The 57,671-nt window shown below is 29.2% G+C and carries 53 protein-coding genes and 1 pseudogene (1 of these 54 running past the window's edge); 20 read left to right on the top strand and 34 right to left on the bottom strand.

Going from position 1 to position 57,671, the window contains the following annotated elements; translation table 11 throughout:
* The 12 genes from mrdA to L8U98_RS06215 form a co-directional block, all read right to left on the bottom strand.
* Window positions 1-1,301, bottom strand: the 5' portion of a protein-coding gene (mrdA, locus tag L8U98_RS06270; protein WP_263702899.1) for a penicillin-binding protein 2. It extends 526 nt beyond the left edge of the window; only the first 1,301 of its 1,827 coding nucleotides appear in the window; the start codon lies at window positions 1,299-1,301; its stop codon lies beyond the left edge, outside the window.
* A 1-nt stretch (window position 1,302) separates the two neighbouring features.
* Window positions 1,303-1,794, bottom strand: coding sequence for a hypothetical protein (locus L8U98_RS06265; RefSeq protein WP_263664127.1), 492 nt, complete (start codon window positions 1,792-1,794; stop codon window positions 1,303-1,305).
* Window positions 1,784-2,383, bottom strand: a complete 600-nt coding sequence (yihA, locus tag L8U98_RS06260) for a ribosome biogenesis GTP-binding protein YihA/YsxC (protein ID WP_263664125.1) — start codon at window positions 2,381-2,383, stop codon at window positions 1,784-1,786. Before yihA ends, L8U98_RS06265 begins: the two co-directional genes overlap by 11 nt.
* Window positions 2,380-2,838: a lipopolysaccharide transport periplasmic protein LptA gene (gene lptA / locus L8U98_RS06255; protein WP_263725258.1), complete on the bottom strand. Its 459-nt coding sequence runs from the start codon at window positions 2,836-2,838 to the stop codon at window positions 2,380-2,382. Before lptA ends, yihA begins: the two co-directional genes overlap by 4 nt.
* Window positions 2,820-3,326: a hypothetical protein gene (locus tag L8U98_RS06250; RefSeq protein WP_039628246.1), complete on the bottom strand. Its 507-nt coding sequence runs from the start codon at window positions 3,324-3,326 to the stop codon at window positions 2,820-2,822. Before L8U98_RS06250 ends, lptA begins: the two co-directional genes overlap by 19 nt.
* Entirely contained in the window at window positions 3,317-3,805 is a 489-nt protein-coding gene (locus L8U98_RS06245) for a 3-deoxy-D-manno-octulosonate 8-phosphate phosphatase, YrbI family (RefSeq protein ID WP_039618077.1), read from the bottom strand. The genes L8U98_RS06250 and L8U98_RS06245 overlap by 10 nt, the downstream gene beginning before the upstream one ends.
* 4 nt (window positions 3,806-3,809) lie before the next feature.
* Window positions 3,810-4,649, bottom strand: coding sequence for a septal ring lytic transglycosylase RlpA family protein (locus tag L8U98_RS06240; RefSeq protein WP_263725259.1), 840 nt, complete (start codon window positions 4,647-4,649; stop codon window positions 3,810-3,812).
* Window positions 4,585-5,736, bottom strand: coding sequence for a lytic transglycosylase domain-containing protein (locus L8U98_RS06235; RefSeq protein WP_263725260.1), 1,152 nt, complete (start codon window positions 5,734-5,736; stop codon window positions 4,585-4,587). The genes L8U98_RS06240 and L8U98_RS06235 overlap by 65 nt, the downstream gene beginning before the upstream one ends.
* Entirely contained in the window at window positions 5,736-6,533 is a 798-nt protein-coding gene (locus L8U98_RS06230; protein ID WP_263725261.1) for a TatD family hydrolase, read from the bottom strand. The genes L8U98_RS06235 and L8U98_RS06230 overlap by 1 nt, the downstream gene beginning before the upstream one ends.
* Window positions 6,524-7,768 carry a diguanylate cyclase gene (locus tag L8U98_RS06225; protein ID WP_263725262.1) on the bottom strand — a complete coding sequence of 415 codons (1,245 nt, stop codon included), beginning with the start codon at window positions 7,766-7,768 and terminating at the stop codon, window positions 6,524-6,526. The genes L8U98_RS06230 and L8U98_RS06225 overlap by 10 nt, the downstream gene beginning before the upstream one ends.
* A 61-nt stretch (window positions 7,769-7,829) precedes the next feature.
* Window positions 7,830-9,344: an AAA family ATPase gene (locus L8U98_RS06220; protein WP_263725263.1), complete on the bottom strand. Its 1,515-nt coding sequence runs from the start codon at window positions 9,342-9,344 to the stop codon at window positions 7,830-7,832.
* Complete coding sequence (locus L8U98_RS06215; RefSeq protein WP_263725264.1) at window positions 9,344-10,174, bottom strand: NAD(+)/NADH kinase; 831 nt, start codon at window positions 10,172-10,174, stop codon at window positions 9,344-9,346. The genes L8U98_RS06220 and L8U98_RS06215 overlap by 1 nt, the downstream gene beginning before the upstream one ends.
* A gap of 85 nt (window positions 10,175-10,259) precedes the next feature.
* Between L8U98_RS06215 and aspS the strand changes: the two genes are divergently transcribed.
* The 9 genes and pseudogenes from aspS (at window position 10,260) to L8U98_RS06175 (ending at window position 20,544) form a co-directional block, all read left to right on the top strand.
* Window positions 10,260-12,011 carry an aspartate--tRNA ligase gene (gene aspS / locus L8U98_RS06210; RefSeq protein WP_263725265.1) on the top strand — a complete coding sequence of 584 codons (1,752 nt, stop codon included), beginning with the start codon at window positions 10,260-10,262 and terminating at the stop codon, window positions 12,009-12,011.
* Window positions 12,008-12,580, top strand: a complete 573-nt coding sequence (locus tag L8U98_RS06205; RefSeq protein ID WP_263725266.1) for an adenylate kinase — start codon at window positions 12,008-12,010, stop codon at window positions 12,578-12,580. The genes aspS and L8U98_RS06205 overlap by 4 nt, the downstream gene beginning before the upstream one ends.
* A 10-nt stretch (window positions 12,581-12,590) precedes the next feature.
* Window positions 12,591-13,109, top strand: a complete 519-nt coding sequence (gene ppa, locus L8U98_RS06200) for an inorganic diphosphatase (protein WP_120759358.1) — start codon at window positions 12,591-12,593, stop codon at window positions 13,107-13,109.
* Between the two features lie 36 nt (window positions 13,110-13,145).
* Window positions 13,146-14,180 (top strand): hypothetical protein, encoded by a 1,035-nt coding sequence (locus tag L8U98_RS06195; RefSeq protein ID WP_263725267.1) that lies wholly within the window; start codon window positions 13,146-13,148, stop codon window positions 14,178-14,180.
* Between the two features lie 78 nt (window positions 14,181-14,258).
* Window positions 14,259-16,871 (top strand): valine--tRNA ligase, encoded by a 2,613-nt coding sequence (locus tag L8U98_RS06190; RefSeq protein ID WP_263725268.1) that lies wholly within the window; start codon window positions 14,259-14,261, stop codon window positions 16,869-16,871.
* A 3-nt stretch (window positions 16,872-16,874) separates the two neighbouring features.
* Window positions 16,875-17,831, top strand: a complete 957-nt coding sequence (locus tag L8U98_RS06185; protein WP_263725269.1) for a methionine ABC transporter ATP-binding protein — start codon at window positions 16,875-16,877, stop codon at window positions 17,829-17,831.
* Window positions 17,828-18,490 (top strand): annotated as a pseudogene (locus L8U98_RS08265) (methionine ABC transporter permease); the annotation flags it as partial. The gene L8U98_RS06185 and the pseudogene L8U98_RS08265, both read left to right, overlap by 4 nt.
* A 9-nt stretch (window positions 18,491-18,499) precedes the next feature.
* Window positions 18,500-19,705: a glycosyltransferase gene (locus tag L8U98_RS06180; RefSeq protein WP_412175047.1), complete on the top strand. Its 1,206-nt coding sequence runs from the start codon at window positions 18,500-18,502 to the stop codon at window positions 19,703-19,705.
* 68 nt (window positions 19,706-19,773) lie between these two features.
* Window positions 19,774-20,544: a MetQ/NlpA family ABC transporter substrate-binding protein gene (locus tag L8U98_RS06175; RefSeq protein ID WP_263702918.1), complete on the top strand. Its 771-nt coding sequence runs from the start codon at window positions 19,774-19,776 to the stop codon at window positions 20,542-20,544.
* 28 nt (window positions 20,545-20,572) lie between these two features.
* Here the strand turns inward: L8U98_RS06175 and L8U98_RS06170 are convergent, their stop codons facing one another.
* Complete coding sequence (locus L8U98_RS06170) at window positions 20,573-21,757, bottom strand: acetate kinase (protein ID WP_263725270.1); 1,185 nt, start codon at window positions 21,755-21,757, stop codon at window positions 20,573-20,575.
* Between the two features lie 8 nt (window positions 21,758-21,765).
* Window positions 21,766-23,235 (bottom strand): phosphate acetyltransferase, encoded by a 1,470-nt coding sequence (gene pta / locus L8U98_RS06165; RefSeq protein ID WP_263725271.1) that lies wholly within the window; start codon window positions 23,233-23,235, stop codon window positions 21,766-21,768.
* An 85-nt stretch (window positions 23,236-23,320) separates the two neighbouring features.
* Between pta and flgH the strand changes: the two genes are divergently transcribed.
* Window positions 23,321-24,022 (top strand): flagellar basal body L-ring protein FlgH, encoded by a 702-nt coding sequence (gene flgH / locus L8U98_RS06160; protein ID WP_263664106.1) that lies wholly within the window; start codon window positions 23,321-23,323, stop codon window positions 24,020-24,022.
* Between the two features lie 11 nt (window positions 24,023-24,033).
* Here the strand turns inward: flgH and L8U98_RS06155 are convergent, their stop codons facing one another.
* From L8U98_RS06155 to L8U98_RS06130, 6 genes are read right to left on the bottom strand one after another with little or no spacing between them, the layout of a single operon-like run.
* Complete coding sequence (locus tag L8U98_RS06155) at window positions 24,034-25,434, bottom strand: Mur ligase family protein (RefSeq protein WP_263725272.1); 1,401 nt, start codon at window positions 25,432-25,434, stop codon at window positions 24,034-24,036.
* The gene (locus L8U98_RS06150; RefSeq protein WP_263725273.1) at window positions 25,427-26,170 is read right to left on the bottom strand and encodes an alpha/beta fold hydrolase; all 744 of its coding nucleotides are present in this window, start codon (window positions 26,168-26,170) and stop codon (window positions 25,427-25,429) included. The genes L8U98_RS06155 and L8U98_RS06150 overlap by 8 nt, the downstream gene beginning before the upstream one ends.
* 2 nt (window positions 26,171-26,172) lie before the next feature.
* On the bottom strand, window positions 26,173-26,388 hold the full coding sequence (locus tag L8U98_RS06145) for a type II toxin-antitoxin system Phd/YefM family antitoxin (protein ID WP_263725274.1): 216 nt from the start codon (window positions 26,386-26,388) through the stop codon (window positions 26,173-26,175).
* A 2-nt stretch (window positions 26,389-26,390) separates the two neighbouring features.
* Complete coding sequence (locus L8U98_RS06140; RefSeq protein ID WP_263725275.1) at window positions 26,391-27,431, bottom strand: D-alanine--D-alanine ligase; 1,041 nt, start codon at window positions 27,429-27,431, stop codon at window positions 26,391-26,393.
* 16 nt (window positions 27,432-27,447) lie between these two features.
* The gene (gene ruvA / locus L8U98_RS06135; protein WP_263678993.1) at window positions 27,448-27,999 is read right to left on the bottom strand and encodes a Holliday junction branch migration protein RuvA; all 552 of its coding nucleotides are present in this window, start codon (window positions 27,997-27,999) and stop codon (window positions 27,448-27,450) included.
* A gap of 5 nt (window positions 28,000-28,004) precedes the next feature.
* On the bottom strand, window positions 28,005-29,852 hold the full coding sequence (locus L8U98_RS06130; protein WP_263725276.1) for a FapA family protein: 1,848 nt from the start codon (window positions 29,850-29,852) through the stop codon (window positions 28,005-28,007).
* Window positions 29,853-29,978: 126 nt separating this feature from the next.
* Between L8U98_RS06130 and murJ the strand changes: the two genes are divergently transcribed.
* From murJ to rseP, 9 genes are read left to right on the top strand one after another with little or no spacing between them, the layout of a single operon-like run.
* Window positions 29,979-31,433: a murein biosynthesis integral membrane protein MurJ gene (gene murJ, locus L8U98_RS06125; protein WP_263725277.1), complete on the top strand. Its 1,455-nt coding sequence runs from the start codon at window positions 29,979-29,981 to the stop codon at window positions 31,431-31,433.
* Complete coding sequence (cysS, locus tag L8U98_RS06120) at window positions 31,433-32,815, top strand: cysteine--tRNA ligase (RefSeq protein ID WP_263725278.1); 1,383 nt, start codon at window positions 31,433-31,435, stop codon at window positions 32,813-32,815. The genes murJ and cysS overlap by 1 nt, the downstream gene beginning before the upstream one ends.
* A complete protein-coding gene (locus L8U98_RS06115; protein ID WP_263725279.1) occupies window positions 32,808-34,571 on the top strand; it encodes an ABC transporter ATP-binding protein in 1,764 nt (587 codons plus the stop codon). Before cysS ends, L8U98_RS06115 begins: the two co-directional genes overlap by 8 nt.
* A 51-nt stretch (window positions 34,572-34,622) precedes the next feature.
* Window positions 34,623-35,681, top strand: a complete 1,059-nt coding sequence (locus tag L8U98_RS06110) for a quinone-dependent dihydroorotate dehydrogenase (protein ID WP_263725280.1) — start codon at window positions 34,623-34,625, stop codon at window positions 35,679-35,681.
* Entirely contained in the window at window positions 35,678-36,931 is a 1,254-nt protein-coding gene (locus L8U98_RS06105; protein WP_263725281.1) for a M16 family metallopeptidase, read from the top strand. The genes L8U98_RS06110 and L8U98_RS06105 overlap by 4 nt, the downstream gene beginning before the upstream one ends.
* Window positions 36,921-37,817 carry a 4-hydroxy-tetrahydrodipicolinate synthase gene (gene dapA / locus L8U98_RS06100; RefSeq protein ID WP_039666865.1) on the top strand — a complete coding sequence of 299 codons (897 nt, stop codon included), beginning with the start codon at window positions 36,921-36,923 and terminating at the stop codon, window positions 37,815-37,817. Before L8U98_RS06105 ends, dapA begins: the two co-directional genes overlap by 11 nt.
* Window positions 37,817-38,596, top strand: a complete 780-nt coding sequence (locus L8U98_RS06095; RefSeq protein ID WP_087689753.1) for an enoyl-ACP reductase — start codon at window positions 37,817-37,819, stop codon at window positions 38,594-38,596. The genes dapA and L8U98_RS06095 overlap by 1 nt, the downstream gene beginning before the upstream one ends.
* 51 nt (window positions 38,597-38,647) lie before the next feature.
* A complete protein-coding gene (gene pgsA, locus L8U98_RS06090; protein WP_263725282.1) occupies window positions 38,648-39,184 on the top strand; it encodes a CDP-diacylglycerol--glycerol-3-phosphate 3-phosphatidyltransferase in 537 nt (178 codons plus the stop codon).
* On the top strand, window positions 39,181-40,287 hold the full coding sequence (rseP, locus tag L8U98_RS06085) for an RIP metalloprotease RseP (protein ID WP_263725283.1): 1,107 nt from the start codon (window positions 39,181-39,183) through the stop codon (window positions 40,285-40,287). The genes pgsA and rseP overlap by 4 nt, the downstream gene beginning before the upstream one ends.
* On the opposite strand, the gene L8U98_RS06080 is transcribed toward rseP, so the two are convergent.
* From L8U98_RS06080 to L8U98_RS06015, 14 genes are all read right to left on the bottom strand, one after another.
* Entirely contained in the window at window positions 40,284-41,114 is an 831-nt protein-coding gene (locus L8U98_RS06080) for a hypothetical protein (RefSeq protein ID WP_263725284.1), read from the bottom strand. The genes rseP and L8U98_RS06080 overlap by 4 nt on opposite strands.
* A gap of 132 nt (window positions 41,115-41,246) precedes the next feature.
* Window positions 41,247-43,085 (bottom strand): bifunctional tRNA (5-methylaminomethyl-2-thiouridine)(34)-methyltransferase MnmD/FAD-dependent 5-carboxymethylaminomethyl-2-thiouridine(34) oxidoreductase MnmC, encoded by a 1,839-nt coding sequence (gene mnmC, locus L8U98_RS06075; RefSeq protein ID WP_263725285.1) that lies wholly within the window; start codon window positions 43,083-43,085, stop codon window positions 41,247-41,249.
* Window positions 43,082-44,917, bottom strand: coding sequence for an N-acetylmuramoyl-L-alanine amidase (locus L8U98_RS06070; protein WP_412175046.1), 1,836 nt, complete (start codon window positions 44,915-44,917; stop codon window positions 43,082-43,084). Before L8U98_RS06070 ends, mnmC begins: the two co-directional genes overlap by 4 nt.
* The gene (locus tag L8U98_RS06065; RefSeq protein WP_263725287.1) at window positions 44,910-46,007 is read right to left on the bottom strand and encodes a nitronate monooxygenase; all 1,098 of its coding nucleotides are present in this window, start codon (window positions 46,005-46,007) and stop codon (window positions 44,910-44,912) included. Before L8U98_RS06065 ends, L8U98_RS06070 begins: the two co-directional genes overlap by 8 nt.
* Entirely contained in the window at window positions 46,007-47,209 is a 1,203-nt protein-coding gene (tyrS, locus tag L8U98_RS06060; RefSeq protein WP_263682967.1) for a tyrosine--tRNA ligase, read from the bottom strand. The genes L8U98_RS06065 and tyrS overlap by 1 nt, the downstream gene beginning before the upstream one ends.
* 12 nt (window positions 47,210-47,221) lie before the next feature.
* A complete protein-coding gene (locus L8U98_RS06055) occupies window positions 47,222-49,411 on the bottom strand; it encodes a RelA/SpoT family protein (protein WP_263707356.1) in 2,190 nt (729 codons plus the stop codon).
* The gene (locus L8U98_RS06050; protein WP_039618002.1) at window positions 49,395-49,613 is read right to left on the bottom strand and encodes a DNA-directed RNA polymerase subunit omega; all 219 of its coding nucleotides are present in this window, start codon (window positions 49,611-49,613) and stop codon (window positions 49,395-49,397) included. The genes L8U98_RS06055 and L8U98_RS06050 overlap by 17 nt, the downstream gene beginning before the upstream one ends.
* Before the next feature lie 8 nt (window positions 49,614-49,621).
* On the bottom strand, window positions 49,622-50,347 hold the full coding sequence (gene pyrH / locus L8U98_RS06045; protein ID WP_039628219.1) for a UMP kinase: 726 nt from the start codon (window positions 50,345-50,347) through the stop codon (window positions 49,622-49,624).
* A 55-nt stretch (window positions 50,348-50,402) separates the two neighbouring features.
* On the bottom strand, window positions 50,403-51,578 hold the full coding sequence (locus L8U98_RS06040) for a murein hydrolase activator EnvC family protein (protein WP_263682970.1): 1,176 nt from the start codon (window positions 51,576-51,578) through the stop codon (window positions 50,403-50,405).
* Window positions 51,575-52,381 (bottom strand): ABC transporter permease, encoded by an 807-nt coding sequence (locus tag L8U98_RS06035; RefSeq protein WP_257397063.1) that lies wholly within the window; start codon window positions 52,379-52,381, stop codon window positions 51,575-51,577. The genes L8U98_RS06040 and L8U98_RS06035 overlap by 4 nt, the downstream gene beginning before the upstream one ends.
* Entirely contained in the window at window positions 52,368-53,024 is a 657-nt protein-coding gene (locus L8U98_RS06030) for a cell division ATP-binding protein FtsE (RefSeq protein ID WP_263725288.1), read from the bottom strand. The genes L8U98_RS06035 and L8U98_RS06030 overlap by 14 nt, the downstream gene beginning before the upstream one ends.
* A 31-nt stretch (window positions 53,025-53,055) precedes the next feature.
* Complete coding sequence (trmB, locus tag L8U98_RS06025) at window positions 53,056-54,246, bottom strand: tRNA (guanosine(46)-N7)-methyltransferase TrmB (protein ID WP_263725289.1); 1,191 nt, start codon at window positions 54,244-54,246, stop codon at window positions 53,056-53,058.
* On the bottom strand, window positions 54,246-55,460 hold the full coding sequence (locus L8U98_RS06020; protein ID WP_214126385.1) for a fibronectin type III domain-containing protein: 1,215 nt from the start codon (window positions 55,458-55,460) through the stop codon (window positions 54,246-54,248). The genes trmB and L8U98_RS06020 overlap by 1 nt, the downstream gene beginning before the upstream one ends.
* On the bottom strand, window positions 55,414-56,376 hold the full coding sequence (locus L8U98_RS06015; protein ID WP_263707358.1) for an RluA family pseudouridine synthase: 963 nt from the start codon (window positions 56,374-56,376) through the stop codon (window positions 55,414-55,416). Before L8U98_RS06015 ends, L8U98_RS06020 begins: the two co-directional genes overlap by 47 nt.
* Before the next feature lie 72 nt (window positions 56,377-56,448).
* On the opposite strand from L8U98_RS06015, the gene L8U98_RS06010 reads away from it, so the two are divergent.
* Window positions 56,449-57,558 carry an FtsW/RodA/SpoVE family cell cycle protein gene (locus L8U98_RS06010; protein ID WP_214118031.1) on the top strand — a complete coding sequence of 370 codons (1,110 nt, stop codon included), beginning with the start codon at window positions 56,449-56,451 and terminating at the stop codon, window positions 57,556-57,558.
* Window positions 57,559-57,671 lie beyond the last annotated feature (113 nt).

Genomic DNA, 57,671 nt, shown 5'->3' with positions numbered 1-57,671 from the left:
CCTATGCTTGTATTTAAAGTTTCACCTTGATACCATGGTTGGTTGTATTTTTCTTTTTTCCATATTCTATTAGGTACTGTTCCTATAAATTCATTAGGTAAATCCACTCCTGTTTTTACACCAAAACCTATTCTTTCAAAAACAGAACTAATAATGTCAATACCAACCTCTAAAGCACCTTTATAAAAATACACATCACAACTTTCCCTAATAGCATCTGTCATATCTACATAACCATGACCTATAGCCTTCCAACATCTAAATTTTCTACCGCCAAGCTCAAAGTTAGAATCACACAAATATTTATGATTTTCACTTACTTTTCCACTATCTAAAAAGGCCAAAGCTGTACCCATTTTTATAACTGAACCTGGAGGATAAAGACCGTTAATAAGTTTATTAGTAAAAGGATGATTTAAATCATTAGAAAGCTTATCCCATTCTTCTTGGCTAATACCCGTAACAAATGGATTAAGATTATACTCAGGAAAACTACCCGCTGCCAAAATAGCTCCGCTTTTTACATCCATTACTATAGCTGCACCTGCTAAATTTTCAAAAATACTGGCTAAGTATTCTTGCAAGTCAAGATCTATGCTTAAAGTGATATTGCTTGAAGTAGGTTTTTTATAAGAAAGTTCTTCTATTTCTTTATTTAATGCATTTACCTTGCTAACCTTTTCACCCTTTTGACCTTGTAAAATATCATTATAAGAACGCTCTATGCCACTACGCCCTACATAGCTAGTCAATCTTGCAATTTCATTTTCATTCATATCATTTAAATTTGCTTTTCCAACATAACCTATAACATGGCTAGCTAAAGCATCATAAGGATAAAATCTTTGAGTAGTAGATTTAACTTGCATGTTTTCGCGCAAATTAAGCTTAGTAAAATGCTTAATCATCGCATCATATTCTACAAATGGAACCACTTCTATATAATCTTGGTTATAATAAGAATCTGCTTTTATATAAGTTCTTTTGAGCTTAGTAGCATTTAAATCCGGAAAGGCTCCTACTATAGCTTGTAATTCTTGCTCTAAAAGAGCTCTGTTTTTCTTTTTTATATGCAAATATGGCTTTATAGAGATCGAAAAACCTAATTTATTTACCGCTAAGGGTCTACCCTTTATATCTAAAATTTGTCCTCTAACAGGTGCTAAAAATTGCGTTTTAATGGCATTTTGTTTAGCTATTTCTTCATAATAAACATTAGATTTAATACTTATATAATACACCCTAGCAAGCAAAAGCAAGAAAAAACAAGCTATAAATCCCATTACCAAACGCATGCGCATATTAGATTTTCCCTTTAAAAATAACAAAAGAAATCAAAGCCTCAACAGCAAAAAACCATAGATATTCAATACCAAATTTTAAAATTTCATTATTATCTAAATATGCTAAAAACACATCAAAAAGATAGATAAAAATATAAGCACACAAAGTAAATATAACGAGTAAATAATGACCTAGTTTTAACTTGCTTTTAAACCAATCGACAAAAAGATGATAAAAAACAAAAAAAGCTATCCATGAGCTAAAAAGATAAAATCCATGGATAATATCAACTAGCAAAAGATAAAACAAAGAAAAATACCATCTAAAATCAAGCTTATTAAGAGTTCTTTCTTTTTCTTTTAAAAGCACTATCATATAACAAAAAAACACCCCAAATAAAGGAGGCATCCAATAATACACAGAGCTTAGCACTTGATAAAAAATCAAAGATAAATAAAAAAATAAATAAGAAAAATCAAATCTATTTTTTACTAAATTTCTACTCCTCATTCAAACCCAAGCTCTCTAAAATGATTTTTTGTTCTAATTTATCAATACCACTTTTTTTCAAATTTGACACTAAGATAGCATTTTTATTTGTATTTAAAATTTTTGCTTTTTGACTTTGATTGAGCTTGTCTGCTTTTGTAAAAACTGTTATTTTTTTTTGATCAGCTCTAATAAAAGAATCCAAATATAAATCCAAATTTGCATCAATATCTAAATTTTCATGTCTTGAATCTATTAGATGGATAAAAAGCTTGATAGAACTACGCTCTTTTAAAAACTCATCTAAATTTTTATTCCAAATAGCCTTAGTTTTTTTGCTCACTTTAGCATAACCAAAACCAGGTAAATCAATAAATATTAGTTTAAATTTATCCTCATCTTTTTTGCAATCAACTTCAAAAAAATTAATAAGTTGTGTTTTACCTGGAGTTGAAGAGCTTTTCGCTAAATTTTTATTTTTGCATAGTGTATTAATCAAAGAACTTTTACCCACATTAGAACGTCCTAAAAAGGCGATTTCAGTGTATATAGGTTGTGGCGCTTCGTCTATTTTAGAAGCAGAAATTAAAAATTTAGCATTTAATATCATTCTTTTACTTCAAATACAAATTTGGCAGGTTTTTTATCTTTACTCACTACTCTATAAGTCATATTTTTTCTATCTACTATGATTTTATCCCCTATGAGTTCTTTTTTTGTTTGCATTTCTGTAATTTTTGCATTGCCATTAATCTCATATGTATCCTTAGCTACATTATAAATAAACTCATCACCGCTTCCATGATAAGTTTTATCTTTCATCATGATTTTAAATTTAGCATCTTTAGTAGCTATATACTTGGTGGGTTGTTTGTTTTTCATATAAATAACTAATTTTTGCGAATTTAAAACATCGTTGCCTTTTTTAACTTCTACATCACCGGTTAATACACTTGTTTCATTTTTTTCATCTAAGTAAAAATCTTTAGCGTAAACTTCTATTTTTTGTGCACTAAATGCGAACAAATTTAACAAACACAGAAAAATTATTGCTCTAAAAACCATGCTTTTATTCCTTGAATTTTTAATTCTTTTTGATTTACATCATATAAAAAATTATCCCCAAAAACTTCATTTAAACCTATATATGCTTTAAAATTATCATTAGAAAATAAAATTTTATTTTTCATATCATAAGTTGCTTTTTGGGTAAAAATAGAAGTTTGGTTATGATCAAAATAACTTACATTGCCTTCTAAAATGGATTTTTCTTCATTTCTTACTAATAAATCTGAACTTAAATTATAATCAAGCGCTTGAACTTTAAAATCATCAAAAATATCTTTGTCTTGATATTTTACCCAACGACTTGCCTGATATGTAGCCTTAATTACACTAGCATTTAACTCATAATCAAGCACATCAAAAGCTTGCATATTTGCCACATCTACCTTTTGTGGTTTTATGGCAAATAAATAAGGATCTTGGGTGCTTAAAATCACCATAACAAAGGCAAATAAACTCATCAATATAGCAAAAATTTTTATCGCCAAAGTTTATCCCATTGAGCTTGCATATTATTATGTTCAATTAAAATTTCAATCATCTCGCTCACTGCCCCATTGCCACCTTTTCTATTTAAAACTTTATCAGTTTTCAAAGCCTTATGTGCATCTTTTGGCTTGAAGCTATATCCAACTGCTTCAAGCAAACTCATATCATTATAATAATCCCCAATAGCAGCACATTGAGAAAAATCTAAATTTAATTTTTCTAAAATTTCTTTAGCGCAAGCTAGTTTATCACTAATACCTTGATAGACTAAATCAATTTTTAAATCCCTAGCTCTAAAATACACACACTCGCTAGTCCTACCTGTAATGATAGCAACTTTTTTACCAAGCTTTTGCCAAGCTTCAATCGCCGCACCATCTTTTACATTAAATTCTTTAATCTCGCCATAATTTTGTGTGTAGATGATTTTACCATCTGTTAGACAACCATCTACATCTAAAAAAATAAGTTCTATCATAATCTTACTCTCTTACTATAAACGCACCTGGGAAAGATCCACTATCAACAAAATCTCTTGCTTCTTGCTCACTTCTAAAACCTTTTAAAAATACTCTATGCAAGCCATCTTTAGCACTTGTTTGTATAGTTGAAGTATAAGAATTATAATTTTTGTATCTACCTGCTATTAGCTCTGCGCCACTTTTATTTCTAAATGCTCCAATTTGCACCATAAAAGATCCACCTTGGAAAATATGACCACTATCAGCAATCTCTCCACTGCTGCCTAAATTAGAATTAGTATGCACCGAACCCGAACTTGCACTTGTTCCAAAACCAATCACTTCAAGTCTTACAGGAGCTGTTCCAGATTGAATCATATCTATATCTCTTGCAGCCATATTAGATAAATCTATAATCCTACCTGCTACAAAAGGCCCTCTATCATTAATCCTAACAGTAGTTTGACGATGATTTTTTAAATTAGTTACTTTTACTATGGTATTCATAGGTAAAGTTTTATGAGCTGCAGTATAAGCGTGTTGATCATAAGTTTCACCATTGGAGGTTTTTTTACCATGAAAACCTGGTCCATACCAACTAGCTATACCATCAGCAGTCTCACCCACTTCTACTACAGTTGGATAATAAGTTTTACCATTGATAGTATAAGGCTTCATGGTACCTTTTAAACTAGTGTTATTGTGTTTTACACTTTTAAAATCTCTCTCTGGATAATACACAGTAGGTGTGCTAATAGGCACCATACTACAAGCACTAAACAAAACTCCTACGCAACTAACGACTAACGACTTTTGTATGAGAGCTTTTGGATATTTTTTGAGTTGTTTTGATTTTTGCATTATTATTCTCCTTAATTTTTAACACAAGTTTTTGATTGATATTGATTAAATTTCCTTTTATTTTATTGTATTCTTTAATACTTTCAACGCTTATTTTATGTTTTCTTGCAATAGTATAAAGACTATCACCTTCTTTTACTATATAAATTTTTGTATATGGAATGGTTGTATCCACCTTAGCTAATTTTACATTCTCCAATGCCTTTTCTACTGCCACACTTTTGCTTAAAGGAATGTACATGTAATAATCTTTTTTATCAGGTGGAGTAAAATCATAATTAAAATGTGGATTATAACGCTTAAATTCTTTATAAGACATTTTAGCTACTTTGGCAAGCTCTCTTAAAGAAACACTTGGTGGAACTGAGATTTTTTTAACTTCACTTGATAGGGCATAATTAAGCAAAGCGCTATCTTGAGAAATTAAAAAATCATTATTATTAGCCAAAAATGCCATAGTAAGAATTTTTCTAATAAAAATTCTAGTTTCTAATGGCAAGTATTTTTTATCAGGATCAAGTAAGGTTCTTAAATCATCACTTTTTGCTTTTTTTATAGCTTGACGTAATTTACCATCACCGCAATTATAAGCTAAAATAGCCAAATACCATTTTCCAAACTGCTCTTTTAGTTGTTTTAAATAAGTAATAGCTGCATAAGTTGATTTTACCAAATCTTTTCTCTCATCTACATAAGGATCTATCCTTAAACCCAAAGTTTGTGCTGTTGGTTTCATAAATTGCCAAACACCCACAGCTTTAGTTCTTGAGATAGAATGAATTTTCAAACCAGATTCTACAATTGCTAAGTATAAAAATTCTTGAGGGATATTTTCTTTTTCTAAGATTTTACGGATAATTGGAGTGATTTTGTAAAATTCCCTCATCGTATCTACTAAAGTTTTAGAATGCATATCCATGGAAGATTCTTTAAATTCTAAAAAAATCATATCACTAAGATAGCTTGCTTCTATATCTAAATTTCTTAAGATTTGTGCTTGTTGAGTATAGTGCTCTGGAGTAAATTGCAAGGCTTTAGCATTTAAACATAATAATACTAAAATAAAAAATAAAAAGCTTTTTTTCATCATAAACCTTGGAAAAACAAACGATTAGCGTTAGAATTAGTAAGTTTTATTATTTCATTCTTAGATAAATTTAAAAGCTCAGCCATTTTTTGAGCTACAAAATGGGTCAAAATAGGATCATTTACCTTGCCACGATGTGGCTCTGGAGTTAAATAAGGTCCATCTGTTTCTAAAACAAGCTTATCTTTTGGAATTTTAGGTAAAACTTCTACTAGTTTTTTTGCATTTTTAAAAGTTAAAACCCCACCTATACCAAAATAAAAACCATCATCTGCTAGCTGAAGTAAAAGCTCACTAGCATTAAAACAATGCAAAACACCACCTTGTAAATCTTTTGCATATGTTTTTAAAATATTAAAACTATCTTCATTAGCTTCACGCACATGAACAATCAAAGGCTTTTTATATTCGATAGCTAGCTGAATTTGAGCTATAAAAACTTCTTTTTGCTTTGCTTTTATTTCATCCTCATCAACCCTTAAGCGATAATAATCAAGCCCGCATTCACCCACTGCAACGCATTTTTTATCATTTATAAATTCTTTTAAAACATCCAAATCAAAATCATCTATATCATAAGGATGTACCCCACAAGAAAAATACACATTTTCATAATCATGTGCAATTTCTCTTGCTCTTGGCAAATCTTTTATATCCGCTCCAGGTATGATGATTTTGTCTACTCCATTAGCAAAGGCATGATTTAACATCTCATCCAAATATCCAAAATAAGCTTGGCTATCTAGATGACAATGTGTATCTATGATTTTTTCGCTAAAATCACAATCTAAAAACATACCTCTACCCTATTTTTACCATTAGCCTTAGCTAAATCTAGTGCCTTTTGAGCATTATTAAGCAAATCTTGTATTTGGCTTGTTTTACCTCCAAAAGCAACTCCTATAGAAACACTATAATCAACCTCATCTAAAGCTATTAAAACACTTTCTTTGGCAATATTTACTCTTATATTGGAAAAAGTTTTCAATGCCTCTTTATTATCTGTATTTTTTAAAAGTACGTAAAATTTACCATCTTCAATTCTAGTTGCCAAATCCATACCGCGAATTTGATCTTTGATTTTTTTAGCTGTGTGTTTAATCACTCCATCGCCACAATCATAACTTAGTTCATAGTTAATTGTTGCAAGATTGTCTATATCAATTAATGCTAAAGCTAATTCTTCACTTTCTTGCATATCTTCTAAATAATCTAAAAATCTTTTTTCAAAATTTGCATAATCATCAAGTCCTGTTAGCAAATCTTTACCCAAACTATACTCATCAAGTAAAACACATTTTTGCATATAATCTAAGCAATTATTCACTCTACAATTAAGTGATTCTTTTTGGAAAGGTCTAATCACATAGTCATTTACGCCCTTTCTAAAAGCTCTTGCCTCTAGCGCATCATCTTTATCTCCAACCATGATCACACCAAGTTCTATCTTAGAGTATTTTGAGCGAATTTCTACAAGCAAATCTTCCCCATTAATTACAGGCATAGTTGCATCACAAATTACCAATTTTGTATCAGGATTATCACTAAGATAACTTAGCGCTTCTTCTCCATGTGCTGCTGCTAATACATTAAAAAGTTGATTATTAAGATTTTTTTTCATTTCTGCGCGTAAAGTTACATTAGCGATTGCTAAAATTATCTTAGTTTTATTGTTTTTTTGAAGCATTCTAATGGAACTTAGCATTTCATCAATACAGCTTTCGCTTTCTTTTTGAATATAACCTATAATATCTTTTTCCATAAATTTCTTACGCGTTTGCCCATCACTACTTCCTGTAAGTACTATAGCAGGAATATTTTTTTCTAAAACCACATCCACCACTTCTCCATTGGGAGCATCTGGCAAACAAAGATCTACAAAAGCCATAAAATAATCATTTTTCACTAATTCTTTAGCACTATTCATATCAAAAGCAACATCTACTTTTAAACCCAAAGTGTTTTCTACTTTTTTTGCTAAAAGCTTTGTAAGCATTTTGTTATCATCAATAATTAAAATTTTTTCTTCCATAGCCAACTCTCTTTATAATTTAAAAGTATAATTATAACATATAGAAATTTACTTTTTGTTTTTAAAGTAAAGTTCTAGTAAATTCTAAAGCCTCTTGTGTGATATTTTCCCCACTTACCATTCTAGCAAGTTCTCTTACTCTTTCTTCTTTTTCTATTTTTCTTACCCTACTTTCATTTCCTATTTTTTCTACTAAAAAATGATTGCTTGCTTTTGATGAAAGCTGTGGTAAATGTGAAATTGCAAAAATTTGATAAAACTTAGCAAGCTCTTTTAATACTTCAGCTATACTCATTGCTTCTTTACCACTTAAATTTGCATCAATTTCATCTAAAAATATTATCCCACTAGCTTTATTAGTAACATTACATTCTGTTGCAATAAAAGACAGTCTTAGACGGTTTATCTCGCCTGAACTTAAATTTTTTAAACTAGCCTCATTGATATTTAAACTCACTTCATCTTTACCCAAAATACTTAAAGAACAATCTTTAAGTTCTAATTTAACTTCTTTCATATAAAGTTTTTCAAGATAAAAATTCAGTAATTTTTCAAGCTCTTTTAATCTTTTTTTACGCAAAGTACTTAATTTTTGACTTTTCTCATCTAAAAGTATTTTAGTACTTTGTACTTTTTCTTCTAATTCTTTTTTTTCAAAACTTAAATTTTCATAATGAGCTAATTCTGCCTTTTTCTTCTCTAAAGCTTCTAAAGCTTCTTCTATGCTTCCATATTTTGAAATCAAAGAAGAAAGTTTTTCTATCCTATCAAGCACTTCTTCTATATCAAAATCAAAATCATCAAAACTTTGATTTTCCCACACTGCCCTTAGCTCATTTAAACACTCTGAAAAAAATGAACTATCAACATCACTAATTTGCAAAGCTTCAATCACTGCTGATTCTAACTCAAAAATTCTACTTGCCCTATTCCAAGCTGCATCGATTTTGTCTTTTTTTGAAAGCCTTTTTTTAAAACTCATTAATTCATCAAATTCGCCAATTTTTGGATTAATGCTTTGGATTTTTTGTATTTCAAAGCTCGTAAATTCTTTTAATTCTTCTACCTTTTTTTCTTCTTCTTGAATTTTTTCTAATTTAGTTTTATTTTCCATATATTCTTTATAAATATTTTTATATTCATTTAAAAAATCTTGAAATTTCTTATCCTCTTTTGATTGCATAAAATCAAGTAAGTTTAAAAACCTTTCATTTGAGAACTCATTATTTTCCTTAGCTGAAAGATATTTTACAAATTTCTTAGAAAGCAAGGCTAAATTCTTTTTTGAAATAAGTTGATTATTGATAAAATAACGCGAGCTTTTATCTTTTAAAAGTTTAAATACGTTTAATTCTTCATTTTCAATACCAAACTCATCTAATTCAAGCTCATCATTTAACAAAATTTCTACCATTTTAGCTTCACTCTCACTTAGAGCAAATGCTGCCAAAATAGCCTTAAAAAGTACAGACTTTCCAGCACCACTTAAACCAGTAAAGACAGTAAGTCCAGCTTCTAAGTCTAATTTTGCTTGTTTAAAACCTAAATTTTCTTTAATCAAAATACTTTCTATCATCACTTACCCCAATTTAACTTTTCTTTTAAAACTTGGAAATAATCTCTATCTTTTTTATGTATAAAACTAAGTTGTTTTTTACTAAGTCCTATAAGAATTTTATCATATTCTTTAGGATCAATCACTTCTTGCCCATCTAAATACAACAAACAATGCTCAACTTTCAATTCAAGCTCAAACCCATAAGGCAAAACTATAGGTCTTTGGGTTAAAGAATGAGAACAAACTGGCGTTAGAACAAAAATTTCACTCCAAGGATGCACTATAGGTCCGCCTGCACTAATATTATAAGCAGTTGAGCCACTTGAGCTAGCTATAATCAAACCATCTCCATAATAAGCATTAAAAAGTTTATTTTCAAAAAAAACTTCCACATTTGCCATTAAAGCATTATCACGAGAAAAAACCGCATCATTAAAAGCAAATTTTTTAATGATTTTGTTTTTTTTACAAAGCGTTATTTGAAGCATTTTGGCTTTTTCTATTTTAAAATCACTTTTAAAAAAATCTTTAAAAAAACTTTCTACCTCATTAAAAGAAAGAGCTGTTAAAAAACCTAAATTTCCTGCATTTATACCCAAAATAGGCTTTTTAGCTTGATAAACTTGTCTACATAAAGACAAAAGCGTACCATCTCCACCCAGAGAAATCAAAAAATCTAATTCTTGTAAATCTTTTAGATTAATTTTTTCTTGCTCTAGCAACACAAGCTCTATATTTTTTTGCAAAAAAATTGCTCTTAAAAAATCAATTTGCTTGTTTAAATTTGTATTTAACCTACAAAATAAGCCTATTTTTTGAATTTTTTCTATATTTATACATTTTTTCATAAAAAAATTATAACAAAACTTAGCTAAGCAAAAGAATAAAATACTATAATAACAAAATTGAACAAAATTAAGCTAAGGAAAAATTTTGAGAACTCATTATAATACAGAGCTTAACATACAAAATGTTGGCGCGGAAGTAACATTATGTGGTTGGGTAAATTCTTACCGTGATCATGGAGGTGTAATTTTTATCGATCTTAGAGATCGTAGCGGACTTATACAGTTAGTATGTGATCCTGCAGATAATCAAGAAGCACATAATATAGCTTCATCAGTAAGAAATGAATATGTTTTAATAGCGCAAGGTAAAATTCGCCCACGCGGTGAAGGACTTGTAAATCCAAAATTAAAAACTGGAGAAATAGAAGTTGTTATAAGCAAACTTACTATTGAAAATGAAAGCGCTGTAGTGCCTTTTGCTATAGGTGATGAAAGCGTAAATGAAGAATTAAGATTAAAATATAGATTTTTAGATTTAAGAAGTAAAAAGCTTTATGATAATTTTGCTCTAAGATCAACTGCTTGTATAGCAACAAGAAATTCTTTAGCAAAAATGGGATTTTTAGAAGTTGAAACCCCTATTTTAACTAAAGCCACTCCAGAAGGTGCAAGGGATTATTTAGTACCATCACGCGTACATCAAGGCGAATTTTATGCCTTACCTCAAAGTCCTCAACTTTTCAAACAACTTTTAATGTGTTCAGGATTTGATAGATATTTTCAAATTGCAAAATGTTTTAGAGATGAGGATTTAAGAGCAGATCGCCAACCTGAATTTACTCAAATAGATATAGAAATGAGTTTTTGTGAGCAAAAAGATATCATAGCTATGGCAGAAAATTTACTTAAAGATATTTTCAAAGCTTGCGGAAAAGAAATTAGCATACCTTTTAGACAAATGAGTTATAAAGAAGCTATGGAAAATTATGGCTCTGATAAGCCTGATTTAAGATTTGATATGAAATTTATTGATGTGATTGATATTTTTTCAAAATCAAATAACGAAATTTTTACAAATATCGCAAAAGATACGAAGAAAAATCGCATTAAAGCTTTAAGAGTTCCAAAAGGCGATACGATTTTTTCTAAACGCCAAATGCAAAGATTTGAAGATTTTGTACGCAAATTTGGGGCAGCAGGACTTGCGTTCATACAAATGAAAGAAGATGGTCCTAAGGGTCCACTTTGTAAATTCTTTAGCAAAGAGGATTTAAATGCTTTAATCCAAAGATGTGAATTAGAAGTTGGAGATGTAGTATTTTTTGGTGCAGGAGCTAAGAAAACCGTGCTTGATTATATGGGTAGATTTAGATTATTCCTCGCTGATGAAATGAAAATTATTGATGAGGATAAATTAGAATTCTTATGGGTTATTGATTTTCCTATGTTTGAACAAAATGATGATGGAAGCTATTCTGCAATGCACCATCCATTTACTATGCCAAAAAATATTGACGAGCAAGATTTAGAAGAAATTAATTCTATTGCACATGATGTGGTGTTAAATGGTGTAGAATTAGGTGGTGGTAGCATAAGAATTCATAAAAGCCCTATCCAACAAAAAGTCTTTAAGCTTTTAAATATTAATGAAGAAGAGCAAAGAAAGAAATTTGGTTTCTTACTTGATGCATTAAGCTTTGGAGCACCGCCACATGGTGGTATAGCAATAGGCCTTGATAGACTTATCATGCTTTTAACAAAATCTTCAAGCATTAGAGAAGTCATAGCTTTTCCTAAAACACAAAGAGCACAATGTCTTATGACTCAAGCTCCAAGCGAAGTAAGCAATGAACAAATGAGAGAATTAGGTATAAGATTAAGGGAGAATACTAAATGAAACAATTATTTTTAATTATAGGTGCACCAGGTAGTGGTAAAACAACCGATGCAAGCATCATAGCTAAAGATGATGCAAGCGTTACTCACTATTCTACAGGTGATTTACTAAGAGCAGAAGTGGCTAGTGGAAGCGAACTTGGAAAGACTATTGATAGCTTTATTTCTAAGGGAAATTTAGTTCCACTAGATGTAGTTGTAAATACTATCATCACTGCTTTAAAAAATGCACCAACTAATACTATATTAATAGATGGTTATCCAAGAAGTGTTGAACAAATGCTTGAGTTTGATAAGGTATTAAAAAACCAAAGTGAAGTAAATTTAAAAGGTGTTATAGAAGTTAAAGTTAGCGAAGAAGTTGCTAGAGAAAGAGTTTTAGGGCGTGCTAGAGGTGCTGATGATAACGAAGAAGTTTTCAATAATAGAATGAAAGTTTACTTAGAACCTTTAGAAGAAATAACAAATTTTTATACTAAAGAAAATATCCACCATGTAATCGATGGTGAAAGAAGTATTGAAGCTATCGTAGCTGATATGAAAAATTTAATCAATGATTTATTAAAATAAAGGATAAAAAATGGATATTAGCAAAATCAAAGTTGGAGAAGTACCAAACAAACTTAATGCAGTTATTGAAATTCCTTATGGATCAAACATTAAATACGAACTTGATAAAGAAAGCGGAGCTATCATGGTTGATCGCGTGATGTATTCAGCTATGTTTTATCCAGCAAACTATGGTTTTATACCAAATACTCTTGCAGATGATGGCGATCCTATTGATGTTTTAGTTTTAAATGAATACCCTATCCAAGCAGGAGCTGTGATTCCTTGTCGTTTAATAGGGGTATTATTAATGGAAGATGAAAGCGGTATGGATGAAAAATTACTTGCTGTTCCTGTAAGTAAAATTGATCCAAGATATGATAATATTAAAAGTTTAGATGATTTACCAAAAGCAAGCTTAGATAAAATCAAAAATTTCTTTGAAACATATAAAATGCTTGAGCCAAACAAATGGGTAAAAGTAAAAGAATTTGCAGGTATTGAAAAAGCAAGTGAAATTTTAGAAAATTCTATTAAAAATTATAAATAATCAAAGTCCTTTTAAGGACTTCACAAAGGATAAAAAATGAAAAGTATTATTGCTTTTAGTATAGCTTTTGTGGTGCTAATAGGCGCTAGTATTGGTTTTTACATGTGGTATTTTGAAGATGATTCAAATACTTATGTATATGATTATAAAAAAAGTAGTTCTTATCAAAGCTACACCCCACCAAGCACTCAATACAATCAAGAAAGAAATAATATAAGTGATAATACTTACTACCAACCACAGCAAACAAACCAAGAGCCTTTAAAAGAAGAAACTCCGGTACAAAATAATCCTATCATAGATGAAAATACAAGCACTCAAGAAGTTGCTCCAACAACCCAAACAAATATGGCTGAAGTTTCTAAAAATGAAACTACTACACCTAAAGTAGTCCAAAAAGAAGAAAAAACTCCAGTTGAAAACAACAAACAAACAAGTGTAAAAAAAGAAAAAACAACAAAATATAAAAATATCATGCAAGAATACATTGCAAAAGGTAAAACTAGCAGATATGAGCCAAGTTTGAGTGATGATTTTGTTAAAGTTTATGTATTAGATGGAAAAAGCTTAAGTGATTATAGAGTTAATATGCTAAAAGAAATGATTAATCCTATTAAAGTTAATTCCCAAGATTATAATTTAACTATTTTTATTGATATGCTATCAAATGATAATATGAAATTAAGCATATATAACAAAGATATTGTTTTTGCTAAAAATAAGAAAAAATATAATTATGTAGATGTTAAAATTTCTGATTTAAAATTTTTATTTGAAAGAAATGGATATAGCGAATACAGCAATGAAAATTTACTTGAAAAAATCAATCAAAATCTAGCAAGAGAAGATATAATCAAAAGAATCAAAATTCAAGGTTATGCAGACGATAGAGGTAGTACTTTTGCAAACTATATGATAGGGTTAAATAGAGCAATGAACGTAGCCAAACATTTCTTTAGCTTTACTGAGGTTATAGAAATAGAATCTTTAGGAAAAGACACCTATCCTATTAAAGATAAGTCTGATTCTCAAAGACAAAATAATCGTAAAGTAGAAATTAGTTTTTTATAACTAATTTCTAAATTTCAAAACTTCTTTAACAATTTTAAGCTAACATAACAATTTATTTTCATTCTCAAGGTAGTAATTATGTATGATAAATCACTAGAAAAAGAATATTATAAAATTTGTGAAGAACGCGGATATTTTGAAATCAATGGTAATGAAAAAATTCAAGAAAAAGGCAAAAACTTTTGTATTATGATGCCACCACCTAATGTAACAGGCGTTTTACACATAGGCCATGCCCTAACTTGTACTTTACAAGATATCACGACGCGTTATAAAAGAATGGATGGTTATAAGACTCTTTATCAACCAGGGCTTGATCATGCAGGCATTGCAACACAAAATGTTGTGGAAAAACAACTTTTAACTCAAGGCATTAAAAAAGAAGATTTAGGTAGAGAAGAATTTATAAAAAAAGTATGGGAATGGAAAGAACAAAGCGGTGGTACTATAGTTAAACAAATGCGAATTTTAGGTATCACTCCTGCTTGGAGTCGTTTGCGCTTTACTATGGATGAAGGTTTAGTAAATGCGGTAAAAAAAGCCTTTGTAGATCTTTATGATAAAAAGCTTATTGTGCGTGGAAATTACATGGTAAATTGGTGCACTCACGATGGAGCATTAAGTGATATAGAAGTAGAACATAAAGAAAATAAAGGAAAATTATATTATTTAAAATATTTCTTAGAAAATTCTCAAGAGTACATCGTAGTAGCCACTACAAGACCAGAAACTTATTTTGGTGATAGCGCTGTGATGGTTAATCCAAACGATGAAAGATTTAAACACTTAATAGGCAAAAATGTCATTTTACCTTTAATGGATAGAAAAATTCCTATTATTGCTGATGAACATGTAGATATGGAATTTGGTACAGGTTTTGTAAAAGTAACCCCAGCACATGATCATAATGACTACGAAGTAGGCTTAAGACATAAACTTGAATTTATTACTATCTTTGATGAAAAAGGTATTTTAAATGAACATTGCTTGCATTTTAAAGGCTTAGAAAGATTAGAAGCAAGAGATACTATTATAAAAGAATTACAAGAAAAGGGTTTTATTGAAAAAATAGAAGATTATACTAATCAAGTAGGATATTGCTATCGTTGTAAAAATGTAGTAGAACCTTACATTTCTAAACAATGGTTTGTAAAAAATGAAATCGCAAAAGAAAGTATAGAAAAAGTTAATCTTGGTGGAAGTAAATTTTACCCTGCACATTGGATCAATAGCTTTAATGCTTGGATGAGAGATTTAAAAGATTGGTGTATTTCAAGACAACTTTGGTGGGGTCATCAAATTCCTGTGTATTATTGTGAATGTTCTCATGAATGGGCAAGCGAAGAAACTCCAAGTCAATGTCCAAAATGCCAAAGCACTAATTTCAAACAAGACCCTGATGTTTTAGACACTTGGTTTTCTTCTGGTCTTTGGGCTATGAGTACTTTAGGTTGGGGTAATAAAGACTGGGGCAAAAACACACTTTGGCATGAAGATGATTTAAAAGATTTTTATCCAAATTCTTTATTAATCACCGGCTTTGATATTTTATTTTTCTGGGTTGCAAGAATGATGTTTCAAAGTACTAATGCCTTAGGTGAGCTTCCTTTTAAAGATATATATTTGCATGCTTTGGTTAAAGATGAGCAAGGTAGAAAAATGAGTAAGTCTTTAGGTAATGTCATTGATCCTGTGCAAAGCGTGGATGAATACAGTGCTGATATCTTGCGTTTTACCCTTGCTCTTTTAGCTATCCAAGGTAGAGATATAAAATTAAGCAATGACAAACTCATACAAGTTAGAAATTTTACGAATAAGCTTTATAATGCAAGCAAATTTTTACTTTTAAATGAAGAAAAATTTGAAGATTTAGATAAAAGCAAAATTCAAACTAACTTGGCAAAATACATGCTGTCTCGTTTTGAAGTATGCGTAAAAGAAACAAGAGAAAATTTAGATAATTACCGCTTTAATGATGCAGCAAATACTTTGTATAGATTTTTCTGGGATGAATTTTGTGATTGGGGGATCGAGCTTAGTAAGGCTGAAAAATCAAGTATAAAAGAACTTGGAAGCATTTTTAAAGAAGCATTAAAGCTTTTAAATCCTTTTATGCCATTTATTAGTGAGTATTTATACCATGAGTTAAGTAAAACTTCTATCCAAACTCATGAGTCTATAATGATTTCAAGATATCCTAAATTTAATTCTAGAAATGAAAAAATAGAAAAATTATTTAATATCATTATAGAAAGCATAGTGAGTTTACGTCGTGCAAAAACCTTAGTAGAGCTTGCAAATGCAAAAATTCAAAAAGCTTGCATAAAATTAAACGATGAGAGTTTAATAGCTGAGTTAAAAAATTACACTAATTTTATCTCGACACTTGCAAAATGTGAAAACATCGAGTTTATTAGTACAAATTTAGAAAAATCCATTAGAGATGTAAGTGAGAATTTAGAAGTATTTATACCAACTCAAGATCTTGATTTAAGCGGTGTTTTAAATAGACTTAATAGTCAAAAAATAAAATTTGAAAAAGAATTTAACAAGTTAGATGCTATGATGAAAAACGAAAAATTTATCTCTAATGCACCTGCTGCGGTTGTTGAGCAAAATAAAACTCAACTTGAAAGCATTAAAACTCAACTTGAAAAAATCAATGATGAAATTTCTAATTTAGAAGGCTAATAAGTGATAAAAATACAAAATCTTAAAAAATATTATGGCAAAGAATTAGTTATAAATGATGTTTCTTTAGAAGTTAAAGAAGGAGAAATTTATGCTCTTGTTGGACACAGCGGGGCAGGAAAATCAACTTTGCTAAGATGTATTAATGGTTTGGAAAATTATCAAAGTGGTAGCGTGCAAGTTTTTGGTAAAGAAATAGCTACCTTAAAAGAAAAAGAGTTAAGAGTATTTAGAAAAGATATAGGGATGATTTTTCAGCATTTTGCACTTATGAGTAGAAAAAATGTATTTGAAAACGTGGCTATGCCTTTAGAAATTCATAATTTTGACAAAAACACAATTCAAAAAAGAGTTAATGAGCTTTTAGATCTTGTGGGACTTTTAGTCAAAAACAAGGCTTATCCAAATGAACTAAGTGGTGGGCAAAAACAAAGAGTAGCCATAGCTAGAGCCCTTGCTTTAAATCCTAAAATTTTACTAAGCGATGAAGCTACTTCTGCACTTGATCCAAATACTACAAATAATATTTTAGAACTTATTGCTAAAATCAATCAAGAATTTAACATCAGCGTAGTATTAGTAACTCATGAAATGGAAGCAGTAAAACAAATAGCACAAAAGGCCGTATTACTAGAGCATGGACAAATTATAGGTCAAGGGAAAATTGAAGATTTATTCTTAAAACCAAGTGAAAAAATGCGTGAATTCTTAGGTGAAAGTGATTTTTTGCCACAAAATGGAGTCAATGTGCGCTTATATTTTTGCAAAGAAAAAGCAAACCAAAGCATAATCACTCATATGGCTAGAAGTTTAAATATTGATTTTAATATAGTTTGGGGTAAGATAGAAAAACTAAACAACAATGCTTTAGGAAATTTGGTAATCAATATAGAAGCCAAAGATCAAAAAAAAGTTTTAAATTATTTACAAGAAAATGGCGTTATTTGGGAGCTTGTATAATGAACTTAGAAACAATTTTAAGAAATTTTGAAAATATACTATATCCAGCATTATTGGAAACTCTTTATATGAGTTTTACAGCCACTTTTTTAGCCTTTTTAATTGCACTTATCCCTGCAATTGTACTTACTGTTACTGATAAAGGCGGCTTATGGGAAAATAAAAGCATTTATAGTATGCTTGATTTTATTATCAATATTTTAAGATCTTTTCCATTTTTAGTGCTCATTGTAGTTTTAAGTCCTTTTACAAAATATCTTATTGGCATTAGCATAGGTACAACTGCTACGATAGTGCCACTTACCATAGGAATTGCACCTTATTTAGCTAAAATGATTGAAAGTGCTTTTAAAGAAATTGATCCTGCTATCATTGAAGCAGCAAGATCTTATGGAGCTAGCAAAGCACAAATCATCTTTAAAGTTATGTTTAGTGAGGCTTTGCCAAGTATTATTAATGGTATTACTTTAATTTTAATTATTGTTATTGGATTTTCCGCTATGGCAGGAACTGTTGGTGGTGGTGGCTTGGGTGATGTGGCTATTCGCTATGGATATGAACGTTTTAGAACTGATATTATGATTCAAACTGTTGTGATTTTAATTATACTAGTGCAAATTATACAATTTATAGGAAATATTCTTTATAAAATCACCAAAAGATAAACAATGAAACATAAACTTGGTATTTTGCTAGCAGCAACTAAAAATTCAAGCTTTACCATAGGAACCTTGCTCATTAATATCATGGATGTTATGGATGAAAAGGTAGATGTATTTTACATTTTACATGATGGCTTTAGCTTGAATGATCAAAATATCATGCAAAAAATTGTTAAAAACAAAACAATTAAATTTATTCCTTTTACTCAAGAAGATTTTTTAACTACTCTTGGTAAAAATCAAAATGATATTGATAATTTATTTTTCTTAAAAAGATGGACGCATATGGCTTTTGCAAGATTTGAAGCTTTTAAGTTTTTAGATGAATGCGAAAGTATTATTTATCTTGATTTTGATGTTTTACTTTTAAAAAGTATAGATGAACTTAGTAAATTAAGAGCTAGAAAATATCATTTTGGTGCAAGATTAGGTAAAACTTTGCTTCTTGAAAGCCTGCCTGCAAAAAAAGAGCATCATCAAAAACGTACGTATTTAACTGGAATTTTAGTCTTTACCGATCTTATACCTAATCCTTTGCAGTGTTATCAATTTATATATAAACATTTAAACGAAAACATTCAAAATTTAAACGATCAAGGATTGTTTACACTACTGGTGCTAGAACACAAATTTAAAATAAAAGATTTAAAAGATACTTATAATGGAAATATTGATTATAGAACCAATTTATCACAAAAAGCTTCTATAACACATGCTGAAGGTAGTAATAATCGTTTTTGGAATAATGTTTTATACAATCAAACATGGCCTAAATGGCAAGAGTATTATGAAAAATGGTTAAAACTTGGTGGAAGTAGATATTTAGGCGGAATAAAAGCTATTAACACTCAAGCAAAAGCAAGAATAAGATATCATTTATCATACAAACTAGGTTATGCTTTTATAGAATGTACTAAAAATAAGAAAAAAATTCCTTTTTTACCTTTTACTCTACTAAAGATTTACTATAAACACACAAAACTTGCCAAGCAATATCAAAAAGATTTAAAAACAAAACCTTATCTTAAGCTTCCACCTTTATCAAGCTATGATGATTATAAAAGTGAAGGTATTAAAAATCAAAATACTTATTCTTATAAAATCGGACAAGCTCTCATTAAGGCTCAAAAAAATTGGCACAAAGGTGGTTATATAAAATTTATAAAAGAACTTAAACATTTTGCCAAAGAATATAAAAACAAACAAAAATAAAACTTTTCTTATCTTATTAATATTTTTATAATATAATCAAGCATTTTAAACTATAAAAAGGAGTTAAAATGAAATTGTTAAAATTGCTCGCTGCAAGCACAATTTTAGGTGCAAGTTTATTTGCTAATGAAGTTATCACTGTAGGTGCAACACCTGTTCCTCATGCTGAAATTTTAGAACAAACTAAAGATTTGCTAAAAAAAGAAGGTTACACATTGGAAATTAAAGAATTTAATGACTATGTTTTGCCAAATCTTAGTACAGATAGTAAAGAACTTGATGCAAATTTTTTCCAACATCAGCCTTATTTAGATGAGTTTAATGCTAATAAAGGTACAAAATTAATTAGCGTTGCAAAAATTCACATCGAACCAATGGCAGTTTATTCTAAAAAATATAAAAACATCCAAGATCTTCCACAAAATGCTACCATAGCTGTACCAAATGATCCGACAAATGAAAGTAGAGCTTTAGATATTATCGCTAGTACTAAACTAGTTAGTTTTGAAAATAGCACATTAAAAACTCCACTTGATATTAAAGATAATCCAAAAAATATCAAATTTAAAGAGTTAAAAGCAGCACAACTTCCAAGAGCTTTAGATGATGTTGATTTTGCAGTGATTAATTCAAACTATGCCTTATCAGCAAACTTAAATCCTGTGAAAGATTCTATTTTAATAGAAAGCAAAGAAAGTCCTTACGCAAATATATTAGTAACCACTCAAGATAATAAAGACAATCCTAAAATCAAGGCTTTAGTAAAGGCTTTGCAAAGTCAAAAAGTAAAAGACTTTATCAATGAAAAATACCAAGGTGCAGTAGTCCCTGCATTTTAAAACAAACCTTGAGTTTTAAAACTCAAGGTTATTTATTTTTAATAAGCTCTGTGGTAATTTTAGCTATTTCTAATTCTTCTTCTGTTGGAACAATTAAAATTTTAATTCTAGAGTCTTTTTTACTAATCTCACCATTTCTAAGCTGTGCATTTTTATCTAAATCTATATCAAATCCTAAATGCGCTAGTCTTTGACATACTTTTGCTCTAACAATATCATCATTTTCGCCTATACCAGCTGTAAAAATCAATGCATCAACTCTAGGCAAAATCGCAAAATAAGAACCGATATATTTACTCAAACGATAACAAAACATATCAAGAGCAAGTCTTGCTTTTTCGTTATTTTGTTCAATTTGAGCTTCAATATCTCTAAAGTCATTAAACCCACAAATTCCATAAACCCCACTTTTTTTATTCATTATAGTGTCTAAATCAGATGAGTTTAAATTTAATTCTTTTGCCAAAAATGGTAATACAGCAGGATCAATATCTCCACATCTAGTTCCCATGATCAAACCTTCTAGCGGTGTAAAGCCCATAGAAGTATCTACACATTTTCCATTTTCTATAGCACAAACACTCGCACCATTTCCAAGATGAGCGCTAATTGCATTAAATTCATTAATATTTTTACCAAGTATATGTGCAGCTTGCTTGCTTACATAAGAATGTGATGTACCGTGAAAGCCGTATTTTCTAACTTGGTGTTTTTCATAAAACTCATAAGGTAAAGCATACATATAAGCATAATCAGGCATACTTTGATGAAAAGCTGTGTCAAAAACTGTCACATTAGGAACTTTTGGAGCGGCTTTTATCATAGTTTTAATACCTATTAAATGCGCAGGGTTATGTAAAGGTGCTATGTGAGCAACTCTATCAATTTCTTTTAAAATTTCATCATCTACCAAACAATGCTTGGTTAAATTTGGGCCTCCATGAACTATCCTATGTCCACATCCATCAAGCTCATTTAAATCATGTAAAATTCCACTTTGAGCAAATAATTCATTTACTAATTCAATACCTTGTTCATGATCTTTAATTGCTAATTCTTTTTTGTATTTTTGACCACTTTTTAGATCTTTTAACTCTATTTTAGAGCTTTGCTCGCCTATTTTTTCCACCAAACCAGATGCTAAAGCCTCATCTTTTTCAAAAAGCTTAAATTTAATTGAAGATGAACCTGAATTTAAAACTAATATTTTCATTTTTCTCCTTATTCTTGTGCTTGAATAGCACTTAAAATCACAGTATTAACAATATCTTCTACCAAACATCCTCTACTTAAATCATTAATCGGCTTTTTAAGACCTTGTAAAATCGGACCAATCGCTAAAGAATTTGCCGTTCTTTGAACTGCTTTATAGCAAATATTTGCCGCATTTAAATCAGGAAACACATATACATTTGCTCTTCCTGCTACTTTAGAATTTGGCATTTTACTTTTTGCTGTTAGCATATCATATGCTGCATCAAATTGTATAGGACCTTCTAGCTCAAGTTGAGGATATTTTTCTTTAGCTATTTTAGTAGCTTCTTTAATTGCATCCACGCTAGCCCCGCTTCCACTATCTCCACTAGAATACGAAAGCAAAGCCACTTTAGGTTCAAGCCCAAAAGCTTTAGCGCTATTTGCGCTCACATAAGCAATTTCAGCAAGTTGCTCAGGAGTTGGATTTGGCATAACAGCACAATCAGCAAAAACCAAAACCTTATCTTCTAAAGACATAAAAAACATACCAGAAACTAAACTCACATCAGGTTTTGTTTTGATAATTTGCAAGGCAGGACGAATAGTTTCAGCAGTAGTTGTACTCGCACCACTTACCATAGCATGCGCTTTTTGAGTATGTACAAGCAAGGTCGCAAAATATGTTTTATCTTGCACTAATTTTTTAGCTTCTTCTTTACTCATACCTTTACTTTTTCTAGCTTCATACAAAAGCTCTTCAAATTCTTCATTATATTGAGAATTTTTAGGATTTATAATACGTACACCATCGATATTAATATTTAAACTATTAGCTTTAGCACAAATTTCATTGCTATCGCCTAGCAAAATCAAATCAACAATCTCATTTTGCATTAAAAACTCACTAGCTTTTAATACTCTTTCATCAAAACTTTCAGGCAAAACCACTACTTTTTTATCTGCTTTTGCTTTTTCAAAAAGCTCATAAGAAAATCTTGCCTGAGTTTTATAGGTATATTCTTGTAATAAATCTTGAGTAAAATCTTCATTTTCTTTTAACAAAACAAAGTCGCTAAGCTTTTGACTTAGTAAAAAATTTAACATAGTATGATTTTCATCTTGACTTTTTGCATATAGTGGAGCATTTAGCTCTTTAGCTAAAGCTATATTTAAACTCAAATCTCCCATCAAACCAAAATCATCTACTCCAACCACTATAACAAAATCATTTTTATTTTTTATTTTTTCAAAATCTTGAATTATTTTTTTTAAAAAATCATTTGAATTTTGAGCAAATTTGCTTTGATAATTATTTTTTTCAAAACTACTAAAAAAATCTAGCTTAAAATTGGTTTTTGAACATATTAAAGCAATTTTTTCTTTATTTTTTTCACAAAAAACAGGAAAGTAAAAGGCTATTTTACCTTGAACTTTTTCTAAAGACTGTGTTAAAAATTTCTCATCAACACAATTTAATAAAAACATGGATTTCATTTTTTCCTCTTTTTTAACAAAATAATTGTTTTTTTGTAATATAATAATTTTAAAATTCATCACAATAATATAAGGTTATAAAGCTATGAAATTTAAAAATGTTAATTTTTACTTGTTACCTTTTGTAATGTTTGGTTGTAGCGCCACAGTCGATCCACATATTAACATGAAACCTCCAACTTATGTAGAAGAATTGGCTCCAAAACAAAATCATAACACCCAAAGCAATCCTGGATCGCTATTTGGTAAAGGAGATAATCCTTTATTTTCTGATAAAAAAGCAATGAATGTAAATGATTTAGTAACCGTAGTCATTAGAGAAAATGCTACACAAAACTCGCAAGGCTCTAAAGCTACAAGTAAAAACAATAATGTTAATTTAGGCGGAGGACAAGTAACCACTGGTGCTGGACTTAGTAAAGCTAGAGATTTTATCAATGATTATACAAATATAGGCTATACTACAGCAAGTACTTCACAATATCAAGGCACAGGAAGCCAAACTAGAAGTGAAAATTTCCAAACCACCATTTCTGCTAGAGTGATTAAAGTTTTATCTAATGGAAATTATTTTATAGAAGGAAGTCGTGAGCTTTTAATTAATGGTGAAAAACAAATCATTCAGCTAAGTGGGGTTATAAGACCTTATGATATTTCTCAAGATAATATGATAGATAGTAAATACATAGCTGATGCAAAAATTCTTTATAAAACAGAAGGTGATATAGATAAATCTACACGCAAGCCTTGGGGGACAAAATTCATGGAAACCATTTGGCCTTTTTAAGCTAAATGGTTTTACATAAAACTTGGTGCATCATTAGAAAATAAAATCAAATCTCCATTTTGGGTTAATTTTGATAAAGTTTGCACAAGTTGAGATTTTTCTTTTAATACATAAAAATCTAATGTAATATGTTTTTGCAAAATCGTGCTATTAGCCTCTGAAGTAATAATTACAAAATCAAAACATTCATTGATTATCTTGCATAATTTTATATTTTCTTCTTCATTAACTTCAACTATACCAGGAGTTACCAAAACTTTTCTTCCTTGATAGCTTTTACAAAGCTCATAGCTTTGACTCATACCTTTAAAATTTCCATTAAAACCATCATCTATGATAAATTTAGGCTCTTTAGAAATCACTTGCAAACGATGTTCTACTGCTTTTAAATTTAATACACTTTTTATAATATTTTCTATTTTAATTCCTAAATAATGAGCAAGTAAAATACACACACTAATATTATAAGCATTAAAAGCGCCTAGTAAATTTGCATGAAAATCATAAATATTACCATCTAATCTTATTTTAAAATCTAAACCTTCTAAACTTGCCCTAACATCACTTAAACAATCATCATAAAATTCATTTTCATATAAGGTGCTTGAGTGTAAAAAGTATTTTTCTAAACGCTTGGATTTTAAAGCTTGCAACTTAGCACCACGGATGTTATCTTGAGTTTTAAAATACTCCAAATGCGCCAAGCCGATCTCACCTACTATACAAATTTGAGGATTTAAAAACTCTGTAATTTCTAAAATATCATTTTGCTCTCTTGCGCCAGCTTCTACGATATAAATTTCAGTATTATTTTCTAAATTTTCATTGATATCTTTTACTATACCCATGAAAGTATTAACACTTCTTGGAGTTTTATAGCACTTAAACTCATCTTTTAAAAGTTCGTATAAAAAATTTTTTATACTTGTTTTTCCAAAACTAGCAGTAATTAGAATAATTTTTAAATTTGGATTATCACAAATCTTTTTATTTGCCTTTTTTATAAATATATTTTGGTTTATTTTTTCTACTAAAAAGCTTAATAAAAATGCAACTACTAAAGCTTCTAAACCTATCCAAAAAAATGGCATAAATACTAAAGTAAAAAGCGACAAAAATAAAAAATAACGCTTAATCCTAGCAGTAAAAACCAGCTTTTTATCTAAATTTTTATATAAGTACCCACCATATAACAAAGATAAAGCAAAAACTATAAAATATAAATAAAAATTTCCGCTATACAAAGAAAACACAAAAGCAAAATAAGGAATTATTAAAAAATATAAATGCCACAAAGGCTTAGCAAAATGTAAAATTATGCGTGAGAATTTATAAGAGTACCATTGCAAAGCTAAAATCAGGTAAAATCCAAGTAAAAAATTCAAACTTAAAAAAGCTATCATACTAATCATTTTTTAAAAATTCCTCATGTATTTTTTCATTTATAAAATCAGCATGTTTTAAAAAGAAAAAATGATCCCCATCTAATGCAAAAAAATTTCCTTTTTGTGCTAAAGAATGGATAATCGCTCCACTTTTTAAAGGCGTAGCTTTATCTTCATTACCCCAAAAAATCAAAATAGGGTTTTTAAGCTTTTGAAATTCATTTTCTAAATTTTCATTAACAACCTTCTTAAAGGTTTCATACATCACTTCACTCATACCTTGAGCGTCTTTGCTAATAAAAAATTTCCTCCAAAAATCCCCATAAGGAAGATTTTTTAAAATTTTAAACAAGGCTATTTTAAACCTCACTTTAAAGCTTTTTGGTAAAACCACACCTGCGCTAGAGAGTAAAATTAAACCTTGAAAATTAGCATTTTGACACATAATAGTCGCAACTTTTCCGCCAAAAGAATGCCCCATTAAATAATCTGCCTTTTGCTCAATTGTAGTTAAAAAGTCTTCCACAACCTTAGCATAAGCATAAGAATCCATAGGTGCATCTATGCTTGAATTTCCAAAACCAGGCAAATCTAAATAAATTTGTTTAAAATCATTCAAAGGCTTTTCAAAAGCTTGTTTCATAAGCTCTTTATTAGCCCCCCAACCGTGTAAAATAAGAATTGTTTTTTTGCATTTTGAATTGATGATTTCATAACTTAAATTATAAAAATATCCATTAGAATATACTCTAGTTTTTGCCATTTCTAGCCTTTTTTATCTTTATAAATCTTTTTTAAAAGCATTACAGCTTCATTTAAACGCTCATATTCTTCAAAACTTAAAAGCACAGCTTCAAATTTATTATTTTTTACTATCACCACTCTACCGTTTTCGCTCTTTTTTGTTTTTTCAAGCATAGTACTGAAATTTCTTACTACTTCAGTTGCAGTATAAATTTCATCTTTGCTAAAAGTAGCCATGATTATAATTTACCTTTTTGTCCATTAATGCTGTGAATAAAAGCGTAATCGATCTTAATTTGCTTTTCTAGCTCTATATTTTTAGCTAAATTATCAACTGTATTGGTAAAATCTTCAAATAAATAATTTGCCAATGATCCTGGATTTGGATTGATCTCATTTAAATAAACCTCATCACCTATCACAAAAAAATCACAGCGAATCAAAGCTCCTTTAAATAAAGGATTGTAAATTCTCGTAAAATTATCCCTTAGTTTTTGCTTTAATTCTTCACTAATATCCGCTTCAATGACCTTAGAACTTTCTGAAAAACCTAAATATTTTTGTTCAAAATCTAAAATTTCATTTTTTCTAGGCTCTTCAATGATAGAAAATTTCATTTTTTCACCTATCATACAACCTGCTAAGTTATATTCTTTAATATTGCTTACAAATTTTTCAACCACAACATCCTCATCAAATTCAAAGGCAACATCTTTAGCATATTTAAGCTCGCTTTCATCTTTAACTATACTTATACCTATGCTACTACCTAATCTTGCAGGCTTTAAAATACAAGGAAAGTCTAAAGAAACATTTTGCTCTTTATGCGAATTTAAAACCTTATAATCAAGTGTTTTTACCCCTACACTTTGTGCATAAAGTTTAGTTAAAACCTTATTAAAAGATAAAACACTAGCTTCTATACGCGGTCCTATGTATTTTATACCATAAAAATCAAGCAAAGCAGCTATTTTGCCATCTTCACCATCTTTTCCATGTACGATATTTACCGCTACATCCATGTCAAGTTTTTTCTCACCTAACATAGTTTTTATAAAAAACCCACCCTGCTTTAGCACCAAGGCTTTTTCTTTTTTATAAGCACCACTGCTAAAAGTTTTTGCATTCATTTTTTCTTCATCTATAAGAAAAAATTCTTTATTTTTATCACAAAATATAAATTTTTTTTGCGCTTTGAGTACTTTTTTTAATACTACAGCACTCACAATGCTAATTTCATGCTCATAAGAATTTGCACCAAAAATTACACCATATATCATTATATTTTTCCTTTTATTATGCTAATTTTTTCAAAGCCTCTTTAATAAGCTCACTAGTATTTTTACTCTCACAAGTTCTTAAAACCTTTAAAATATTTTCTTGTTTAAAACCAAGCGAAAGTAAAGCTGCCAAAGCTTGTGCTTGGTCTTGATTGGAATTTTCTATATTGATTTTTGCATCACTTAACTCAGCTATAATTCTTTTTGCACTCTTTGGACCAATACCAGGAACCTTTTTAAATACACTCTCATCACCACTTTGCAAAGCCGCATAAAAAGTATTAGTATCTAAGCTTGAGCAAAGCGCCATAGCAGTAGTTGCTCCAATACCACTAATTTTAATTAATAATTCAAACATTCTTTGCTCATTAATATCTAAAAATCCATATAATTTATGAGAGTCTTCTTTGATAATTTGTGTGATTAAAAACTCAACCTTTTGATCTTTTTCAAAATTACTTGAGCAAAAAAGCGACACATAAACACCATAACTTACCCCACTTGAAGTTTTTAAAACAACAAAAGTAGGTTCTTTTTTACTCACTATTCCTTCAATTGCCACTATCATTTAGCTTATTCCTTGTAATTACTAATAGAGCGAATTTCATAAACACTCATCCCATTTTCAGTATCTATTTTTTCAAGCTCAAAACATTGAATTTTTTCTTCACTATGAGGATGATAGCTTAATTCTTTCCTAGGATTTAATAAAACAAATTTAACCTCGTTTAAATCCATCCATTTTCCACTTTTATTAATAATTTTTGATTTTAAAAGTTCATCTTGAATTTTTTTAAGCTTTTCTATATTTGCTTTTTCTTCTTCTTTTAAGGTTTCTATTTTATTAGCTAAAATATTTAAATTTTCAATCTTTTGATTAAAATCTTTAATAGTAATCTTATAAGCTTGTGGTATAGCTCTTTTTGCACTCATTAATTCTTTTGCCTTTTGCTGTAAAATTCTCACAGAATCTTTACTCACATGGATAGTATGCTTGGTTTCTTCAATTTCTTTGACTAAATTTTCTTGTTCTTTTTTTAACTCTTCAATATGCAAAAGTATCTCTTCTCCACTTTTTTCTTTATCAAAAGCTTTGAGATCTTGAATTACAAGTTTATTACCACTTCCTTGAACTTTTTCAACATGAATCAAGCTTTTAGCAATACACAAACAATTACCACCAAGCTCTTGTATGTAAATTTCATCCGCAATAATCTCTCCACCCACAGCCTTTTTAATATTTACTTTTTTAGCCTTGATAGAACCATTTTCTAAAGTTTCAGCAAAAACTTCCTCGGCCTCACAATATCCTCTTAAGATATTAACCTCAACCTTTTGCCCTATAATAGTGCTTTTATGATGCATATTACCTTTAAGAATTACTTTTTTACCTCTTAAAACAGAATCTTGAGCCATATTACCAGTAACTTCTAATTCTTGAGCCTCAACAGTAATCCTAGGACCTATTGCATCTTCTAAACTATTTGTATTTTTAATCACAATGATAACTTGTTTATCAAAACCCGCCCAAATAGAACCCGTACTTTTAAAATCAACCTTATTAAATTCTAAATAATTTTCTATCTCATAAATAGATTTTTTTTGGATAATAAAGCCATCTTTTTTGGCAATATATTTTATGCTTTCATCATCTTCTTTAACTTCAAAATTATCCGAACAAACAACTTTTTCTTTATTTGTTTTTGGCGGAAGTGCTTTTAAAATTTTAAATCTTAAATCCTTGCCATCACTACCCTCTTTTGGTTTAATCCTCTCAATAGCCACCTCATCTTTTCCTATAGGTGCTACATAGTTTCTATTCATCACATCATTGTGTTTTTTTAGATTTTCTAGATAATGATATTTAATTTCTTCATTTGTAGGCTCTTGTGGATTAACTCCCTTACATACCTCAAATTCAACTTCAAAATCAAATTTTTGTCTTTCTTTAACTTTGGTATTAAAATCAATAATTTGCTTTTTGAAATCAAAAATTCTAAATCCGAGCAAATATTTTTCTTTTATCATCGCTTTGTAAATAGCTTCTAAAAGTTCTAGTGCCAATTTATCATGAAAAGCAATAGCTTCACTAGCCCTAACACTAGCTTTTAATAAAGTACAAAACTCATTAGCATGCAAATTAACCTCAAAAGCTGCCATATGTGCAAATTTTTTAAAATAAATTTCTATTTTATACTCTTGCTCTATATTTAAATCATGAATCAAAAATTTTTCATCTTCTTCAAAAATTTTTAATTCTTTTTCATTAACTTTTATCCATTCTTGATTATCATAAGTATAAGAAGTGCTAAAACTTAACAATCTAAAATCAAGTTCATCAACTTCGCATTTATTTTCAGAAGCAAATATCAAAAGCTCTTTATAAGGGTCTTTAGTATATAAAATTTTCTTTTCTTCCATAGCTTAAGCTTCCTTATTGTATATAAAAATTTTGATTTTAGCAAAAATAAAATCAAAATTTAGTTAAAATTATTGCTATTAAAAAATTTTATAATACTCAAACTAATGTTTAAAGAATGAAAATTAATGAGAAAAAATATTGTTTTTAAAAATTTCATCATCAATGCCTTAGGAATTTTATTTTCTAGGATTATGGGCGTTTTAAGAGATATTGTTTTAGCTTTATATTTAGGAGCTGGAATTTATAGTGATATTTTTTTTGTAGCTTTAAAAATGCCTGCTTTTTTTAGAAGAATTTTTGCAGAAGGAGCCTTTGGACAAGCTTTTTTACCAAGTTTTTTAAAAGCAAGCAAAAAAGGTGCTTTTTGTATAAATGTCTTATTACAATTTAGTATTATAGTGTTTTTAACCTGTGTTTTAGTGAGTTTTTTTGCTGAATTTTTTACAAAGATTTTTGCCTTTGGTTTTAACAAAGAAACGATCATTCTAGCTGCGCCTTTAGTTTCTATTAATTTTTGGTATTTATTTTTTATCTTTTTAGTAACTTTTTTAGGCTCTTTGTTAAATTATAAACAAAATTTTTTCATCACTTCTTTTTCTGCTTCATTTTTTAATCTTTTTGTTGTGATTGCAGGATTTTTTGTCACTCAAGATAAACCTTTAGAAGCTTTGTATTATTTTTCGTATGCGACTGTTTTAAGTGGTCTAGCTCAACTTATATGGCATATTTTTGCTTTAAAAAACACTAGAATTTTAAAAAGTATGTATTTAAGCATAAAACTTAAAAAAACAAAAACTAATTTAGATAAATTTCACTCTACTTTTACCCATGGACTTTTAGGCTCTTCAGCAAATCAAATTAGTTCATTATTAGATACTACTATAGCTAGTTTTTTAATGGCTGGAAGTATTTCGTATTTATATTATTCTAATAGGGTTTTTCAGCTTCCTTTAGCTCTTTTTGCAATCGCACTAAGTCAAGTAAGTTTTCCAAAAATACTAAGGCATTTAAAAGCAAATGAAGAACAAAAAGCCTTAGCTTTTATGCAAAAAGCTTTTGAATATTTAAGTGTGCTTTTAATCTTAGCTAGTATAGTTGGGGTTATTTTAGCTAAAGAAATTGTGGAGTTTTTATTTCAAAGAGGAAATTTTAATCAAGAAGATACAAAAATCACTGCATTTTTATTACAAGCTTATCTTTTAGGACTTTTACCTTTTGGCTTACAAAAACTTTTTTCTTTATGGCTTTATGCTAAATTTAAACAAAAAATAGCCGCTATAATAGCCTTTAAAACACTTTTTATATCAGCATTTTTTAGTATAGTGATTATTTTACTTATCAAAGAAGAAGCTTATAAGAGCTTAGGCATTGCACTAGCTTCATCTATTAGTGCTTTTTATTTATTATATGCTAATATAAAAGAATTTGGCTTTAAAAATCTTTGGGGTATTTTTAGGGTTAAATTTTGGCTTATTAGTATAGTATTTTTAAGTTTATTTGCTTTAAGCTTATTTGAAATTAAAGATATTTTAATACAATTTTTAATTGAAATTTATCATTTTTTTAAAGGTTTGTTTTAATGGTTTTTTTTGATAGTGTTTTAAAGAAAAAATGTGAATTTATCCCACATGAGGCAAAAAAAGCAAATATTTATTTATGCGGGCCTACTGTATATGATGATGCACATTTAGGGCATGCAAGAAGTAGTGTATGTTTTGATTTTTTAAGAAGAGTTTTGCTAGCAAATGATTATAAAGTAGTTTTTGCTAGAAATTACACTGATATTGATGATAAAATCTTAAAAAAAATGCAAGAAAGTGGCAAAAGTTTAGAAGAAATTACAAATTTTTATATTAAAAGATATGAAGAGGATATGCAAGCACTTAATATCTTAGAACCTGATTTTAAACCAAAGGCTACAGCTTATATTGAGCAAATGATTATATATATAGAAAAACTTTTAGAATTAAACCTAGCTTATAAACTTGAAGATGGGATTTATTTTGATACTAGCAAAGATGATAAATACTTTTATATCTCTAAAAGAAATTTAGAAGATAATCAATCACGCCTAGAAGAAAGCGTGGCTAAAAAAAATGATAGCGATTTTGTTTTATGGAAATTTGATGAAAAATTTTATCCTGCAAGTTTTGGCAAAGGAAGACCAGGTTGGCACACAGAATGTGTTGTGATGATAGAAAGTATTTTTAAAGATAAACTTGACATTCATGCAGGGGGCATAGACTTACTTTTTCCTCATCATGAAAACGAAGCTTGTCAGTGTCGTTGTAAAAACAATCATGAATTAGCTAATTTTTGGTTGCATAATGGCTTTGTACAAATTAATGGTGAAAAAATGAGTAAAAGCTTGGGAAATAGCTTTTTTCTAAAAGATTCTTTAAAACTTTTTAGTGGAGAGGTTTTGAGATTTTATCTTTTAAGTGTGCATTATAGAGCGCATTTTAACTATGCTTTAGAAGACTTACAAGCTGCTAAAAAAAGACTTGATAAATTTTACCGTTTAAAAAAACGCTTAAATTTAAATGCTTTTATAGATGAAAAAACTACCATAGAAAGTGAAGTAGCTAAAAGTATCTTAGAAGTTTTAAATGATGATTTAAATGCCTCTAAAGCCTTAGCTTTACTTGATGAGTTTATCAATGAAAGTAATATTTACTTAGATCAAAACCCAAAAGACAAAACTTATAAAATACAATTAGAAAAAACCTTAAAAGAACTTTCTTTTATTTTTGGTATAGGTTTTATAGATACTATAAAATATTTTCAATTTGGCATTAGTGAAGAAAAATGTCAAGAAATAGAAGAAAAAATTGCTCTACGCAACAAGGCAAAACAAGAAAAAAACTATGCCTTAGCAGATCAAATTCGTGATGATTTGGCTAAAGAGAATATTCTTTTAATGGATACACCAAATGGTGTAATATGGGAGAAAAATGGATAAAAATTACAAAGAAATGAAGCTTAGAGAGGTATTTACTCGCTTTAAGCCTTATTATAAAGATTATTGGTTTTATTTTGTTTTAGCTATTATTGGTATGCTTTTAACTAGTGGTGGAACAGCTGCTAGTGCATACATCATAGAGCCTATTTTAAATAAAATTTTTATAGAAAAAAATGCTCAATTGCTTTATTATATGCCTTTATTGGTAATTTTAATTTATGCTTTAAAAAATCTTGGTGCTTATATGCAAGTTTATTATATATCTTATGTTGGAACAGATATTTTAAGAAGATTAAGAGAATTAGTTCTTGGTAATCTTTTGCGCTTAGATATGAGCTTTTTTCATAAATACAGAAGTGGGGAATTAATTAGTCGTTGTACTTCTGATATTGGAGCTTTGCAAAATATAGTTTCTACTATCATACCTGAAATTTTAAGAGAAAGTTTAACCGCGATTGGACTTTTAAGTGTGGTGATTTATCAAAGCCCAAAACTTGCTTTTTTTGCTTTAGTAATTTTACCTTTAGCAATTTACCCTCTTGCTATTTTTGCTAAAAAAATCAAAAAAATAGGACGCAATACCCAAGAAAAAAATTCTGATCTTACTTCAAGATTAAGCGAAATCTTTTCTAATATAGAACTTATTAAAGCTTCTAATGCAGGTAAAAATGAAATACAAAAATTCAGCCAAACAAATAGCGAAGTTTGCAAACTTTCTTTAAAAGGCATTAGAATCGAAGCTTTGAGTAGCCCTTTAATGGAATCTATGGGTTCAATTGGCTTTGCAATAGTAATTATAATAGGCGGTAAAGAAGTAATCGATGGAAGTTTAAGCATAGGTTCTTTTTTTAGTTTTACTACAGCTTTATTTATGGCTTATACTCCTATTAAAAGACTTTCTTCACTTTATACAAGATTACAAAATGCAGTAGCAGCAAGTGAGAGAACTTTTTATCTGACTGATTTAGAACCACAAATTAAAGGCGGTGAAGAAAAACTTACAGAAAATATCCAAAATATCCATTTTAAAAATGTCTCTTTAAGCTATCAAAAAGATAAAATGGTATTAAAAGATGTAAATTTTTCTTTTAACAAAGGAGAAATTCTAGCCTTAGTTGGATCAAGCGGTGGAGGAAAATCTTCTATTATCAATCTTTTGATGTATTTTTTTGAAAAAGATAGCGGTGAAATTTTAATCAATCAAAAAGATATTAGTTCTTTTGATATTGTTAATTTAAGAGAAAATATCTCTTTGGTAACTCAAAATATTTATATATTTAATGACACTATAGCTCAAAATATAGCTTATGCTAAAGAATATAATGAAGCACGTGTAGTAGAGGTTTTAAAACAAGCTAATGCTTATGATTTTGTTCAAGAACTTGGTGGTATACATACTGAATTAAAAGAACATGGAAAAAATCTCTCCGGCGGACAAAAACAACGCATTGCTATAGCAAGGGCTTTATATAAAAATCCTCAAATTTTAATTTTTGATGAAGCAACCTCAGCACTTGATAATGAAAGCGAAAAAGCCATAGTAAGAACTATAGAAAGCTTAAAAAAAGATCGTTTGATACTCATCATCGCTCATAGACTTAGCACTATAGAAAATGCTGATAAAATTGCTGTGCTTGATAAAGGAAAAATAGCTTCTATAGGAAATGATGCTTATTTAATGCAACATTGTGAAATTTATCAAAAATTAAAACAAAAAGCACAAAAAACTGATAAAGTCAAAGAAAATGAAAACTAAAAATTATCATTTTTTTAGTACAATATGCTATTTTGCAAATAAAGGAAAAATATGACTTATGAAAGCTTAAAACCTTTAATATATAAATTAGATCCAGAAAATGCTCATGCTCTGGCTGAATTTAGTATGCGGACGCTAGATTGTATATTTCCTGGAGGGCTTAGTTTTTTTGCAAAAGATTGTGTAATAAATGATGAAATTTTAAATCAAGAAATTTTTAATTTAAATTTTTATAATCCTGTGGGTTTAGCAGGTGGTTTTGATAAAAATGCAACCATGATAAGACCGCTAAGTGCTTTAGGTTTTGGTTTTTTAGAGTATGGAACTTTTACTCCAAAACCTCAAAATGGTAATGAAAAACCTAGACTTTTTAGACTTGTTGAACAAGAAAGTATTCAAAATGCTATGGGTTTTAATAATAAAGGTAAAGACGCCATTGCAAAAGAAGTAAAAAAAGTCTATCCTTTTAGCATACCTTTAGTGGCAAATATAGGTAAAAACAAAATCACCCCAAATGAAGAAGCTATTAATGATTATATTATTTTATTAAAAGAATTTAAAGATTTATGTGATTTATTTGTGATTAATATATCCTCTCCAAATACCAAAAATTTAAGAGATTTACAAAGTGAGGAATTTATAAGTACTTTATTTAACCAAGCAAAAGAAATCACAAATAAACCTGTGATTTTAAAAATTGCTCCAGATATGAATATAGACAGCGCAATTTCACTTTGCAAAAGCGCTATTAGTACAAAAGCTGATGGTATTATCATGGCAAATACTAGTATAGATTATTCTTTGATTGATAATGCAAGAACTTTTGGTGGGATTAGTGGTAAATTAATCACCCAAAAAAGTGCGACATTTTTTAAAGAAGTAGCTAAAGAAATTTATCAAGATACTATTTTAATAGCAAGTGGAGGCATAGATAGTGCTGAACTTGCTTATGAGCGCATTAAAAATGGGGCTAGTTTGGTTCAAATTTATACAGCTATGATTTTTAAAGGACCAAGCATTGTTAAAAATATCAATCAAGGTTTAATTGAACTTTTAAAACAAGATGGTTTTAATCATATTAGTCAAGCTATAGGAGTTAATTTTAAATGATTAATTATAAAAAAATCACCCTTGAAAATGAACTTGAAGTCTATACTTTACCTGTAAATAAAAAAAGCGGAGTTATAAGTGTAGATATTTTTTATAAAGTTGGCTCAAGAAATGAAAAAATGGGAAAAAGTGGCATAGCTCATATGCTTGAACATTTAAATTTTAAAAGTACAAAAAATTTAAAAGCAGGTGAATTTGATGAGATAGTCAAGGGTTTTGGCGGAGTGGATAATGCAAGCACGGGCTTTGACTATACGCATTATTTTATAAAATGCTCTAGCGAAAATATAGATAAGTCTTTATGGCTTTTTGCTGAATTAATGCGTAATTTAAATTTAAAAGATGATGAGTTTCAGCCTGAAAGAAATGTAGTTTTAGAAGAAAGGCGTTGGAGAACTGATAATAATCCTTTGGGATATTTGTATTTTAGATTATACAATCATGCCTTTTTACACCATCCATATCACTGGACCCCGATAGGCTTTTTTAAAGATATACAAAATTGGAAAATAGAAGATATACAAGATTTTCATCAAACTTTTTATCAACCTAAAAATGCTATTTTGCTTGTAAGTGGCGATATTAACGAAGATGAAGTATTTACTTTAGCTAAAAAGCATTTTCAAGATATAAAAAATACCAAAGAAATCCCTATAGTTCATGAAAAAGAACCTGAGCAAGATGGTGCTAAACGCGTGATCTTGCATAAAGAAAGCGATACACAATTACTAGCACTTGCATATAAAATTCCTGCATTTAATCATGAAGATATGCCAAAACTTTGTGCATTAAGCGAACTTTTGGGAAATGGAAAAAGTTCTTTAATAAGTGAAATTTTAATTGATAAATTAGAACTTATCAATGAATTTTATGCTTATGCAAGTGAAAATATAGATGAGAATTTATTTATATTTATTTGTGTTTGCAATGAAGGCATAAAAGCAGAAGATGTTGAAAAAGAGCTTTTAAAAATTCTTGAAGATGTAAAAAATGCTAAATTTGATGATACTATCATGGAAAAAATCAAAAACACCGTAAAAAGTGATTTTATTTTTTCACTAAGCAATGCAAGTAGCGTTGCAAATATTTATGGATCTTATCTTGCCAAAGGTGATTTAAAACCTTTACTTGATTATGAAAAAAATATAGAAAATTTAAGCAAAGATGATTTAATTCATTGTGCTAAAAAATATTTCAATGAAAACAAATCTACTACAATAATCTTAAAAAGGGGTGAAAATGGACAATAAAATCATCATAGGAGCAATGACAGCTTTAATAACTCCATTTAAAAATGGAAAATTAGATGAACAAACTTACCACAAACTCATCAAAAGACAAATAGCAAATGGGATTGATGCGGTAGTGCCTGTTGGAACAACCGGAGAAAGTGCCACCTTAACCCATGAAGAACATAGAATTTGTATAGAAATAGCATTAGATGCTTGCAAGGGAAGTTCTTGTAAGGTTTTAGCAGGAGCAGGAAGCAATGCTACCCATGAAGCTGTAAGTTTGGCTAAATTTGCACAAGAGCATGGAGCTGATGGTATTTTAAGCGTTACTCCATACTATAACAAACCCACACAAGAAGGTTTGTATTTACATTATAAAGAAATAGCAAAAAGCATAGATATACCTGTACTTTTATATAATGTCCCAGGAAGAACAGGTTGTGAGCTTCAAACAGAAACCATTATAAGATTGTTTAGAGATTGTGAAAATATTTATGGGGTAAAAGAAGCTAGCGGGAGCATTGATAAATGCGTTGATTTGCTGGCACATGAGCCTAGAATGATGCTTTTAAGCGGAGAAGATGCGATTAATTATCCTATACTTTCAAATGGCGGTAAAGGTGTGATTTCAGTTACTTCAAATTTACTTCCTGATATGATTTCAAAATTAACTCATCTAGCTTTAGAAGAAAAATACATCGAAGCTAAAAAAATTAATGATGAGTTGTATAATATCAATAAAATTTTATTTTGCGAAAGCAATCCTATACCTATTAAAGCAGCAATGTATATAGCAGGTTTAACTCCTACTTTAGAATATCGTTTGCCACTTTGTAAACCTAGTGATTGCAATTTAGCAAAAATAGAAGCGATTATGAAAAACTATAATATCAAAGGATTTTAATGGATACTTTTTTTCAAAATAAAACTTTAGTAATTAGCGGTGGAACAAGAGGGATTGGTAAAGCTATTGTATATGAGTTTGCAAAAGCAGGAGCCAATGTAGCTTTTACTTATAATTCTAATGCAGATTTAGCTCAAGAAATTGTAAAAGATTTAGAAAATAACTATAAAATCAAAGCAAAGGCTTATGAGTTTAACATACTTGAACCAGAAACTTATAAAGAATTATTTGAAAAAATCGATCAAGATTTTGACAGAATAGATTTTTTCATCTCTAATGCTATTATCTCAGGTCGTGCTGTTGTAGGTGGATATACTAAATTTATGAAATTAAAGCCAAAAGGTATTAATAATATATTCACAGCAACTGTAAATGCTTTTGTTGTTGGAGCACAAGAAGCAGCAAAAAGAATGGAAAAAGTCGGCGGGGGTAGTATATTATCTATTTCTTCAACAGGAAATTTAGTACATATTGAAAACTATGCAGGACACGGTACAGCTAAAGCAGCAGTAGAAGCTATGGCAAGATATGCTGCAACTGAACTTGGTTCTAAAAACATCCGTGTAAATGTAGTAAGTGGTGGACCAATTGACACTGACGCGCTTAAAGCATTCACAAATTATGAAGAAGTTAAAAATGCAACTATTAATCTTAGTCCATTAAACCGTATTGGACAGCCTCAAGATTTAGCAGGAGCATGTTTATTTTTATGTTCTGATAAAGCAAATTGGATCACAGGACACACCTTAATCGTAGATGGTGGTACAACTTTTAAATGATTCATTACCCCATTTTGGGGTATTTTCTTTAAACACAAGGATTAATAAACAATGAATTTACCTAATATCTTAGCATTTATAAGGATATTATTAGCTCCACTTTTGTTTTTTTTGCTTATTAATGATTTTGAAAATATTCATCCTAGTTGGGTAAATTATTTTGCTTGTGTTGTTTTTGGTATAGCTGCCTTGACTGATTTTTTTGATGGTTATATTGCAAGAACTTGGAATCAAACTACAAAACTTGGAGCTATTATAGATCCACTAGCGGATAAAATGCTTGTTTTGGCTGCTTTTTTAGGATTATTACTCATCCAAAAAGCTGATCCTTGGATGATTTATATTATTTTAGTAAGAGAGTTTTTTATAACCGGTTTTCGAGTAGTTATGGTAAGTGAAAAATTTGATGTGAGTGCATCTTTTGCGGGTAAAATAAAAACAACCTTTCAAATGATAGCCATTATATTTTTAATCATGCAATGGCCTTTTGCTAATACATTGTTATTTATTGCCTTAGTACTTACGCTTTATTCAGCTTTTGAATACATACTAGCTTATATAAAACATTTAAAAAAAGGTATCATTTGAAATCATATTTATTTTTATTTATTATCTTAGCCATTGGCTTTAAATTTTATTCTTTTAGCTTTTTAATAACGCTTTTGGTTATATCTTTTTTAATTTTTTTTCACGAGTTAGGACATTTTCTAGCCGCAAAACATATGAAAGTAGATGTAGAAATTTTTAGTATAGGCTTTGGAAGAGCTATTTTTAAAAAAACTTACAAAAACACAGAATATCGCTTATCTGCTCTACCTTTTGGTGGTTATGTTAAACTCAAAGGACAAGATGATTTAAATCCTAGCGAAAAAAATTACGAACCAAATAGCTATAACACTTTAAGTCCTTTAGCTAGAATTTACATACTTTTCGCAGGACCATTTTTTAATTTCTTTTTAGCATTTTTACTTTATATAGCCATAGGTTTTTTAGGTGTGCAAAAACTTGCACCTGTTATTGGCAATATAGCACCAAACTCAGCTGCACAAAAAGCAAATTTACAAATTGGAGATAAAATCCTAGCTATAGATGGAATTAAAATTCAAAGCTTTGAAGAAATTGGCAAACTTGTATATATAAAACCAACCTTACTTAGTATAGAACGCGATGGTAAACTCATCAACATCACCCTAACCCCACAAATTGATCAAGGTTATAATGAGTTTTATCAAAAAGTTCAAAAACCACTAATTGGCATAGCACCTAAAGGTGAGTTTGTTACTATTTATCATCCATGGATTAATAGTTTAAAATATGCTTATGAAGAAAGCATAGAGGCTTCTTTGCTCATTTTTAAAGGTCTTGCTAAAATCATCAGCGGGGAGTTAGACGCTAAAAATATGGGTGGAATCATCACTATGGTGGATATAACTTCCAAAGCAGCAAATACTAGCATAGTGGTTTTATTTTTAATCACCGCTTTAATTTCTATCAACCTTGGAGTATTAAATTTACTTCCCATTCCAGCGCTAGATGGAGGACATATACTTTTTAATCTTTATGAGTTAATCTTTAAAAAAGAGGTACCAAAAGTATGTTTTGAATATCTTAGTTATTTTGGCATGGCTTTACTTTTAAGTTTAATGGTGTTTGTAACTTATAATGATATTGCTCGTTTTATGAGTAATTAATAAGTCCTAGTAGCAAAATCATAGCGATTAAATTCACCTATATTGTTTTTACGGTAAAAACTATTATAAAATTGCTTACTTAAACTTTGCTCATAATTTAGTCTAAATCTTACCCACATTGCTGTTTGATCTTTGGCGCTAGTTTTTTCATCTTGATAATTAAGTGATAAATCTAAAATAGAAATTGGAGAATAAGTAATGTTATATTGATTTTGTAATTCTTTTATATTAGAATTTACATTTAAAACATTCAAATAAGGCAAATCAAACATCAAACCAAGCTCTGTGCTATCTTCACTATCATTTTCTTTTATATTATAGTGATTAGCATAAGCTTTAAAATAATGACTAAATTGAAATTCAGCACCAAAACTATTTTTTTCATAAGCTTCTTTATACTGATCATTAAAATAATTAAAACCTAAATTAAACTCATCAAATTCATAACGATTAATAAGTCCTAAAGAATAAGCTTGTTCTAATTGCCCTATTCTTGCTTGTTTTTCTAAAAGTAAAGTAGCATTTTCATAATCTAGTATTGAATTAATATTTTTTATATTTACATTTAAAGCATCATAGTCTAAATTAGCCTCTGTCTTATCTTTAGAGCTTAAATTTAAAACTTGACCTAAAGAATTACTAGCAAAAGAACTAAGATCTGTACTTTGAGTTTGGTACTCTTGTGGTTTTTGAAAAAATACTTGCTTAGAAACAGTGTTTGACTTTTGATATTTGCTAATATTAGCCTCACCCTCACCTAAGCTTTCTTCTAAATTTAAAGCAAATGCATTTATGCATATACAGCTTAAAAAAATGTATTTTTTCACTCAACCTCTAATGTATTATTTTATAAAGATACAAAATTTCACATTTATTATGAAATATTGCTAACTCTATATTTATAATAGCATTATATTTTTACAATATAGCTAATAGCATTTCAGACAAAAAACTACTTATTATAAAATTTTTCCCTTTTTTAACATTCTGATTAAAAATCTTGCAGGATGAGTAGCATGTAAAAAATCTTTTTCTATTTTTGGTTCATCAAAAATTAATGCACTAAGCATTCTAGCTCCAATAATAGCACTAGCAAAAGCCCTAGATCCATGAGCAATAGAAAAATATAAAGGAATGAAATCATTTGGTACTACTTGACTTTTATTTTTATGCCATAAAAGCGCCTTATAACTTTGCATATAAAAATTTTCATCATAGGCTTGACCTATTATGGCAAATCTATCACTAGAATATGATCTAAATCCTACTTTTCCACCCATAATTTCTAAATTTTCAACATGCAAAAAATCTTTTATATTCTCAATATTTTGCAAATCATCTTTTTTAGAAAGCGTTGTATCTTGATTAAATCTATCATAACTTGCACCAATAAGTTGCAAATTTAATTCTTCATTGATAGGACAAATATAGCCTTTTGAAGATAAAGCATGAGAATTTTTTAAAAATGGTTTTAAATGAGTGCATTGCCCTCTAACACTGCTTAATTTCATATGTTTATACTCTAAAAAATTCTTAACATCAGCACCTTGAGCATAAATTAACACATCATAATCTTTTAATGTTTTTTGATTATTAAATTGCAAAGAAAACTTTTCATTTTCATAAGAATAATCTTTAAATTCATGCTCAAAAAATACCCTAGCCTTGCTTTTTTGTAAAAGCATTTTAACAAGCTCTTGGGGCTTTATACATGCTCCATCTTTTAAAAAGGCTTGATTGTTAATAATTTCAAATAAAACATTATCTTTTTGACTATCAAAACGCTCTTGCATAAGTTCATTATGAGCAAATTCATAAACCCCTTGTGGAATTAAATCTAAAATTTGTCTATAAAATCTACTTGCTTCTAAAAAAGCATATTGTGAAAACTCACCCAATAAAACATCAGGTTTTAAAATCAAAGAGCTTAAAATTCCATTGATATTTCCAGAAGCACCTTTTCCTAATGAATTTTCTTTTTCAAAAACATCTACTTGAACATTTCTTAAAGAAAGCTCATAAGCTATACTAGCTCCAGTTATACCTGCTCCGATGATGGCTATTTTTTGTATCTCTTTTTTTAAACTTGGAGTGTTAAAATAAGCAAATTTATCTTCAAACTCAAGGCCATTAAAAATAGCCTGTATCATTTCCCTTTTTCTAAAACCTTTGATTTTTTGTACTTGAAAATTATTATTAATTAAAGCTTTTTTTAAAATGCTTGCAGAGGAAAAGGTTAAAACCTTGGCATTTATTTTTGAATTTTTGGCAACTTTGTTTATAATATCCTCATCAAACATCTCTTGATTTTTAGCAGGAGCAAAACCATCTAAATACCAAACATCAGCTTTAAAGTCTAAATTTTGCAACTTTTCTTTAGCATCGCCAAATACCAAATCTAAAAAACAATCTTGAAAATAAAATCTATAAACTCCATCTTTACATGGGGGATAAAATTTTAAAAACTGCTCTAAAAGCTCTTTAAATTCCCCATAAAAACCAAGATTTTTATAAATTTCTCTTAATGTTTCTTTTTCTATATAAAAATTTTCAAAACTAAGATAAAATAGTCTTTGATTTTCTTTTTTTTCTTTTATAAAACGCTTTAAAGTAAGGAAAAAATTTAAACCTATACCAAAACCAAGCTCTGCAATGATAGTTTGTTTTGTTTGAAATTCAAAAGCATTAGTGTAGATAAATTCACTCTCGCTTAAACCATCGCTAGAATTAAAATAATAATCATCAAAATCTAAAGAAAAAGGCGCATTGTTTTTAATGATAATATTTGCTTTTTTCATTGATTTTTATAAAAATAACTCTCTATGCCATTAGCAATACCAATAGCTAATAATTCTTGGAAATTTTTATTTGTTAATCTATTCCTTTCACTAGGATGACTAATATAACCTGTCTCAATCAATATAGCAGGCATTTGCGCACCCACTAAAACCCAAAATGGAGCTTCTCTAACTCCACCATCCACAACTTTATATTTTTTTCTTACATTACTTAAAATCTTTTTTTGAACATCAATAGCTAATTTATTTGAAGCAACGATTTTTTCACGGTTTAAAAAATTTAAAAAGGTTTGTTTTGAAAAGAAATTCATCTCTTCAAAATCGGATTGATTTTCCAACTCAGCAGCTTTTTTACTTCTTTCGCTTCTTGCAGGCGATAAAAAGAAGGTTTCAATACCTTGTAAAGTTTTAGCTCTTTGTTTATTTGGAGCTGCATTTGCATGGATAGAAATAAATAAATCCGCCATTTTTTCATTAGCCATAGAGGTTCTATCTCTTAAGTTTATAAATTTATCTGTACTTCTAGTATAATAAATTCTATATCCACGTTTTTTAAGCTCATTACCAAGTTTTAAAGCCACACTTAAAACTACATCTTTTTCTCTAACACCCTTATCACCCAAAGTACCTGGATCTTTACCTCCATGACCTGGGTCAATTACTATGATTTTACCTGATTTTTTAATGGTAGCTTTTGCGGTTTTTGAAGTAGTTTTTGTCGGTGCTTTCTTAACCTTTTTTTCAAAGCCTATAAATAATTCCTCATCATCTAAATCAAGATTAGTTTTAAAATCACTAGTAGAATTTAAAACAACTCTTACTGTAGTTTTATTAAATTGCACTATTGTGATGGATTGATTTTTATTGATATCGATTTTTTTTCTATCGCCTTCTAAAATAGCTTCAAAGCTTACAATAGAACGATATGTTTTACCATCTTTAAAAGAATTGATTTTAATATCTTCAATATCAATATCATTGTTTAATTTTAAATTAACACCATTTTTATCTTTACTTGATTTTAAAATATATAAAGGCTCATTTTTAACAACTTCTTTTTTTACTTCTGTTTTTTTAATTTCATTTTGTTTTTTAACTATAGGTTTGGGTTCTTCTTTTTTTTCTACTTTTTCAAGCCCCATAAAAAGACTTTGATCTTTAAGCTCTATTTTGATCTTTAATTCTTTTTTTGAACTTAAGACCAAACGCATACTTGTTGGGTTAAATTGCGATACGATAATATCAAAATCTTTAAATTCAAAAGTTCTCTTAGGTCCTTTTAAAATCCCATCAAAATCTGCAACATAACGAAAATTCTTATCGCCTTTGAGAGTAAAGTTTTTAATGTCTTTTTGGCTGATTTTTTCACTTAAATCAAGTAAGATGCCATTATCTGATTTCTTTACATCAAGCACAAAAAGCTCTTTTTGCACCGGAGCTTTTTTATCTTCTTTTTTATTAATAGGTGATGTGGTATTGGTTTCAATTTTTGTTTGTTCTTTTTTTATTTTTTGATCTTGTATAACTTTTAAAGCATTTTTTAAACGCGAAATTTCTTCTTCGCTTACTCCGCTTTCTTTAAGCTCTTGCACATAAGCTTTATCATCAAAGCCTAAAGAATTTGAACTTATGATTAATCTTTTTAAAATCTCATTTTTTTCTTCATTATTATCATTAATCACACTTTGTATATACAAAGATTTTAACTGCTGGTGTAATTGTAGTTTTTCTTCTGAATTAGAAGTTAAGAAATTTTGATCAAATTTCTTAACTTCTGCATTAGCAAAAACACTAAAACAAAATAATAAAAAAATAAAAAATATTCTAAGCATCTTCGCCATTAACTAATTTTTTCATTAGCTCTTCTACACTAATAAGCTTATCTAGTCTATATCCATTAGCCCCTGTAAAAAATAAGCCTGTTTCTTTTTTACCGCTCCAAGCATCATATAATCTATCTGCTATACAATAACCCACCTTAGTAGCTTCCTTGCCTCTACCGCATGGTGCAACACAATTGCTCACACAAGAAATTTTTGGTCCCATTTTTTTATCGACTAAATTTAAAAGATTAGTTCTTACTCCTCTTGCAGGATAACCAACTGGAGATTTTAAAAGCTCAATATCTTCTTTTTTACAATCTAGCAATACTTGCTTAAAATCATCACTAGCATCGCATTCAAAAGTTCCTATAAATCGAGTTCCCATTTGAACGCCACTTGCTCCTAAAGACATCATTTTTTCTATATCTTGCTTATCCCAAATTCCACCCGCAGCGATTAATGGTATATCTCCCCAGTTTTTAATTTCTTGTGCAACTTGTGGTACTACATTTTCTAACTGATATTCATCCATTAAACATTGCTCATAAGTAAAACCCTGATGTCCACCACTTTTTGGCCCTTCAACTATAACTGCATCAGGCAAGCGATTGTATCTGCTTTGCCATCTTTTGCAGATAATTTTTAAAGCCTTAGCCGATGATACAATAGGCACCAAAGCAACATCAGGATAATCTTGTGTAAATTCAGGCAAATTTGTAGGAAGCCCTGCTCCTGAAACTATCACATTAAAACCAACCTCACAAGCATTACGAGCAATTTGCGCATAATTATTACTTGCATATAAAATATTACAGCCTAAAGGTGCATCTTTACAAACCTTTCTAGCATTATCTATCAAAGCTTTTAAACCTGCTTTTGAGTAAAAATTATCACTACCATAAGGCTTCGCATTGAACTCTTTATCTATATGCGTTCTATTTTCATAATATCCAGTTCCTACCGAAGAAATAATCCCTAATCCACCATTTAAAGAAACTGCAGAAGCAAGTTTGTCCCAACTTATACCAAGTCCCATGCCACCTTGAAAAATAGGATATTTTATCTCATGCTTTCCAATTTTTAAAGCTTTAAAACTCATCATATTACCTTTAATTTTGCAAATTTTCTTTTTCCAACTTGTAAAATATATTCACCGCTTTCTAGTTGGAATTGTTCATCTTGAACTTTTTCTCCATTAACACTTACTGCATTTGAATTAATCAATCTTCTAGCAGCTGAAGTAGAACTTTCCATTTTGCACTCTACTATAGCTTTTGCAAGCCAAATACTACCTTCTAAAGTAAAACTTGGCATATCACTAGGAAGTTCTTTTGCGCTATGGACTTTGTCAAATTCTTCCTTAGCTTTTAAAGCACACTCGCTTGAGTGAAAACGCGCAGTAATTTCTAAAGCTAAATTTTCTTTAGCTTTTTTAGGATGCAATGAGCCATTTTTAATATCATCTTTTATTTGTGAAATTTCATTTAAGCTTTTTTCACTTAAAAGTTCATAATATCTAAACATCAATTCATCACTAATACTCAAAACTTTAGCATACATATCTTTGGCATTTTCAGTTACACCAATATAATTTCCCAAGCTTTTACTCATTTTATTTACACCATCAAGGCCTTCAAGCAATGGCATCATCATTACCGCTTGTTCTTTTTGACAATTATATACTCTTTGAAGCTGTCTACCCATTAAAAGATTAAACTTTTGATCCGTTCCACCCATTTCTATATCACTTTTTAATGCAACACTGTCATAACCTTGCAAAAGCGGATATAAAAACTCACAAATTGATATAGGGCTTTGTTCTTTGAAGCGCTTAGTAAAATCATCTCTCTCAAGCATTCTAGCAACACTAAAAGTCGAAGTAAGCTCTACTATACCAGCAGCACCAAGCTCATTTAACCATTTAGAATTAAAATGAATTTGAGTTTTATTTGGATCTAAAATCTTAAAAACTTGTTCTTCATAAGTTTTAGCATTTTTAAGTACTTCTTCTTTGTCAAGTTTTTTTCTTGTAGCACTTTTTCCTGTTGGATCACCTATTTGAGCAGTAAAATCACCTATTAAAAATTGTACTATAGCTCCATGCTTTTGAAGCAAAGCCATTTTGCTCAAAACCACAGTATGACCCAAATGCAAATCAGCAGCCGTAGGATCAAAACCAGCCTTTACAAAAAAATTTTCACCTTTTTCATAGTAATTTTTTACTAAAGAAACTAATCTTTCTTCATCAATAATTTCTGCTATTCCTCGTTTAATTTCTTTAATAATTTCATTAATATCCATAAAAAACCTTTTTTAGTGATTATTATATGCATCATTTAAAGATGTAAAATCTAAAATTTTATATCTAGATTTTAATCTTTCTTTTGCATTCTCAAGATCTATATTATTAGGTAACTCAACTTGTACTTCAAAATAATTTGCAACGACTGGCTCTGAATCAGCTGAGTTAATACTTAAAACATTAATCTGCATTTTAGCTAAAGTAGTTAGAAAATCTGCTAAAGAACCTTTTTTATTTTCTATAGAAACGATGATTTTGTAACTTTTTATCGAACTATCATTCCAAAAAACAAAAACCATTTCTTTGTTATCTTCTATCATTTTCATTGCTTGTTCACAAAGCTTATGGTGTATCGTTGCTCCAGTTGAATGTCTAAAAGCAATGATTTCATCTCCTCTTTTAGGCCTACAACAATAATCAAAATTAATCGTGGTTATTTTATAATTAGAACCAATCACTATGCTTTCAAATTTTTGCTCATTTTGTTCAAATTTAGCTGCTTGATTTTGCCCCATATATTTTCTTAGAGCAATAATTACATCTTTAAAATAATTAAAATCCAAAGCAATTTGTCTTAGCTTTTTATTAAAATTTTCTTTTTCAAGCCATTCTTCTATAAGTTTAGAATCTTTATTAAAAACAGTAGATAAAAGATTAACAGCAATTTTGTTATTTAATTCTTTTTTCTTTTGCTTGCAAAAATCTCTTATACTAGCTCTAGCCTTTCCTGTTTTAACGCTATCTATCCATGAACATCTAAAAAATTCTTCTTCGGAAGTTTCAATGCTAACTATATCTCCATTTTTAAGCACGGTTAAAAGTGGTACTCTCATGCGGTTAACAAACGCAGTTTTTGCATGAAGTCCTACTTTGGTGTGAACTTCATAAGCAAAGTCCAAAGCCGTAGCCCCGCGCGGCAAAGTAAAAATTTCACCCTTTGGAGAATATACTGCTATATCTTCTATATATAAACTATCTTTTGCATATTCATAAAGTTCGATAGCATCACAATCTTGCACAGCATTGCCATCTTCTTTACCATGCATAGAAATATCTGCAAGCCAATCTAAATTTGGTGTTGTTATATTTCCTTCTTTATATTTCCAATGCGCTGCCACACCAAATTCAGCAGTCTTATGCATATCAAAGGTGCGAATTTGAGCTTCTATGATATTTTTTGCATCAAAAAGTGTTGTATGTAAGGTTTGGTAACCATTTTGTTTTGGCAAGGCTATATAATCTTTAAATCTTGAAATTAAAGGATTAAAATGTGTATGTAAAATTCCTAAAGCCAAATAACAATCATAAACTTTTTCAACCAAAATTCTTACACCCAAAAGGTCTAAAACTTCATCAAGTCCTACACCTTTTCTTTGCATTTTTAAATAAATAGAATAATTATGTTTAATTCTTTTGTGTATAACAAAACTACCTTGTCTAAACCCATTTTCCAAAAATAACATTTCTATTTTTGAGATAAATTCATTAAATCCAAGTTGAATTTGTTGATCTTTTGCATTTATATAATTATCAATTTGTGCATATTCATCAGGCAATAAAAACTTAAAACTTAAATCCTCAAGCAAATTTTTTATACTTGAAATTCCAAGTCTATGAGCTATAGGCGCATATACCACCAAGGTTTCTTCGCTGATTCTTTTTTGTTTATCTTCTCTTAAAAAATTTAAAGTAAGCATATTGTGCAATCTATCACAAAGCTTTATTACAAGCACGCTCACATCTTCAACACCAGCTAAAAGCATATTTCTAAAAGTCAAAGCAGATTTTGCAAGTTTTTCATTAGAATTAGAGCGTGTAAGATGATCTTCTCTAATACTGACTATTTTGGTTAAGCCTTGAACTAATTTGGTGACTTCTTCACCAAAATTTAAACTCAATTCTTCTTCATTGCAATTTGTATCTTCTAACACATCATGCAATAATGCAGCGATAATCATAGACTGTACAGGGCTTAAAAATGCCACAAAAGAAGCCACTAATATAGGGTGAACCGCATATGGTTCTCCACTTTTTCTAAATTGTCCTTCGTGTTTTTGAATACAAAAATCTACCGCTTTTTCTAAAACAGCAGATTGTGGAAAGACCATAAAAAGGATTTCTTTTGCTCTTTGTAAATCCTTACAATTTTTAACATCATCAACAAGTTTATCTAACAATAACTCATCATTTACTAGCTTCAATAAATCCCTCTAAAACGATTTTATCTTCTGCTATTTCATGTAAAGCAATGTCGGTATATTTGTATTTATTCTTATCTAAATTTACTAAAGGTTCTGCACCATTTGCAAGCTCTTCAGCTCTTTTAGCTACTACAAGAGCTAGTTTATATCTATCATCTTTTAGTTTTTTTAATGCTTTTGCAGCTATTTGTTCTACTCTCATTTTTATCCTTAATCTTGATTTTTAACAATAGAGCATAAACTCATATCGCCTTGGATGATTTTTAATAAATTTCCTTCTTTAAACATATTACATACCACAATAGGTAAAGCATTATCTTTAGCTAAGGCTATTGCAGTATCATCCATAACTTTAATATTATCATGCAAAGCTCTTTCATAACTTAGCTCATTAAGCATAATTGCATCATCATATTTTTTAGGATCTTTATCATAAATTCCATCTACCTTAGTTGCTTTAATGATCATATCTGCTTGAATTTCCACTGCTCTTAAAGTCGCAGCAGTATCTGTAGTAAAATAAGGATTACCCGTACCACAAGCAAAAATAACTATACGTCCTTTTTCTAAGTGTCTATGTGCTCTTCTCATGATATAAGTTTCACAAAACGCTTCCATTTGAATAGCGCTTTGAACCCTTACATCAAGCCCAGCACTTTCTAATGCTTCTTGCATAGCTATAGAATTAATCACAGTAGCAAGCATACCCATATGATCACCACTTGTTCTTTTTATAAGTCCATCTCTTGCAGCAGATACCCCTCTAATGATATTTCCACCGCCTATTACTATACCTACTTCAACATTTTCATTAATCAAGCTTTTTATTTCAGAAGCTATGTATTTTAAAATAGAATTTTCTATACCAAACCCATTTTCTCCAGCCAAAGCTTCTCCAGAAAATTTAACCAATACTCTTTTTCTTTTATTGTTCATTAAATTTCTCCTTTGATTTGAAACTATATCAAAATTCGCATTAAAAAAAACTAATTTATTTAATCATCTCTAAAGGATTGATATGAAAATTCTTTTGCGTTACTTCAAAAGTTAAATCACTTTCAACCCTACCTATAATATAACCTTTTTTGATATTTCTACCCACTTTAACACCAGGTGCAATTTTATCTAAATGCGCATAAATAGTATGTATACCATCTTTATTTTCAACAATCACAACTTGTTTTAAAGTTGGAGTTGCTTTTGCAAAAACTACTTTACCATCTAAGACATTTCTTACTGCAGCATTAGCACTGTCGCTTTTTAAAACCACATTTTCATTATAAATTTTAATATTATAAATAGGATCAATATAATTTCCAAATTTTTGCTTTACCGTGTAAGATTCTAAAGGAGCGATTGTCTTAGGACCGCTATAGCGCTTAACACTGCTTGTTTGATAACTTGAGCCTACTTGTTTAACATTTGAGCTTGGTTTTTTGTCTTCTTTTTTTTGTGCTAATTTTTCTTCTTCTTTTTCTTTGATAATTTTTAATTTATTAAGTGTTTTTCTTAATTCTTGTTGTTGGGCTTGTAAATTAGAAAGTTTTCTAGTATAAATTTCTTTATCTGTTTTTTGCTTAGCTATTTCTTGTTCTTGCTTTTTTCTAAGATTTTTAAGCTCATCGATTTGATCTTTATAGGCTTTTAAATTATTATTAATTGTAGTAATTTGAGTTTGCTTTTCTTCTATTTTTTTACTTATATTTTCATAATCTTTTGAAATTTGATAAAATTCTTCTTTGAAAATTTTATCCAAAACCCCAACTAATTCTAAAGCTATGATACTATCTTCACTTTCAATATAATTTTTAGGAATTGCCAAATCATAAGCAAAATCTTTAGCAATTAAATCAATAATCTTTCCTTCGATTTTGTTTTTATTTTGCAAAAGATCTTTATTTTGCGCATTGAGTTGCTCTAGCGCTTTTATTTGAGTTTTTACTGAACTTTCAAGTTTAGAAGTTTTCGAAGTTAAAGTGCTAATTTCTGAAGCGATTTTTTTTAGATTTTTTTCATTATCTAAAATTTCACTTGCTAAATCCTCTAACTTTTTAGAAAGTTGCTTTACTATACGTTCATTTTCTTTAATATCTTTTTGTTTTTGTGCAATTTCATTTGCAAATAAAACAGAAAAAGAAAACAAAAAAAGCAAAAAGCATTTTTTCATTTTCTAACCTTAAACATTACAAAATTCACACAAGCAAAACAAACACAAAGCATTGCTAAAAAAATCAAAAACAAATGTGTGAAAATACTTATTTTAGGTAAGCTAATGTCCACACTTTGTAAGGCTAGTTTAATGGATTCAAGATCATAAACTTGGGTAAAAAATAATACAAGCAACAAAAATGCTATAAAACAATCAATAAAAACAATCTTATAAAGCATAAAAGATCTAAACCAAAACGGCGCCCCAAGCAAACACATGATTTCAACTCTTTGAGTATGCTCAAAAAGCCAAATTTTCATTTGCTTAAGCAATAATACAAAACTAAGCAATATTATAATAAACAAGAAAAACCATAATAAAAATTTCACCAAAACCAAAAGTTTGTAAATTTTTGTATGCGTTTTTGCAAAAGTCTCCACTCTAGTAATATTAGGATTTTTTAAAAGCTTATCTTTTAAAGTATTTAGCTCATCTTCTGATAAAAGTTTATTGAGTTTTAAAGTATAAAATTTTGGCAATGTAGCCTTTAAAACTTCTATATTTTTAGCTGATATATCATTTTTAAGTCTATCTATCATTTCATTTGGATTTAAAATTTCTAAAGACTGAAAATGATTTACTTGATCCTCTATGCTTTTTTTATCCAAATGAGTTTTACCTACTAAAATAATATTATAATCTTTATTTAAAAGTTTTTCATAATGCTCTATAGTTTTGTTTGTAATGATTAAAAACTCAAAAGCAAACATCATTACCATTAAAGCAAATATCAAAGAAAGATGATTTTTAAATGATTTCATTCATTCTCCCATTTTCTATATTAAAACGACGATAATCAAGTCTTAAATTAGTAGGAATTCTATGCGTAACAACAACTACACAAGTTCCAAGTATTTCTCTAGCTGATTTTAATAAAGTCCATATAATATCTGAAGAATACTCATCCAAATTTCCCGTTGGTTCATCACATAAGAGTAATTTTGGATTATGTGCTAAAGCTCTTGCCATAGCCACGCGTTGTTGCTCTCCACCTGAAAGCTGAGCTGGCTTCTTATCAGCTTTGAAAGTTAAATTTACATGCTTTAAAAGCTTTGCGGCTTGTTCTTTGCATACATTCTTACTATAACCTTTAATCATCAAAGGTAGCATTACATTTTTCTCTACGCTAAATTCTTGAACTAAACGATAATCTTGAAAAATAATTCCTATTTTTTGCCTAAGCTGTAAAAGCTCAGCATTAGAAATATCCACTAAATCATTATTACAAACTTTTAAATTCCCACTTATTGGCTCTAAATCTCCATAAAAAGATTTTAACAAAGTTGACTTTCCACTACCGCTTTTTCCTGTAATAAAAACAAAATCATTATCTTTTAGCGAAAAACTGGCATTTTCTATAACAAGTTCATCATAACCAAGACAAAGCTTTTTAGCTTCTATCATCACTGCTTTTCCTTATTTATTTTATAAATGATTATTTGATATAAGAATACAATATTTCTCTTAATTTTTCTATAGCTTTTAAATTTTCTTTAGTTCTAAAAGGCTGTTCAAAAATAAATTCTATCTTTTGTGTGTTTAAAGCTATATAAACATGCTCGGGCTTATAAAAAGCACCAAAAGCTATTTTAATGATAAGCTCATCATCTTTAATGTACATTTTTTCAAAATGCAAGAAAAAATCCTCACCTTTAAAAACTTCATTTTTAAAATTCTTTTTTATACAAGCTAATTCTTCTGCGTTTAATCTTAAATCTTCAATGACAAATTTTTGATCCTTGCTTAAACTTTCACTCTTGCTAAAACCACTAATGATTAAATCATATATATCTTTATTTTGTCTTTTCCAGCGATCTTCGTATTTGCTTGAAATTTCTAAATTTTCATTTTTTTTGATTAAAGCTTTTAAATGCGAAAAAGTTAAAAAAGTTTCTAAAGTAAAATCAAAATACGAAAAACTATCTGTTCTAAGTTCAAATTGCCCATTTTCTTTTAAAACCCTAGCGCATTCATTTGCAAAATTTAACCCGACTACCCTACGATGAGGCTTTTTATCCCAAGGAACAGGAAAATGCAAAAAGATTTTATCTATCAAGTTAGACTCAAGTACGCTTAATAATAATCTTGCATCAGTTTCTATTAATAAAACATTATTTAAGTTTTCGCTTAAGGCAAGTTTAGCTACTTGCTCCAACGCAGGGGTGTAAATTTCTATACCTATAATCAAAACATCAGGATTTGATCTTGCTTGATAAAGCAAATGCCTACCACTTCCAAAACCTATTTCAATAAAAATTTGCTTTTTGTTTTTTATTTGCTCTAGTAATTCTTTTAAATCATTAGCGATTAAAGGGGTTTTTTGGATTAACCTTGTATGTTTTAATGCTACAGCTTCACAAACTACATCTTGAGTGAAATTTTCTTTAAACACAAGTAAAGCTTTTTGCAAATATCCAATTTGCGAAGGCTTAGTGTGTTTTTCACCTTTAATAAGCCATTCTTGTTTTTTTTTATCTTTTTTAATCTGCAAAAAAAAGTTTTCTTGCTTTATGCGCGTAAAAAGCAAGTCTACATTTTCACCTTTAGCAAGCCATAAAAATTCAACCCCATCTTTTTCAAAAGGAAGTTGAATTTCTTTTAGAATTTTACACTTAAAATTTGGCATTATTTCACCGCTGTAAATTTATCAGAAGCTTTTGATTCTATACCATTTGCATCAATAGCTATAACTTCATAACTATATACTTTTCCAGGAACAGCTGTGATGTCTTTTAATTGTTTAGATTTAATCTCTTTAAACACAGCATTACTTCCACCTCCACTTCGTTTAACTATGTATTCTTTAGCTCTATCGTCATTATCAACCCATTCAACTCTAATACCATCATCTTCAACAGCACATAAAATAATACTTGGTGCTAATGGTGCCCCTAAGGTAATACCTTCTACAGGCTCACTTGCTATAGGACTTTCCAAGCCATCTTTATCGACCATACTCACTTTATAATATCTTTTTTCAGCCACACCTTTAACCACATCTTCATAAGTATTTTCAGAAGTTTTAGCTACCACGCTAAAAGGTAAAAAGGTAGTTGAACTAGAATAAATTTTATAATAAGCAAAATCAGCATAGTCAATTTTATCCCAAGTTAAAATGATTTTTCTTGGCGCGTCTTTACTTGCTTGCAAATTACTTACCATAGGAGGAAGCGCTTTGGTAGTTGATTCAACTATCTTACTTGGAGTACTTTTAATACCATCATAAGTTAAAGCTATGATTCTATATTGAAAACTCTCATCAGGCTTTAGTGAATCATCTATATATTCAGCACTTAAGCGATTTTTAACTCTAGTTAATTCTTTAAATTTCATATCTTTCATATTTGCACGCTCAATGATGTATGAATTTACTCTTACATCAGGGTGTGGTCTCCAAACTATTTTTACACGATTTGGCAAACCCACAATAGCTTGCACAAAAGGCACTGGATCAATCACTCTATTGGTAAAAGCTTCTATGCTTACACCATCTTGAGAAACTTGTCCAAGCTCATTAAAAGTTTTCATAGAATAATAATATCTTGTATTTGGCTCTAAATTTGTATCAGTATAATGAGTTTGAAATTTATTTTTAATTTTTGCTATAAGCTCCATAGGTGCACCAGCTGCATTTGCTCTATAAATGTAATAGCCTGCTATATTTTGATCATACAAAGGTTCCCATTCAAAAGCTATGCTTGTAATATCACTTATACTTTTAATATTTGAAATTTTTGGTAAAGTATCATTTACTTGAGCAATTTGAGGCGAACTCATAGTTGTACTACAAGCACTAAAAGCCAAAGCAGAACTTAAGATAATCCAGTGAAGTTTTTTCATCTATCTCTCCTTGTGTAAAATTTTCTTTTAAAATTTGATAAAAATCATCAAACATAGGAGCTTTTATAAACATTAACTCTTTAGTCCTAGGATGAATAAAATAAATCAAATACGCATGAAGCATTACTCTATTATACTTTATTTTTCCTTTATATCCGTATAATTCATCTCCTAAAATATAGCGATTAAAATCTGCCAAATGCACCCTGATTTGATGGGTTCTTCCTGTATATAATTTAGCAGCTATTAAAGAGCAGTTTTTAGCACTTAATAAATTTATAAAATCTGTTTTTGCATTTTTTGCTAAATAATTTTTAGTATTTGTAGTAATTTTTTTAAGCCTATTATTAGGACAACGCATAATGGCTTTTTCATTACTCATTTTATCATTTTTCAAAGGCAAGTCACTCAAAGCAAGATAAAATCTTCCCATACTTTTATCTAAAAGCTGATTTGCTAAAAATTGATGTGCTTGATTGTTTTTAGCTATGATGATAGCTCCGCTTGTGCCTTTATCAAGTCTATGCACAAGTCCCGCTCTATGCTCTCCATTTAAATTTGATAAAGCATAACCCTTATGTAAAAGCCAATCCACCAAAGTCGCTTCTTTAACACTACTTGCACCATGCACGACAACATTAGGAGCTTTGTTTAAAACTAAAACATCATCATCTTCATATAAAATTTCTATGTCAAACTCAGGCGTGTAACTTTCTTTAGCTTCTTTTACTAAAGGTAAAAAAATGCTTATTTCATCTTTTTGTTTTATTTTTTTAGAACTTTTATTTTCTAATTTTTCATTAATATATATGCAGTTTTCTTTGATAAGTTTAGTAACTTGCGAACGACTTTGTTTAAGTATATCTGATAAAAAAATATCCAATCTTTCTTCACAAAGCGATGAAATTTTTAGCATATTATATTTCCTTGTGATAAAATTTGCAATTTTAGCATATAATTACACAATATTTTGTAAAAAAGGTTAGCTTTGATAAAACTTGATAGAAGAATTCTAACGCATTTTGATTTTGTTCAACCTCTTTTAGTGTTGCCTATCATAGCTATATCTTTTCTTTTAATTTATGAAGCAAACACACGCTTAGCCGAAAAACAATTTATCTATACTTTAGTGGGTTTTGCAGGATTTGCATTTTTTTTCTTTTTACCTTTAAGAAGATTAATGTGGCTTATACCTGTGTTATATTGGATCAATATAGCTTTACTTTTGAGCGTAGATATTTTTGGTGTTGAAAAACTTGGAGCTAGAAGATGGCTTGAGATACCTTTTACGCATTTTACCATACAACCTTCTGAAATTTTCAAACCCTCTTTTATTTTAATGCTAGCTTATTTGATTTATCAAAACCCGCCACCTCATAATGGCTATGGTTTAAAACAATTTTTAAAGCTAAGTTTTTATATTTTACTTCCATTTTTACTTATAGCAGGAGAACCTGATTTAGGAACAGCTTTAGTACTTTTAATAGTGGGCTTTGGAACGCTTTTTATCATAGGAGTAAATTATAAAATTTGGCTTAGTATTTTTTTAGCTATAGCTATAGCTTCGCCTATTATTTATAGTGATTTTTTAAAACCTTATCAAAAACAAAGAATTCATGATTTCTTAGCTGAAGAGCCAAGTTACCATGTAAAACAATCCATCATTGCAATAGGAAGTGGTGGTTTGAGCGGAAAAAAGGCTGATGAAGCCACACAAACACATTTTAAATTTTTACCTATTTCTACGAGTGATTTTATCTTTGCATATTTGTCTGAAAGATTTGGTTTTATCGGTGCGGTTGTAATCATATTACTTTACACCTTACTCATTTTTCATTTATTGAGTTTAAATTATAAGCTCAAAGATGATTATTTTACAAGAGTAGTAACAAATTGCATTGCTTTATTTATTTTCATATATGTAGCAGTAAATATATCAATGACCATAGGTTTTGCTCCTGTTGTTGGTATACCTATGCCATTCTTTAGTCATGGGGGAAGTTCTTTTGCTACTTTTATGATTTTCTTTGGAATTTTACAAAATTTAATAACCTTTAGATATTTAGCAATAGAAAAAGCAGTAAAAATAAAATTCTAAATTTAAATTAAGGAAATAAAGATATAATAACATTTTTATTTTAACTTCTGGCGGATTTATAGCTCAGTTGGTTAGAGCAACCGGCTCATAACCGGTTGGTCGCAGGTTCGAGT

This window comes from Campylobacter sp. RKI_CA19_01128, from assembly GCF_025771175.1.
Lineage (GTDB): Bacteria > Campylobacterota > Campylobacteria > Campylobacterales > Campylobacteraceae > Campylobacter_D.
This window is presented reverse-complemented; position numbering and strand designations above follow the sequence as displayed.

Excerpts from the sequence above, each read along its gene's own strand:
- L8U98_RS06215 (WP_263725264.1), bottom strand. The coding sequence starts at position 10,174 with ATGAAAAAATGTATAAATATAGAAAAAATTCAAAAAATAGGCTTATTT.
- yihA (WP_263664125.1), bottom strand. The coding sequence starts at position 2,383 with ATGATATTAAATGCTAAATTTTTAATTTCTGCTTCTAAAATAGACGAA.
- L8U98_RS06145 (WP_263725274.1), bottom strand. The coding sequence starts at position 26,388 with ATGGCTACTTTTAGCAAAGATGAAATTTATACTGCAACTGAAGTAGTA.
- mnmC (WP_263725285.1), bottom strand. The coding sequence starts at position 43,085 with ATGAAAAAAGCAAATATTATCATTAAAAACAATGCGCCTTTTTCTTTA.
- ppa (WP_120759358.1), top strand. The coding sequence starts at position 12,591 with ATGGATATTAGCAAAATCAAAGTTGGAGAAGTACCAAACAAACTTAAT.
- dapA (WP_039666865.1), top strand. The coding sequence starts at position 36,921 with ATGGACAATAAAATCATCATAGGAGCAATGACAGCTTTAATAACTCCA.
- lptA (WP_263725258.1), bottom strand. The coding sequence starts at position 2,838 with ATGGTTTTTAGAGCAATAATTTTTCTGTGTTTGTTAAATTTGTTCGCA.
- L8U98_RS06205 (WP_263725266.1), top strand. The coding sequence starts at position 12,008 with ATGAAACAATTATTTTTAATTATAGGTGCACCAGGTAGTGGTAAAACA.
- L8U98_RS06095 (WP_087689753.1), top strand. The coding sequence starts at position 37,817 with ATGGATACTTTTTTTCAAAATAAAACTTTAGTAATTAGCGGTGGAACA.
- L8U98_RS06015 (WP_263707358.1), bottom strand. The coding sequence starts at position 56,376 with ATGCTAAAAATTTCATCGCTTTGTGAAGAAAGATTGGATATTTTTTTA.
- L8U98_RS06155 (WP_263725272.1), bottom strand. The coding sequence starts at position 25,434 with ATGATTAGTATGATAGCTTTTTTAAGTTTGAATTTTTTACTTGGATTT.
- L8U98_RS06150 (WP_263725273.1), bottom strand. The coding sequence starts at position 26,170 with ATGGCAAAAACTAGAGTATATTCTAATGGATATTTTTATAATTTAAGT.
- L8U98_RS06115 (WP_263725279.1), top strand. The coding sequence starts at position 32,808 with ATGGATAAAAATTACAAAGAAATGAAGCTTAGAGAGGTATTTACTCGC.
- pgsA (WP_263725282.1), top strand. The coding sequence starts at position 38,648 with ATGAATTTACCTAATATCTTAGCATTTATAAGGATATTATTAGCTCCA.
- L8U98_RS06050 (WP_039618002.1), bottom strand. The coding sequence starts at position 49,613 with ATGAGAGTAGAACAAATAGCTGCAAAAGCATTAAAAAAACTAAAAGAT.
- L8U98_RS06220 (WP_263725263.1), bottom strand. The coding sequence starts at position 9,344 with ATGATAGAAAGTATTTTGATTAAAGAAAATTTAGGTTTTAAACAAGCA.
- L8U98_RS06170 (WP_263725270.1), bottom strand. The coding sequence starts at position 21,757 with ATGAAAATATTAGTTTTAAATTCAGGTTCATCTTCAATTAAATTTAAG.
- murJ (WP_263725277.1), top strand. The coding sequence starts at position 29,979 with ATGAGAAAAAATATTGTTTTTAAAAATTTCATCATCAATGCCTTAGGA.
- L8U98_RS06230 (WP_263725261.1), bottom strand. The coding sequence starts at position 6,533 with ATGTTTTTAGATTGTGATTTTAGCGAAAAAATCATAGATACACATTGT.
- L8U98_RS06265 (WP_263664127.1), bottom strand. The coding sequence starts at position 1,794 with ATGAGGAGTAGAAATTTAGTAAAAAATAGATTTGATTTTTCTTATTTA.
- L8U98_RS06245 (WP_039618077.1), bottom strand. The coding sequence starts at position 3,805 with ATGATAGAACTTATTTTTTTAGATGTAGATGGTTGTCTAACAGATGGT.
- L8U98_RS06020 (WP_214126385.1), bottom strand. The coding sequence starts at position 55,460 with ATGAAAAAACTTCACTGGATTATCTTAAGTTCTGCTTTGGCTTTTAGT.
- L8U98_RS06195 (WP_263725267.1), top strand. The coding sequence starts at position 13,146 with ATGAAAAGTATTATTGCTTTTAGTATAGCTTTTGTGGTGCTAATAGGC.
- L8U98_RS06140 (WP_263725275.1), bottom strand. The coding sequence starts at position 27,431 with ATGATATATGGTGTAATTTTTGGTGCAAATTCTTATGAGCATGAAATT.
- ruvA (WP_263678993.1), bottom strand. The coding sequence starts at position 27,999 with ATGATAGTGGCAATTGAAGGAATAGTGAGTAAAAAAGAACCTACTTTT.
- trmB (WP_263725289.1), bottom strand. The coding sequence starts at position 54,246 with ATGCCAAATTTTAAGTGTAAAATTCTAAAAGAAATTCAACTTCCTTTT.
- L8U98_RS06110 (WP_263725280.1), top strand. The coding sequence starts at position 34,623 with ATGACTTATGAAAGCTTAAAACCTTTAATATATAAATTAGATCCAGAA.
- L8U98_RS06225 (WP_263725262.1), bottom strand. The coding sequence starts at position 7,768 with ATGGAAGAAAAAATTTTAATTATTGATGATAACAAAATGCTTACAAAG.
- L8U98_RS06240 (WP_263725259.1), bottom strand. The coding sequence starts at position 4,649 with ATGCAAAAATCAAAACAACTCAAAAAATATCCAAAAGCTCTCATACAA.
- L8U98_RS06070 (WP_412175046.1), bottom strand. The coding sequence starts at position 44,917 with ATGCTTAGAATATTTTTTATTTTTTTATTATTTTGTTTTAGTGTTTTT.
- L8U98_RS06180 (WP_412175047.1), top strand. The coding sequence starts at position 18,500 with ATGAAACATAAACTTGGTATTTTGCTAGCAGCAACTAAAAATTCAAGC.
- L8U98_RS06030 (WP_263725288.1), bottom strand. The coding sequence starts at position 53,024 with ATGATAGAAGCTAAAAAGCTTTGTCTTGGTTATGATGAACTTGTTATA.
- pta (WP_263725271.1), bottom strand. The coding sequence starts at position 23,235 with ATGAAATCCATGTTTTTATTAAATTGTGTTGATGAGAAATTTTTAACA.
- pyrH (WP_039628219.1), bottom strand. The coding sequence starts at position 50,347 with ATGAACAATAAAAGAAAAAGAGTATTGGTTAAATTTTCTGGAGAAGCT.
- flgH (WP_263664106.1), top strand. The coding sequence starts at position 23,321 with ATGAAATTTAAAAATGTTAATTTTTACTTGTTACCTTTTGTAATGTTT.
- L8U98_RS06035 (WP_257397063.1), bottom strand. The coding sequence starts at position 52,381 with ATGAAATCATTTAAAAATCATCTTTCTTTGATATTTGCTTTAATGGTA.
- L8U98_RS06190 (WP_263725268.1), top strand. The coding sequence starts at position 14,259 with ATGTATGATAAATCACTAGAAAAAGAATATTATAAAATTTGTGAAGAA.
- L8U98_RS06235 (WP_263725260.1), bottom strand. The coding sequence starts at position 5,736 with ATGAAAAAAAGCTTTTTATTTTTTATTTTAGTATTATTATGTTTAAAT.
- tyrS (WP_263682967.1), bottom strand. The coding sequence starts at position 47,209 with ATGGATATTAATGAAATTATTAAAGAAATTAAACGAGGAATAGCAGAA.
- L8U98_RS06130 (WP_263725276.1), bottom strand. The coding sequence starts at position 29,852 with ATGGAAGAAAAGAAAATTTTATATACTAAAGACCCTTATAAAGAGCTT.
- L8U98_RS06065 (WP_263725287.1), bottom strand. The coding sequence starts at position 46,007 with ATGAGTTTTAAAGCTTTAAAAATTGGAAAGCATGAGATAAAATATCCT.
- L8U98_RS06175 (WP_263702918.1), top strand. The coding sequence starts at position 19,774 with ATGAAATTGTTAAAATTGCTCGCTGCAAGCACAATTTTAGGTGCAAGT.
- L8U98_RS06040 (WP_263682970.1), bottom strand. The coding sequence starts at position 51,578 with ATGAAAAAATGCTTTTTGCTTTTTTTGTTTTCTTTTTCTGTTTTATTT.
- L8U98_RS06105 (WP_263725281.1), top strand. The coding sequence starts at position 35,678 with ATGATTAATTATAAAAAAATCACCCTTGAAAATGAACTTGAAGTCTAT.
- cysS (WP_263725278.1), top strand. The coding sequence starts at position 31,433 with ATGGTTTTTTTTGATAGTGTTTTAAAGAAAAAATGTGAATTTATCCCA.